Below are 56,727 nucleotides of genomic sequence, written 5' to 3'. Positions count from 1 at the left end.
GCTCGCCACGCTATGGTCAGGCAAGGTGCAGTACCGCCTGCCAATGCTTTATTTGGGTGGTTTTCTGTTTATCTTCGTGCTGGGGGGACTCACCGGCGTGATGCTGGCGTTGGTGCCCTTTAACTGGCAGGCACACGATACCCATTTCGTCGTGGCCCATATGCACTACGTGCTGATCGGGGGCATGATCTTCCCCGTGCTTGCTGCGACATGCTATTGGCTGCCGCACTTCACCGGACGTCTGCTATCCGAGCGCGCTGGCCCCTGCGCATTCTGGCTGATCTTCATCGGTTTTAACGTCACGTTTTTGCCCATGCATTTGACGGGCCTGCTGGGCATGCCAAGACGCATTTACGCATACGATGAACAGATCGGCTGGGACGTGCTCAACTTGGTGTCGTCGATCGGCGGTTTTATACAGACTATTGGCTTTGCCGTATTCCTTATCGACATCGTTTTGCATCTGAGGGCAGGCCGGCTTGCGCCACCCAATCCGTGGCGAGCCAGCACGCTGGAATGGGCGATGCCGACGCCGCCACCCGTCTACAACTTCGCGTCCATCCCCTCCGTGCAGGGGCGTGAGCCGTTGTGGGATGTCCCGGACCTGGGCGCACAAGCTGCTGGAGGCAAGCACTGGCTCGCCGAAGCCGCACCCGGGCGGCGGCAAACCTTGTCGGTGGATGTGGTGAGTGGGCGCGCGCAGAGCGTGGTAGAACTTCCCGGTCCGACGTGGCTACCGCTGTACGCGGCTTTAGCGACGGCTGTGTTTTTCATCTGCGTGTTGTTCAAGATCTATGCAGTGGCCGCTGTGGGCGTGGGGATCGCGCTGGCCGTTTTTCTACGTTGGGCGTGGCTCGGCGGGGCGCGGCAAGATCCACAGCTCGTGCAAGCGGCGCCAAGCGTGCAACTACCGACCCATGTGCTGGATCGCGGCGCGCCGGGGTGGTGGGGGATGTGCGGTTGTCTGGCTGCGGATGCGGCGCTCTATGCGTCGTTGCTGTTCGGATTCCTCTTTCTGCGCACCATGGCGCCCGAATGGCCTCCCGCGCAATGGCTGGTTCTCTCACCTTGGCAAGCGGGTCTACTGGCACTGGCGCCCATCGCGGCGGCGTTCGCCTGTCAGCGCGCTTGCGCGGTCAATCGCCACGGCCGCGACGTCCAGCGCGAGGGTTGGATGCTGGCCAGCGCGGCGCTAGCCGCGGTGAGCATGGCCCTATTCGGCGCTATCGTGATGGCTTTGCCCGCAGCAGATAGCCACGCGTATGCGGCCGCCGCCACTGTGTTGGCTTACTACATGATGATCCACACCGCCGTTGGCTTTGTGATGGCGCTGTTCGTGGCATTGCGAGGGCGCGCAGGCTATGTGAGTCAGCGTCGGGAGCTGGAGCTCAGAGTGGTGAGATTGTGGCAGATCTACACCGCCTTGGCGGCGGTGGTGGCCTCGGCCACGCTGTTTTTCATCCCTCATGGGCTGCCATCATGACGCGAACCCACAAGCGCGACATCGTAGCCACAACGAATCGGTCCGGACTCTGGCGAGCGGTGGCGGGGTGGGCGGTATGGGCGGTTGGCTTTACGGCGTTATATGTCGCACATTCCCTGGCCTGCCGCTACGTAGGCGGGGCTGGCATCGCGCCGTTGCCAGCCTCTGGAGTTGGCGTATCGCTGCTCTGGCTTTGGGCCGCTTTCGTCGCTGCCAACGGAGTATTGGTCGCATTGAGTTATCGTCGCTGGCGCAGCTCGCGTGCAGCGTCGTCAACAGAACCGGAAGCGGGACACTTCATCGCGAAGCTGGTCTTTGGCTTGGACATCAGCGCCATGTGCGCGATGCTTGCGACCGGGATACCCGTATTCATGCTGCCAGCGTGTCTGCCGTAGATCCTGAAATCCATCGCGCTAAACATCAATGCTCCGTATTTTTTGCGTAGGCATAGCACCGTGTGACGTGACGTCGATAATCGTCGCCCCAATGTTTCAGTTGGATCGATCTTAATGACGTACATCGGACCTCCGCTCCTCCGTCCTCATACACTCAGCCAACGCGCCCGCCGGCTACGCGCAATCTCGCGCACAATCTGGACATCGCGCAGTATGGCGGGCGGCGCGCCGATATCTCGCAACAGATGGTCATCGTAGCGACTCAGTTGTTCGAGCGTGTGCTCATACGCACGGCGCGCAACGATGCCCTGCCACCAGGCAGCGCAAGCGCGCCCGATAAAGCCAGCTGCGTTGCGGACGACAGCGAAATCACTCCAGGTGCTGCGATATTCATAATTAAGCGTGTGCGAGTGCATGGCGTTCTCCAATCAAGGTTGCGTATTGGTTAGCCTAAAAGCACAGCGCGTTGCAGGGAAGCGCATTGTTCTACCCAGTTTGGTCGATTATGCTAACCAGCATGAGTCGACTTCCTTTGAACACCCTTCCGGCCTTCCGGGCGGTCGCCCAGCTACAGAATCTGCGCGCGGCGGCCGAGCGCTTGCACCTCACGCATAGCGCGATCAGTCAACAGATTCGCGGGCTCGAAGAACAATTGGGTTTTGACCTCTTCGATCGGCGTGGCAGGCGTCTCGTGTTGAACGGCGCTGGCGAAACGCTGCTGCGTCACGTGCAGTGCGCGCTGGCTCAGCTCGACGAAGGTGTGCAGGCCGCCGCCTTGGTCGCGCGCGGAGCGAGCCAGCCGTTGCGCGTATCCGTATTGCCCTCGTTCGCACAGCGCTGGCTGTTGCCACGCATGGGACGCTGGCGCCAACGGCATCCCGAGCTGGTATTGGAAATCGAAACGTCCCCTCAAGTCGCAGACCTGTATCGCGACGGTTTTCAAGCCGCATTACGAGCGGGAAGGGGGCCTTGGCCCGGCGTCGTGTCCGAGCCACTCTTTGACGCACCCATGCCGATGATTGTGCTGGCGTCGCCGGAGACGGCTCGTCAGCTGCCTGATCCGCGGCCGGAGACGCTGGCGCGCCAGCCTTTGCTAGGCGATAAAGAAATGTGGCGGCAGTGGTTCGCCGCGGCAGGACTATCCATCAATGTGACCCCGGTTGCCAGCTTTAACGACGCGGGCCTGATGCTGCAGGCGGTGGAGCAGGGCTTGGGCTTGGGGTTGGGACGCGAACTGCTCGCGGCCGATTCGTTGTGTGATGGACGGCTCGTAAAGCTTTCGCCCATCAGCATCGATTTTGAACCTACCGACACTTACCACCTCGTCTATCCCCCTGCGCTGCGCGAATGGCCGCCGCTGCAAGCGCTGCGCACCTGGATACGCGATGAATTGGAGCGCTCACGCGAAAACCTGACCGGTCCAGCCGCGGCTCCGGGCACTGGCGAGACGAACGCATCAATTGCAACCGTGGGCCGCAACGTTTAGGCGGTGATCCCGGATTCTCTGGAAGCGGACATCGGCTCAGTCCTATTTATTGTGGAAGACGTGTCGAGCGAAAAGAGTATGGATACGCTGGGTTCCGTCAGGTCGAAGGTTGCAACTTCGACCTGATCAAATCCGTTGCAGCACTCGCTTGCTTCCATCCTCAACTTAGGAGCTGACCCATGGGCTATTCTTCACACGCGATTTCGCTCGGACATGCCTCGCCGGCGTCCTGGTTTAATCATGCGCAGCCCCCGGAGACCCCGCAGCAGCTGCTAGATGCCTACGTCAAAGATGACAAGGTGACTGATCTCAGGGCGCTGCTCGACCATAAAAGCAATGTCGACGCCATCGTCGAGGATATGAAGGATCGGAGCTACTCGCCCGTGCATAGTGCTGCGAAGCACGGGTCATTGGAGGTCCTTTCGGTTCTTCTTGCGAAACTACCGGTCGCGGTTTGGCATATGCGTTGCAACGCGGATGGGTGTACCCCATTCATGCTTGTCGCAGAGAATGGAAAACAAGAATTTGTCGCCCAATTCGTCATGCACCTGAGCGACGTGGTGACGGCCTGCAAAGATTCGCAGGGCGAGCCAGCCCGTGCGCAGGCGAAAAAGGACTTAATGGCGGCCTTTGGTTGCGCCGAGGAAACGCCTGATGCGGAGATGCTCAACAGCGTCACGAACGCTCTGATGAATGCGCAAGACGATTGGAAAAACACCGCTGGCCATCTGGCATTCAAAAGTGGCCACTTTGATTACTGTTGGGCCCTGTGTTTTTGGGGAGCGAATCCCGACATCGAGAATAAACAGCACGAGACCTTAAGGTCTCTTGCGCGCGAGCTGCCCCACGACTCCGAACTGTACGTTCTTCTTCACGGCAAGACGGAGCAACCCAACGAGGTCGAGACCTATGCATCTAAAGGGTCATGCACGATCTCATAGCAGCAAGAGGGACGCCAAGTCGTTGATGTGTGCCATGTGCGAGCGTTCCGAAACCGACTCCGTGCCATTTTGGCTTACAGAAATAGATCAGCGAACCGTACCGGGGCGGCAATGATGGTGAACGCCGGATGGCCACCACTCTCGCTGATACACACGGTAACCATTCAGGCCTATGCAACCTACCTACAGATAGGTAAACTTTCTTCCATGGTTGCTGCTAGTTCTCTCTGGGGCCACCGCCGCGCTGGATCTCCGTCGCGGTTTTTATTTAACCATATATCTACCTTCCAGTAGATATATGCTACCCGTCCACTTCGTTACGAGAGTCATCATGAAAACCCTGCTTCCCTTCGCCTTAATTGCCGCCGCCCTTTCCTCTAACGCCGCGTTCGCGCAAGAACCCTCCGGTGAGTTGGACTATCCCCCCGCCGTCAGCACCGAAAGTCATGTCACCCGTGCTCAGGTAATTCAAGAACTGCAAGAAGCCCGTGCCGCCGGTTTGGTGACCTTCGGCGAACTTGAAGAACCGCAGGCCCAGGTCGCAGCGAGCACCAAGACGCGTGCTCAAGTCCAGGCAGAAGCCGCGCGCGCACGTGCCGAGCGGTCTCAACAGTCCAGCCTCTACGGCTTTTCCTACACCGGCGCGTGATTTTTTATTTCCTCACGCCCCTACCTTCAAATAGATAGATTACTTTTCGGAGTTAAACCATGAAAACCGCTATTTCCGCCATTGCTTTGTCCTTCACCATGCTGGGAGCCGCCTACGCGACCGAACCGTCGGGTGAATTGGATTATCCGCCCGTTGTGCAGAGCCAAAGCACGGTGACGCGCGCTCAAGTGCAGGCCGAACTGCAAGCGGCCCGTGCAGCCGGGCAAGTCACCTTTGGCGAACTGGAAATGCCCGCAGCCGTGCACGGCGCAGCTTCGGTGCCTGACCGTGAGCAAGTGTCAGCCGAAGCGCATGACGCACAAGTTCAGGGGCAGTCCTCGTTCGGCGAGTTGGATTACCAGCATGCCGAATATGTGGGCGCACCCGTTCACAGTTGAGGCCACACAGCGAGGGCGTGGCGATGGATACCGAAAATACCCGCACGCACATCGTGCGGCTTGCCCAGCGCCTGATTCAGGAACGCGGTTATAACGGGTTCAGCTACCGGGACCTGGCCGCGTCGGTGGGTATCAAGACGGCGAGCATTCATTATTATTTTCCGCAAAAGGAAGATCTGCTGTTGGCCGTCATCAGCGACTATCAAACGCGTTGGCACGAGGCGATTCAGAATATCCCGTCCGGATTGAGGGCGGATGAAAAGCTGCGTGCTTATGTGGAGGTCCATCGCCGCGCATGTGCTGGCAATCAGCTTATCTGCATAGGCGGAATTTTGGCCGCTGAATTGGGGTCGTTGCCGGGCTGTGCCCGAAAGGCATTGCAGTCTTTCTATGCCTGTAATGAACAATGGCTCGTCGAGCTATTGGAGCAGGGCGCGCGCGAAGGTAGTCTGCGGGTGCCGGGTGATGTGCGAGTCAGCGCACGCGCGATTTACGCCGCGCTGCAAGGCGGTTTAGTCAGCGCACGCCTGTTTGACCATCAAGAACGCGCCACGGACCTATTGCCCTGTCTGCTGGCTTAGACGGCTGCCCGATGGCGCGGAATGGCAATCGGATCCTGCGCTGAGCTGACACTGTATGGCTCGAAAGACGTCACGCAAGCGTTGCGGATCCTGAAACAGCCGCGAAGTCACAATGGCGCCCTGGATCGCCGCGAACAGCCAGCGCCCATCGGCGGCAGCATCGCCCGACGAGCTCAGGGTGCCATCTTGCACGCCCGCGGTGATCACATCGGCCAGCCAATTCTCATGGATGCGGAAAAACGCCTGCACAGACTGGCGGGCGCGTTCTGACAAGGATGCGACGTCCGCGGCCAACATGCCGCACAAACAAATTTGATCAGGTGGCGCGCTCTCGAAGAGCTCTATATAACGATTCAACCGTGCTCTGGCCGTCATCGTCGAGTCTATGCCCGTCAAAACGCCGTGCACTTTCGCCGTGTACTGATCGATCACCGCGATCAACAAATCGTCTTTGGCGGGGAAGTAATAGTGAATACTGGCCGTTTTCACGCCGACGTGCTCGGCCAGATCCCGATAGCTAAAGCCGTTATAACCCCTGCGCCGAATAAGGCACTGAGCGTGGTCTAAAAGCTGATCGCGGGTGGTGGCGCTGTTCATATAGATATTGTTACCTACGGGTAGGTTAGGGTCAACAATCGTCACCGTTTTCGCGTCGCACTTGTAATTTCCACGCAGCCACTCCGTTATTCGATTGTTCATGTATGTGAACGATCTATCGAGTTTCAGATTAGCGATTTCCCTGAGTAGACGGGGGCATTACGCACATCTAAAATGGACACATACATATACGATGTTCACATATGAGAACAAACGAACGCGCCGGTGTTAAATCGGCAGAGCGGGTCCTCGATATTCTGGAACTCTTCAGTGCCACGGCTGGTGTGATGAAGCTGTCAGACATTGCCCGCAGACTTGGAATGCCTAAAAGCAGCACTTCGGCTTTGCTGGCGACCTTGGTCGACCGGGGTTACGTGGATAGTGGTGTAGACGGTTATCAGATGGCGGCTCGCTATCGGACGACCGGATGGGTGGGAGGGCGGTTCGCCCGGTTGATCCGCATTGCCCATCCCACGATGGCTGAGCTGTCCGAATCGGTCAAAGAATCCGTGTTCCTCGGTGTGTTGAACGAGCGTGAAATGGTGCAGTACCTGACGAAGGTAGTAAGCACCGAACCCCTGCGCTATGACGTTGATCTGGCCAAAGAGCGGCATGCCTATGCCACCACCATCGGGCAAGTGATTCTGGCCGACCGCACGCAGGAACAAATTGAACACTATCTGACGCGTCAACCGCTTACGCCCTTAACGCCCAAAACCGAAGTGGATGTGCCGCGCCTGATGGAGCAAATTTCGCGCGTGCGCGAACAAGGTTATGCGGAATTGAGCGATACCCATTTGCTTGGCGTATCGGGGATCAGCGTTCCAGTACGCGATGAGAATGGGCGCGTGGTCGCGGGACTATGTACGTTCGGACCGAGTCCGCGCATGGCAGAAAACTGGGAGGCCATACGCGCAGCGGTACTGCGCGCTGGAAAACGCATTACTGCGGATCTCGCCCTGACTGCCCAGTAAGAACAACCGTGCCGATCACTCCTGCACGTCGCCCTGAATAGCGCCGTCGGCGGATTCCCGTCGGGGCGCACAGGACTCTCGATCACCGTACCCCAGCATTCATGACTTCCGGACCACAAAGCAGCGAAATGGAAATGCATCACGATTCATCAGATTCCCGGCCAACGGTATCCGTGGCGGTCGACACGGGTGGTACCCATACCGACGTTGTTCTCATCGATGGCACGCAAACCATCACCATGAAAGTGCCGACCACGCCGTCGGATATCAGCACGGGCATTATTGATGGCGTAAAGAAGATCGCCGCGCGCGCTGGGATTCCTGTCTCGCGTATTGATCGTTTCTTTTATGGCAGCACGTTCGCGACCAACCTCATCGTGGAAGGAACCGAGGCGCATATCGGCCTGATTACCACCAAGGGATTCCGCGATGTATTGCAGATCGCGCGCGCTTCGCGCAAGCCTGATGTCTACGATATTCATTGGCGTCCGAATCCGCCGCTAGTGCCCCGTCATCTGCGTCTGGAGGTCTCCGAACGCACGCTGCATACCGGCGAAATCCTGTCTGAACTGAATGACGACGATGTACACGCCGCTTTTCGCTTTTTCAGGGAAGAGGGCATCAGCGCCGTGGCGGTGTGTTTGCTGCACGCCTACGCCAATCCGGTGCATGAGCAACGCATCAAGGCGATCGCGGCGGCTGACTATCCCGAAATGGAAGTTTCGATATCCAGCGATGTGGTGCGAGAGTTCCGCGAGTACGAGCGCACCAGCACGACCTGTGTATCGGCCTTTATTAAAAAGCCCATTGAAAAGCATCTGGAACGCCTGACCGAGGCGCTCAAAGCCGAGGGAGCCAACTGCATTCGCTACATCATGCGGGCCAATGGCGGCGTGTCGACGTTCGAGCGTTCGGTGTCGCATCCGGCGGCGTTGACCCATTCTGGCGTGATGGGGGGGATTGTCGGTGCGACCGCGTTGGGGCGCCGCTGCGGGATCAAGAATCTGATCACCTTTGATATGGGTGGCACGAGCACGGATATCTCGTTGATCACCGATGGCGAACTGCCCTTGACCAGCCGTAGCACGGTGGGCGGGAATCCCGTGCTGATTCCGGCCTTGGATATGGTCACGATCGGTGCCGGTGGTGGATCGCTGGGATGGATTGAAGGTGGCACGGCCATGCGCGTCGGGCCGCGTAGCGCCGGATCAGTTCCGGGGCCGGCTTGCTACGGTCAAGGTGGCGAAAGTCCTACGGTGACAGACGCGAACTTGGTGTGCGGCCGACTGAACAGCGAATACTTCCTCGCCGGCGCGCGCGAGCTGCACCCGCAGCTCTCCGAGCAGGCATTGGACAAGATGGCGCAGCAGTTGAACATCACGCGCACCCAAGCGGCGTTAGGGATGTTGGCGATCGCGGAGGCCCATATGGCGGATGCGGTACGCCTGGTGTCCATCGAGCGTGGCGTGGACCCGCGCGACTATACGCTGGTGGCCTTTGGGGGCGCAGGCGGATTGCATGCCGCGAGCCTGGCCGAGGCGTTGAATATTCGCAGCATTCTCGTCCCGCCCGCACCGGGCAATTTGTCGGCGTCGGGTCTGCTGTGTGCCGACGTTCGGCACGATTTTGTGCAGTCCATGGTGTCCGCGCTCAATGCGGAGCTGGCCAATTCTATCGGCGCGGTCCTGGAGGATCTGCGCGCGCAAGCCTACGCAGCGCTCGAGGGCGATGGGATCGCTGCCGCCGATGCCATTATCAAGTTCTCGCTGGATCTGCGCTATGTGGGCCAGAACTATGAACTGAACCTGGACCTCGAGGCCTGTGACCTCGATGACGGTTTTGTGCAGATGGCAGAACGATTCCATGTCGCGCACGAGCGCGTCTATGGCTATCGCCTCAATGCCCGCGCAATCCAGTTGGTCAACGTGCGCATCACTGCCTTTGGGCCGATCGCGGTGGATCCCTGGACCACGGAATCTTTAGAGGCAGCCACGCCTGCGCAGCCAGTGGGTGAACGGCAAGTGGTGATCAATACCGGTGACACGATCCCGTTCAGCGTGTATCGCTTTACCGATATGAAGCCCGGTCAAACCATCGCCGCGCCCGCGATCATTGAGTACCCCGGCTCGACGGTGTTCATGCCTCCCGGCTGGAGCGGTCAACTCGACACGAACCTCTGCATCCGTATGCAGCATGCCGGTAACTAAGCCGTCGCCATCCAAGGACACAGAATATGACTACCCCTTTTGTGCTCGATAACGACCGGGCCGACCCCGTCACGATGGAGATCGTGCGCAATGGTTTGCGCGCGATTGCCCAGCGCATCACCCGCCGCATGATCCGCGCCGCTAATTCCTTCATCATTAAAGAAATGGAGGATTGTTCCGCCTCGATTTTGGATGCGGACGGATCGCTGCTGGCCGAAGAAGCTGGCCCGCCGATTCAATTGAACACGGTAGGCATTTGCCTGAAGACCATTCTGGAAAGCGTGCTGCCCAAATCGGAATGGAAGCCGGGCGATGTGGTTCTGACCAATGACCCGTATGCGGGCGGCGGCTCGCTGGGATCGACCCACACCAACGACTATATCGCGTATGCGCCGATCTTCTACGGGGACACGCTGGTGGCGTTCTCGGGCTTGATGGTGCACCACATGGACGTGGGCGGCATGAATATGGCCACGCGCGGCTGGGGACGTGAGATCTACCAAGAAGGGATGCGCCTGCCGCCGCTGAAGATCGTCAAGCAAGGCGTGTTCGACGAGGACCTGCTGGGCGTGATTCTGAACAATACCCGCACGCCCGAAGTGTTGCTGAACGACCTGCATGCGCAGATTTCGAGCGTGCAGGTCGCGGCCGACGATTTGCGTGGCATGATCGACCGCTACGGGCTCGGGCAAATGCTGCTGTGCTTCCGCGATCTGATGGATTACTCGGAAAGGCAGACGCGTGAACAGCTGCGCATCATTCCCGATGGCGAGTACTCGCACGAAGAGCCCGTCCTCGATGATGGCAATCATGGTGGCCCCTATTGGCTGCGCTTGAAGATCATCAAGAAGGGCGATGACATCGTCTTTGATTTCACCGGCACCGACCCGCAAATCAAGGGCCCGATCAACAGTCCGATGGCAACAACATTGGCCGCGGTCTATTACGTTTGTCGCACCATTACTGGCAGCGCGATTCCCAGCAATGAGGGGTGCAAGCGCGCCATCGAAGTCATCGCGCCGTCGGGCACGCTGGTCAATGCCAAACACCCAGCCGCGGTGTACCAACGCATGGTGGTTTGCCATTCCATCGTTGACCTGGTGATGGGTGCATTGAGTCAGGCCGTGCCAGAACGTGTGATGGCGGACTCCTGCGGCTGTCTCTATAACTTCGCCAATGCCGAGCACCCGCAAACGGGTCGCCGCGTGACGTTTGGTGAAGTTGTGCCCGGGGGGCTGGGCGCGACCGCGTATGCCGATGGTATCGACGTGATCGCCTGCCATGTGACCAACTGCCATATCCCGCCGATCGAAAGCATGGAGATCGAATCGCCCGTGCGTTATCTGGCTCGCGAACTGCGTACCGATTCGGGCGGTCCGGGCAAGTATCGGGGCGGCGTGGGGCAGCGTCTGCAGTATCAGGTGCTGGGCAAGGATCCCAATCTGAACCATACCGCTCAGAAGTCCGTGTCCTTGCCGCAAGGCATTGCGGGCGGCCTGCCGGGCGACGGCGGACGCTGGGTGATTAATGAAGGCATGCCGTCGGAGCGCCGCCTGCCGTTCGCGATCAGCGACGTCGAGCCGCTGCAAGTTGGCGACACCGTCACGCACTACACGCCGGGTGGCGGTGGATTTGGCTCGCCGCTGGAGCGCGATCCGAAAGCCGTCGCGGCCGATTTACGTGCAGGGCTGATTACGTCCGAGCACGCTAGCCGTTACTACCGTATTTGAAGCGACACATACGCACCTGAAGGGGAAAGCAAATGCTGTTTAAATCCATGTCTCTCATCATGAAGCGCAAACTCGGTTGGATTGCGGCGGGTGCCGTGATGGCGATGTCCATTGTGCCAACTGGCACCGTGCACGCCGCTCAGTTTCCGGAGAAGCCGGTCCGGATCGTCGTGCCGTTCACGGCTGGCGGCTTTACCGATATTCTCGCGCGGCGTCTCGCCGAGCAGATGTCCGGCACACTGGGTCAGCCCGTGATTGTCGAAAACAAGGCGGGCGCCAGCGGCATTATTGGCGGCAATTACGTCGCCAAGGCCCCTGCCGATGGCTATACGATTCTGTTGGAAACCCCGGACACCGTGGTGACCGGCCCGATGTTGATGGAGGGTGTCCAGTACAAGCCCAGCGATTTGCGTCAATTGTCCTTGTTGGTGCAGCAGCCCCTGGTGCTGGTGGTGTCTGGTAAGTCGCAATACAAGTCGCTGGATGACGTGATGAAGGCGGCCAAGGCCAATCCGGGGGCCTTGACTTATGCGAGCTGGGGTAACGGCAGTTCGGCCCAGATCGCGTCCTCCATCCTCACTAAGAGCGCGGGCGTGAATATGACGCACGTACCGTACAAGGGCGTGGCCAATGCCCTGACCGACCTGCTGGGTGAGCGGGTAGATATGCTCTACGTTGGCATGTTGTCGACCGTGGACTATCTCAACGACGGCCGTCTGCGTCCGATCGCGATCAACCGTAGCGAGCGCGCCCCGATGCTGCCGCAGGTGCCGACGCTGGCCGAGGCGGGCTTTGCGATTTACCCGATCGGCCTGTGGTACGCCATGGGCGTGCCCGCGGATACCCCGACGGATGTGGTCAACAAACTGTCGGAAGCTGCCCGCAAAGCGGTCGAGGCGCCAGAAATCAAGAAATGGTTGACCGGCATGGGCATGGACGTACCCGCCCTTGATCCCGCCGCGACCGAGGCATTTATGAAGTCGGAAATCGAAAACTGGGGCCCGGCAATCCGCAGCTCCGGTGCGTCTGGCAACTAATCAAACCATGAATAACCACACTCTCTGCTTTAGGATGGTGAACCTGTGAACGGCGCCGAAAGTCTTGTCCATACTCTGCTGAAAAGCGGCATCGATACTTGCTTTGCCAATCCCGGCACCAGCGAGATGCACTTCGTCTCGGCGCTGGACCGTATCCCCGGCATGCGCTGCGTGCTGGCGCTGGCGGAGACCGTGGTGACGGGCGCGGCCGACGGTTATGCACGTATTGCTGACCGTCCGGCCGTGACCTTATTGCATTGCGGACCGGGTCTGGCCAATGGTCTGGCCAATTTGCACAATGCGCGTCGCGCGAATTCTTCGATCGTGAACATCGTCGGGGATCAGGCCACGCACCACCGGCCGTTGGATGCGCCGTTGACAGCGGATACGGAAGGATGGGCGCGCCCCGTATCGGCCTGGACGCGCACGGCGAACTCCGCGGCCACCATAGGCCGCGATGCGGCCGCGGCGGTGCAGGCGGCGCGCATGGCTCCCGGTCAGATCGCGACACTGATCGCACCGTCGGACACTTGCTGGAATCCGGGGGGTGTCGTGGCGGAGGCCTTGGAAGTCCCCACCGCCTCCACGGTAGACGAGGGCTCCCTGAGCGCCGTCGCGAACATATTGCGCCAAGGCGAACCCGCCGTGATTTTTATCGGCAACGATGCACTGCGGGAAGGGCCGTTGTCAGTGGCGGGTCGTATCGCACAGAAGACGGGTGCACGCCTGATGGCGCCGACGTCGAATCGACGGATCGAACGTGGCGCGGGCCGTACCCCGATAGAGCGTCTCCCCTATGCGGTGGAGCCAGCCTTGGCGGCGCTTAAAGGGGTGAAGCATCTGATTTTGGTGGGAGCCAAGGCGCCGGTGGCGTTCTTCGCCTATCCCAATAAACCGGCGGTGTTGTATCCCGACGATTGCCAAATTCATGTACTAAGCCGCCCCGAGCAGGACCAGGCGGATGCGCTCGCTCGCTTGGCCGACAGACTCGGCGCCCATGAGCCCGCGCCTGCGGCGCAACGGGTGATCATGGAGCCCGCGCGCGGGGCGGTCACCCCGGAGGCGGCTGCCCAGACCATCGCCGCATTACTGCCCGAGAACGCTATCGTGGTCGAAGAAGGCCTGACTTTCGGGCGCGCCTTCTACCCGACTTGTACCAATGCCGCGCCCCATGACTGGTTGCAGATCACGGGCGGTGCAATCGGCAACGGTATCCCCTTGGCCACGGGCGCGGCAATTGCCGGAGCCGGACGGCGCGTGGTGTCGTTGCAAGCCGATGGCTCTGCGATGTATTCGCTGCAGGCGCTCTGGACCCAAGCGCGCGAGCAACTGGACGTCACCACCGTGATCTTCGCTAATCAGAAGTACGCGATTTTGATCGGCGAACTCGCGGGCGTAGGTGCGCAGGCAGGCACCACCGCCATGAATATGCTGGATCTCACGCGTCCCGCACTCGATTGGGTCAGTCTGGCACGCGGCATGGGAGTCGAAGCGGCCAAAGCGCACACCATGGAAGAGCTGGCGGACCTGTTTACGGCCGCCAACAAACGCAAAGGCCCGTTCCTCATTGAATTGATGATCTGAACTCGGTGCACGCAGCCCGCAGGCGTGGCCCGCCTGCCGGGCGCGTTAAGGCAGGCCGCACGCATCATCACAAGGCAATTCATTGTGCAGAATGTACGTAACCAGCATGACGCGCAGCTCGTGCGCGTTGCCGAGACAAGCCGGGAGATAGTCCGGTTTTATCTCGACGGGGTGGAATGTTTTGGTCTCGCGGGGGACTCCGTCCTCACTGCGATTCTGACCCGACAGTCCCGCGTTCGGAATACCGAGTTCAGCCATGAACCCAGAGCCGGCTTCTGCATGATCGGTGCTTGCCAGGACTGCTGGGTCTGGTACGAGGACGGTTCGAGGTTGCGGGCCTGCACGACGCGATTGCGTGCAGACGTGCGTCTATGCACCGCTGCGCCGCTGGCGGAGGGCGTCTTATGACTGCGGCCATGCGTGTCGTCGTCGTTGGTGCGGGCCCCGCGGGTATCCGCGCCGCCGAAGTGCTTGTCAACGCGGGCCTGCGTCCGCTCGTGCTGGATGAAGGCGCTCGCTGGGGTGGCCAGATCTACCGTCAGCCGCCACAAGAGGCAGGTTTCAATCGTTCGAAGCGCGCTTTATATGGCTTTGAAGCGGCCAAGGCCGATGCCGTGCATCAAGCCATGGCGCGCATCCTGCCGCGCGTAGATTACTGTCCGGACACGTTGGCCTGGGGCGGGGGGGATGGCTATTTGGATACCTTGCAGCAGGGCCGGCAAGTTCGCGTGCCCTACACGCATCTCGTGATCGCCAGCGGCGCGACGGATCGCGTGTTTCCCATTCCAGGATGGACCCTGCCAGGGTGTTATACGCTGGGCGGCTCTCAGGTGGCCTTAAAGGCACAGGGCTGTGCGATCGGACGTCGGGTCGTGTTCGCGGGTACTGGTCCTTTGCTGTATCTCGTTGCGTATCAGTATGTGAAGGCCGGTGCGAATGTCGAGGCCGTGTTGGATACCAGTGCCTGGGCTCAGCAGGTTAAGGCGACTCCGCGACTCTTGAGGCAGCCGGGCACGTTTGCCAAGGGGGTTTATTACCTTGCTTGGCTGCGCGCGCAGGGCGTGCGCGTTGAGCACAATGTGCGTCTGGTGGGTATCGACGGCGTGCAGTCGGTGAGCGGCATACGCTGGATGCGCCACCGCTCGGGATCTCAAGCCGACGCACGCCCGCATAGCCTCGCCTGTGATGCGGTCGGGCTGGGCTACGGATTGCGTCCCGAGGCGCAGCTTGCTGATATATCGGGGTGTGAATTCGAATACAGCAACTTGAATCGGGCTTGGATACCCAGGCAGGATGGCGCAGGCAGAAGCTCACAGCCAGGAATCTATCTTGCGGGTGATGGCGCGGGCATTGCTGGTGCGGACGCGGCGGAGCTTTCCGGCAGGCGGGCGGGTCTGGCGATACTCGCCGATCTCGGCATCACGCCAGAGCTTGGGTCGCCGGACCTAGCCGAGATCAATCGCAAACTAGCGAGAATCAATACCTTCCGCGTGGGCATTGAGCAGGCGTTCTCCGTGCCCGAGAAGATCAGTGCTGCTTGGCCGGACGATATGACCGTGTGCCGGTGCGAGGAAGTCAAAGCCGGCACGCTGCGCCAATGTCTTCGTAATGGCGAGGCCTCGGAAATCAATCGCCTGAAAGCGCTAACGCGGGTTGGCATGGGGCGTTGTCAGGGGCGGATGTGCGGGGACGCCGCCATCTCGCTTATGAGCGATGAGCTGGGCATCCCGTTAAAACAAGCGGGTCGTCTGCGCGCGCAGCCGCCGATCAAGCCATTACCCATGTTTTGCAGTGCGCCGCCAGCGCACACTGCTGCGGAAGACGAGGCACGCGATGACTGATCGTATGGATGTCGATGTCCTCATCGTGGGTGGAGGTCTCGTCGGCGCGGCCTCTGCGCTCTATCTCGCTAAACGCGGCGTCAAGGCGCTCGTCATCGAGCGCCGTTATTGCGGCGCGCAGGCGAGCGGCGTGAACTATGGTGGCGTACGGTGTCAGGGCAGAACCAAAGAGCAGATGCCCCTGGCGTTACGCGCGCGCCGCATCTGGAACGGGCTGCCTGAGTTGATTGGCATCGATGGCGAGTTCACCGTGTCGGGGCATTTGCGCTTGGGACGAAATGAGGCGGATCTGGACGCGCTGGCGGCGTGGGCCAAGATGGCCGAGAGCTTTGGCTTGTCGGCGTCGATCATTGATGGCGCGCCATTTCGCGCCCGCTATCCGTGGCTGAGTCGCGCCGTCATCGGGGGTTCGCTGTGCCCTTCAGACGGGCATGCGAATCCTCGGCTGGTGTCTCCCGCGTTTGCTCGCGCAGCCGTGAGCGCGGGTGCAATGGTCCTCGAACAAACCGAGCTGACCGAAATTGCTTTCGATGGTAATCACTTCCATGCGCAAGCGGGCGAGCACCGTGTTCGCGCCAAATGGTGCATCAATGCCGCCGGAGCCTGGGCCAACCAACTGGCCGAGACCTTCGGCGAAAAAACGCCATTGGAGCCCATGTATCCGAACATGTGGGTGACCGAACCGCTGCCCCGGTTCATTCCCCACAATCTGGGCATCTATGGCGGCGGGTTCTATGCGCGCCAGGTCGATCGCGGTAACTGTGTGCTGGGTGGTGGCATGGCGCGCGGCGACGATCGCTTTGCTCAACCTTCAGATGACGTGACGCTCTCCGTCATGCGAGAGGCTCAAACCATAATCCCCGCGCTCAAGCAAGCCCTCGTGATTCGATCATGGAGCGGTCTGGACGGCAAAACACCGGATCGAAATCCCGTGATCGGGCCGAGTCGCACGACGCCGCGATTGCTGCACGCTTTCGGCTTTTCAGGTGGGGGGTTCATGCTCGCACCGGGCGTGGGCGAAATCCTCGCGGAACTGGTGTGTGATGGCGAAACCGAGACGCCTATCGATGCGTTTTCAATAGACCGGTTCGCCGCCTAAAGGACAAAGTATGCATGCAATAGAAGAACTCGCCCAATTCGTCGCCCATTTGCCTGCGGGCTCGCTTCAAGGACCGGCCCGTGATAGTTGCGCCTTACTCGTGTTCGACTTGATGAGCGCGACGGTCGCGGGTGTGGGATCCGATCTGGCCATCGCGGCCCGAGGCTGCGCGAAATCGCTATATGGCGAGGGCGTGGCAGATGTTTGGCTGAGCGGCGGCTCGCTCAGTGTCGCCGGCGCAGCCATGGCGAATTCGGCCGCGGCCAGCGCGCTAGACATTGATGATGGACATCGGGGCGCGGCGGGCCATCCCGGCGCGGGCGTGATCCCAGCCGTCATGGCGGTGGCGCAAGCGCTGGGGTCCTCAGACGAGGATATATTCGATGCCATCGCGGTGGGCTACGAGGTGGGCTTGCGAACCGCTACCGCGCGTCCGATCGCACGGATCGATACCTATGCGACGGGGCGTTGGGTCAATTATGGCGTCGCGGCGGCGGCGGCGCGCTTGCTGCGGCTCGATGCAAAGCAGACTGCGCATGCCCTGGCGATCGCCGGGGCGGAAGGCCCGATCGGTTTTCCTTCGGGCAGTTCTAAATATCAGGGCAGCACCGTCAAAGAGCAGATTCCCGCGGCCGTCGTAGTCGGCCTGACAGCTGCGTATCGGGCCCGCGAGGGAGCCACGGGGCCGATAGACCTGCTCGACAGTGAGGACAATTATCGTCGTGAGGTGCTGACGGGCGGATTAGGGGAACATTGGTGGTTGCAGGATAGTTACATCAAACCCTATGCCTGCTGCCGCTATATGCACGCTGCAATTGACGCGATTCTGGCGATGCGACGTCCGGGCGCGCCGATCAAGAGTTTACGTATCGAGACGTTCGCGCGGGGATTGAAGCTGGTCAACGAACGTGCTCCCACGACGCTGGAAGGCGCTCAGTACAGCTACTATTTCAGCTGCGCGCTGGCCGCTGTGCATGGGGCCGCGGCGTTGCAGCCGGTGGATCCGCGCGTGTTGACGGATGCCGAGGTCCTTGCACTAGCGGCGCGGGTCGAGTTGGCAGCCCACGATGATTTCGCGCAATCGTTCCCACAGCGCACGCCATGCCGGGTCGTGATGGACCAGGGTCACGGCCCTGAAACCATGACGGTCGAATTCCCGTTGGGCGATGTCGCGAATCCGATGAGCCAGGACCAGGTCGCTCAAAAGTTTATTAATCTTGCCCGAGGCAATCTCGCGACCGCACAGCGAGATCAAATGGTGGCTGCCTTGCAGGGCTTGACCACGCGGGGGTTCATGCCTTTGTTCGAATCGTGGCGGGCTGCCTGCTAACGATCCGTGGGCATAGGCCATAGCATCGCACTGACGGGTATGCGTGGGGGGCATTGATCGGAAAGGCGTGGCCGCAGGCAAAGCCCGGGCCCGGCCACATAGAGAGAAGTAGCTCTACAATAACGATATCTCCGATCATCCGCCGCGTCGCGATCCCCATCGTTATTCGACGCTTTCTATGCAAGCCCTTCTTGGATTTACTTGGTTGCTCGCGTTTCAGACGCTGGGCGAAGCGCTCTCGCGCCTGTTTCACTTACCGTTTCCCGGCCCTGTCATTGGCATGTTGTTGCTGGTGATCGGCCTGCGCTGGCGTGCCGTCAGAGCGTCCGTGCAGATCGCGGCGCAGTATCTCTTGTCGCATCTGTCTTTGCTGTTTGTGCCAGTGGGCGTCGGAGTTATGACGCATCTGGGACTGATTAGCCAATATGGCTTGCGAATTCTGGCCGTGATTGTGTTGTCGACCTTGATCGGTATGGTGGTCACCCTATTGGCGCTCAAGCGTGGACAGGGAGACCAAAATGCGTGACTTCGTCGATCTGTGGGTCTATCTCTCGTCTACGCCCCTGTTCGGGTTGACCGCCACGTTGACCGTGTATTTAGTCGCGCAGGCGTTTTACCTGCGATTAGGCCAGGCGCCATTGGCCAATCCCGTGTTATGGAGTGTCGTCATCCTGGCTGGAGGTTTACAGGTTTTTGGCGTCCCTTATCAGACCTATTTTTCCGGGGCGCAATTCATTCATTTCCTCTTAGGACCGGCCGTGGTAGCGCTCGCCTGGCCGTTGTGGGTGCGGCGCGCTGAATTGCGCGCGCGGTGGGCGCGTCTGTTGTGGGCGGCCTTGCTAGGGGGTGGCGCCGCCGCCGCTAGCGCCGTCTTGCTGGCCTGGCTATTTGGCCTGCCGCATGAAGTGGTGTTATCGCTGGCGCCGAAGTCCGTCACCGCGCCAGTAGCCATGGGCATATCCGAGGCGATCGGGGGTATTCCATCGTTGTCGGCGGTGTTCGCGGTGCTCACCGGTCTGGTGGGCGCGTTGAGCGGCAAATATCTGTTTGATCTGCTGCGTATTCCGCGTGACGAGGCCGGATGGGCTGCGCGGGGCTATGCGCTTGGGACGGTCTCGCACGGCATCGGGTCGGCGCGTGCCATTCAGGTCAACGCCGATGCGGGCGCGTATGCGGGTCTGGCGCTGGGCGTGCAGGTGATCTTGTCTTCACTACTTATACCGCTTGTTTTCAAGCTCATCCCCTGACGCCGTTTGCGCAAAGCCCATAGGTACTAGCACGCGCGGGCCTGAGGATATATCAACGGCATTGATAAATACCCAAATTTTTTTCGTTTGCGGTGGAGTATCCGCCTTCTTATCATCGTTCCTCTAAACACAAGTAGTAGCAATCCTGCATCAGGGGAAAACATGAGTATCTTGAAGAAGGCGGGTCGTTCTGGCGCCCGCGCAATGGTCCGTTCTGCCGCCATCTTGGCCGGCGCGCTTGCAATCAGCTTTGGCTCGGCCGCTCAGGCCAGCGATTATCCGAATGGCCCAGTCACGCTGGTGATCCCGTTCTCGGCCGGTGGTTCCACCGACGTGATCGGCCGCCTGATTGGCGACCGCCTTTCGACCGCCTTAAAGCAACCCGTCGTGGTCGAGAACCGTGGCGGCGCGGGCGGTAACATCGGCGCCGCGATGGTGGCCAAGTCCGCGCCGGATGGCCGCACGCTGCTGTTTGGCACCACCGGCATTTTGTCGATGAACCACGCGCTCTACGCCAAACCCGGCTACACCGTGGGCGAAGACCTCATCCCGGTGGTCTACACCGCATCGATCGGCAACGTGCTGATCGTCAACAATGACCTGCCGGTCAACAGCGCCGAGGAACTGCTCAAGCTCGTCAAAGAAAACCCGGGCAAGTACACCTTCGCCTCGTCGGGCGCGGGCAGCTCCACGCATATGTCGGGCGAGCTCTTCAAGAACATGGGCGGCGTGGACATCATGCACGTGCCTTATCGCGGCAGCGGCCAAGCTTTGGTGGATCTGATGGGCGGCCAGGTGCACATGATCTTCGATAACGCGCCGTCTTCCGTTCCGCTGGTCAAGACCGGCAAGGTGAAAGCCCTGGCTGTGACCAGCAAGGATCGTCTGGCCGCACTGCCCGACACGCCTACCATCGCTGAGACGGTCCTGCCCGGGTACGAGTCCTTGTCCTGGACTGGCGTGGCAGTGCCCGGCGGCACGCCTCAAGAAATCGTCGATCGCTTAAACAGCGAGATCAACAAGATCCTGCAGCAACCCGATGTTCAAGCCAAGTTGGCGGATCTCGGCGCCAAGGTGACCGGTGGCACGCAGCAAGATTTCAACAACCACATCGCGGCCGAACGCGAGAAGTGGTCGAAGATCATCGCTGGCGCGAATATTCCGAAGCAGTAATGTCCGAGGGGGTTAGGCAGCGCGAGGCGCCGCTTAGCCCTTGGCCAGCACCCGGACGCCATCCGGTACCGGCGTTTGGCGCAACGTACGCAGCATGTAGTCCACGAACAGCTCCGATCCGGGCGATAACGCTCGCAGCTTGCGCGTCACCAGATGGACCTGGCGAATTAGCGTGGGGCTGCTCAAGGGTCGAAATACCAGGTGTGGACCCGTGATGCGCGAGGCGGCCAGCGCCGGCAGCACGGAATAGCCCTCGGTCCATTTCAGGATCGCGCCGAGGGACGAGGTGTTCGAGACCTCGTTGCCGCTGTGGGCGAACAGATCGCTACGGTCGGCATGTTGACGCAGGTAGGCGCCGATGCCCGTATCGGCGGTAAAGCCGATATAGTCTTCGGCAGATAGTTCCGACCAGCGCATGGCGCGGCGGCCCTTGGCATAACGGTGCTCATGGCGGCAGACCAGGCCAAATCGGTCCTCGAATAATGGCGTGTAGATCAGCTCTTCGCGCTGTTTGTGAGGACTGGCAAAGGCAAAATCGACCTCGCCCTGTTCGACCATGCGTTCGACCTGTTCGGAGGCGGCGTCGTGTAGCGATACGGTGATCTCCGGATAGTCGGCGCGCAGTGTGGCGATGGCGTTGCCAAGAAAGTAATGCGTCACCGAGGCCGCGGCGGCGATCCGGACGTGACCGCGGCGCCCCTGCGCCAGCGACTCCAGATCGGCCACGGCGCTGTCAAACTGTCGCAGGATATGTTCGGCTTGTGGCAGGAAACGTTCCGCCTCGGGCGTCATGACGACGCGGCGAGTGCTCCGGTCAAACAGTTTGAAGCCGATGTTGTCTTCGAACTGCTGGATGGTGGCCGTCAACGCGGACTGCGTCAGGAACAGTTGTTTGGCAGCGATCGTGAAGGAACCCGTGGTGGCCACGGCAACGAAGGCACGAAAGTGCCGCAGCGACATAGTGCGGTTCATGTCGGTAAACGATTTATCGATAAACACGAACAGTAGACAAATAATAATCATTTGTCGAGATTAATGGGCGCCCCTAGAATCGTCAGGCGTGATGCCCATGCAGCATCCATTCATTTATCAAGGAGATACCCAATGACTCGCCCCGGCGTATTGACCATTCCCTCCATGAAAGACCGCTGTTCGCCCGAGGAGTGGCAAGCGCGCGTGGATCTGGCCGCATGCTATCGCCTAGTCGACCTGTATGGCATGTCCGACATGATGGCGAACCATATTTCGTCGCACGTGCCGGGCGAAGAGGGCGCCTTTCTGATCAACCCGTACGGCATGATGTACGAAGAGATCACCGCCTCCAGCCTCATCAAGGTGGATCTCGACGGCACGATCCTGTCCAAGCCCGATTTCGGCGAGCTCAACTACGGTATCAACAAAGCCGGCTACGTTATCCATAGCGCCGTGCATGCCGCACGCCCCGAAGTGGGCTGCGTGATTCATACGCATAGCTGGGCATCGATGGCCGTGTCGGCGCTCGAGTGCGGCTTGCTGCCGATCACGCAGACCTCGATGCGTTTCTTGCGCATCGGCTACCACGACTTCGAAGGCGTGGTGTTGAAGTCTGACGAGAAGGAATCCATCGTACGGGACCTCGGCGACAAAGAGGCCTTGCTCTTGCGTAATCACGGTGCACTGGTAGTGGGCCGAACCGTGGGCGAGGCATTTAACTGGATGCACCGGCTCGAGCTTGCGTGCCGTACGCAGCTGGCCGCCATGGCCGCCAATACGCCGCTGCGCGACGTGCCGCCCGAGGTGCTGCAGGAAACCTGGAACAATTATCAGCCGGGGACTCGTCGTCCGTATGGCGTCATGGAATGGCCGGCGTTGCTGCGCAAGCTCGACCGTCTCGATCCGTCCTTCCGCGACTAAGCCGGAGTCTCACTATGACCGCAGCAAAACCTGCCCGGCTGCTGATCTCGAAAGTCGCTCGGGAACGCCTGGGCGACGCGCTGGACGAGGCCATGCAAGGCTGTCCTTTCGAGGTCGTGACCCCCACGACGGACCCCGATACCGCGCCGGGCGACATTCATGTTGGCTACTGGTCGCGCGATGTGACCGGGTTGTCGACCAAGCACGATATCAAGCTGCCGCTCGAAGCGTTTTACACCAGCCTGCGCAGATCGCCCGATCTGCAATGGGTGCATGTGCATTCCGCGGGCGCGGACCGACCGTTTTTCGCCGAACTGGCAGAGCGCAAGGTGCGCGCGACCACCTCGCCGGGCGTGAACGCCGACGTGGTGGCACAGACCGCGTTGACCGGGTTGTTGATGCTGGCTCGCCATTTTCCTTTGTTGCTGGAGCAACAACGCGAGCGCCGCTGGTTGTCGCTGGTGGCCACTGGCTTGCCGACTGATCTGGTGGGGCAGACCGCGCTGATCGCCGGATGGGGCCCGATCGGGCAGCGCATTGCCGCTGTGCTGCGTGTGCTTGGCGTGAAGGTGATCGTGGCGCGCAGCTCCAATACCCCGGTGGACGACCAGACCGAGACCCTGGCCTATGAGGACATCGGCCAGTACGCCGGGCGCATCGATTGGTTGATCCTGGCTTGCCCTTTGACCGAACGCACCCGCCGTTGGATCGACGGCAAGGTGCTGGGCGCGCTCAAGCCGTCGGCGCGACTCATCAATGTCGCGCGCGGCGAAGTCGTGGATCAGGCCGCGCTCATCGAAGCATTGCAGCAACGCCGTTTGGCCGGCGCCTATCTCGATGTCTTCGAGCATGAGCCGCTGGACTCGGCCTCTCCGCTGTGGTCCATGGAAAACGTGATCGTCACCCCGCATGCAGCCGGTCATTCCGATGGAAACGAGCGGCGTGTGGACCAAATCTTTCTCAAACACTTGCGTGAGTGGGCGGCTCAGTGGCCTGCCAGCGCGTGATCCCTTACTAGATTAACTGGAAACGCCATGGAATTCCTTGCATCACGGGTCAACCGAATCAAGCCGTCACCCAGCTCGATGGCGGGCCAACGCGCGCGTGAGTTGCGCGCAGCGGGGCGCGATATCATCAGTCTGACTGCCGGCGAACCCGATTTCGATACGCCCGCAAATGTGTGCGAAGCCGTTGTCCGCGCAATGGCGCAGTCGCGCACCAAGTACACCGACGTAGGCGGTACCCCCGAACTGAAGGCCGCCATCAAGGCGAAGTTCAAGCGCGAAAACGAGCTGGACTACGAGACCAGCGAAATCATCGTGGGCACCGGTGGCAAGCAGATCATCTTCAACGCGCTGATGTGCACGGTCGAACCCGGGGTGGAAGTCATCGTTCCCGCGCCATACTGGGTGTCGTATCCCGATATCGTGCTGCTGGCCGGTGGCACGCCGGTGACGGTGCAGTGTCCCGCCGACAAAGGCTTCAAGCTGCAGCCGGAAGACCTCGAACGCGCCATCACGCCGAATACCCGCTGGGTGATCCTGAACGCACCGAATAATCCCAGCGGAGCGGTCTATAGCCGTGAAGAGCTGCTGGGCCTGGCCGCCGTGCTGGATCGTCATCCGCATGTCTGGATTCTGACCGATGACATGTACGAGCATTTGCTCTATGACAATCGCCGTTATTACACGATCGCCCAGGTGGCGCCGCAACTGAAGTCGCGCACGCTCACCATGAACGGTGTGTCCAAAGCGTATGCCATGACCGGCTGGCGCATCGGTTATGGCGCGGCGCCCGTCGCGTTGATCAAGGCGATGACCAAGCTGCAATCGCAGTCCACGTCTAACCCTTCGTCCATCAGCCAGGCCGCCGCGGTCGAGGCGCTCAATGGGCCTCAGGATTTCATTGCCGAACGTTGCGCGATCTTCCAGGAGCGCCGCGACAAGGTCGTCGCCGCGTTGAACAGGATCCCAGGCATTCACTGCCATCTGCCGGAAGGCGCGTTCTACGTGTTTCCGTCGTGCGAGAAACTGCTGGGTAAAACCACGCCGGCCGGCAAGGTCCTGGAGACCGATGAGGATTTCATTCTTTATCTGCTCGACGAAGTGAACCTGGCCGTCCTGCAGGGCGCGGCGTATGGCGTGTCGCCTTACTTCCGCATTTCGTTTGCGACCGGGATGGATGTGTTGGAGCAGGGCGTCGCGCGTATCGCGCAAGCGGTGGAGCGGTTGCGGTAAGTCCAGGCGGGCTTCAAGGCGGGCTTCAAGGGCGAATCCGTCCTTGTGCCGCTGAGCAGGACGAATAAGGGCGAGGGCGCGATGGCGTTCTCGCCCTTTCTTTCTTCCGAATTAAACATTCGAAAGAATGTGTCGCTAATACTAGGGTGCTCCGCCCGTGCGGGGGCCGCGACGGCGACGCTGGGGCGGCTTGGGGGCTAAATCGAACAGGAAACGGCCCCGAGCAGACTGCTGGGAAGGGGCCAGCAGATACTATGAAACATTCATCTAGTACCAGAGAAGCAGGCTGGTGGTCCCGAAAAAGCCTGTCTTTCAAAATGGGGGTGGTGACGAGCGCCGTCACCGTCACCGTCATGGCCATTCTCGGTGGGGTAATGACGGTAAACAGTCACCGCGCCGCGGCGGAGTCAGTTCAACGCGAAATGGCGGCCACAATGACGCTCATCGAAGAAAGCCTTCAACTGATGTACAGAAGCGCCATGAGCCGCGCCGACACGTTGTTGCCCGCGTATATCGACGCGCTAGGCGGCGTGCCGATATTAGACGGCAGTCGTGTCGAGACGGGCCAGGCAGGCTTGGTTCCCCGGCTCATCGACCCAGACGGCAACACCCTCAATGACGATATCACCGTCCAAAATCAGCTGAACCGCCTCACTGGCGCCGATACGTCTATCATCGTGCGCGATGGCTCCTCCTGGGTTAGGGCAGCGACCTTGCTCATGGACGATCAGGGGCGCTCGGCAATCGGTAGCAAGTTGAACCCACAGGACCTCGCGGTAAAGGCGCTTGAGGCAGGTGAGAGGCAGGCTGGCCTGGTGCAGCGCTCCGGACGGTGGTACGCCATGACAATCATGCCCTTGAAGGACGCAAAGGGAGAGACCTATGGCGGACTGACGGTCCGTGTGGACGTGGACGACGATGTTCGCGGACTACTTTCCTTTTTGAGCAGCGCCAAGGTAGGCGAATACGGCTCCATCGGCGTGCTGGAGCGCAACACGAAGACCAGAAAATGGACTTATGTGGGGGGTATCCGGGCGGGTACTGAAGCGACCCCGGAAGTCACCGAGCTCCTGGATAAACTCGAGCGCAGCCGGTCTGGATTTATGGAAGTCGATCTGGGCAATGACCGGGGTAATAGCTATTTGTCCTGGTCGAACATTCCGCACTGGAACTGGATGCTGTATAGCTCGGGCCCGGTGGATGAATTTCTGGCCGCCAGTCGCCGTAGCACCCTGATCCAAGGGCTGTTGATGTTGATTGGCACCCTTGCCATCGTCGGCGTGGTGGGCTTGCTGTTGCGTCAGACTCTGCGACCCGTGCGCGGTGTCGTCAATGCCCTGGAACGTCTCGGCGAGGGTGATCTGACGGTTGATATCCCGCCGGCGCCCGCTAACTCCGACAATGAAGTTCACAAGCTGCTCTCGAGCGCTGTGCAGACGCGCGACAACCTTGCCAAGGCGGTGACGACCGTCCATCACAGCGTGGACGAAATCAATGTGGGTGCCAGCGAGATCTTGTCTGGCAACACCGATTTGTCCAGCCGTACCGAAGAACAGGCAGCTTCACTGGCGGAAACCGCCGCGAGCATGCAGGAGCTCGCCAGCACGGTGCGCCAGAACGCGGAAAACGCCCGTCAAGCCAACGACATGGCACACAACGCCTCGTCCAAGGCCGAGCAAGGTGGCAAGTTTGTCGGTGACGTGGTGGGAACCATGCAGGATATTTCGGCAAGCTCGGGTCGGATTGGCGAGATCGTTAACGTGATCGACAGCATCGCCTTCCAGACCAACATTCTCGCGCTCAATGCGGCGGTCGAAGCGGCACGCTCCGGCGAGCAGGGCCGAGGCTTCGCGGTGGTTGCGGCCGAAGTTCGTGCACTCGCCCAGCGCAGTGCCGTGGCCGCCAAGGAAATCAAGGCGTTGATCGATGCTTCGTTGGTGAAGATATCGACGGGTGCGGAGCAAGTCGAAGTCACGCAAAAAACCATCCGCGAGGTGGTCCAAGCCGCGCATCAAGTGGCGATCATCATGGGCGAAATCTCCTCGGCGACCGAGCAGCAATCCGCGGGCATTGACCAGGTCAACATGGCGGTGTCTCAAATGGATCAGGTCACCCAGCAGAACGCGGCACTGGTCGAGGAATCCGCCGCCGCGGCGGCCTCGCTGGAAGAACAGGCCAAGGCGCTGGCCGAGGCGGTGTCGGTGTTTAAGCTGTAATAGGCGTTGTTGGTTCGGGCGCTGTCGGGTCTCCTGTACAACGTTTGAACGTTTCGCTTGCCAAGGCCTCGTGGGTTGTCCCGCACGAGGCCTTTATGCATTACAAAAACTAATGCCTATGTGGAATATTGTCGTGGTATCGACGGACGTGGCCGCTATTGGGATTGGAAGCGGCCGCTGCAGGATTCCGGGCGCTCCCGCCGTGTAAAGCACGCCGTTTTGCGTCGCCGCGCTTGACCACTAAGCGCATCGCAGCGCATCGAGAAGTCGTGTGCCAATGACGCCGCTGTCTGCGGTCTGTCAATACAAGCTGCGTTATACGACCGAGCGTCTTATTTCCGCGCATGTGTGACTGGGCGGCGTCCAGACGACGGATCGAGCGCGAATTACTCTGTCAGCTCAGCTCCTGCCAGGTTCGATTCCCACTGAGGCGTAACCGGGCCCCCTCAGCCGCGGCAGGCTACTGCTTCAGGCCCGTGATCAGGAGAGCATGATGCGTGAAATTCCCGTTCGTAAGCTTCCCACGCCGTGGGGCGGACAAGGCGAATCCCCAGAACATGTTGCCAATGACGGCCAACCCGCGCCGCCGACTTCCTGCATAGACAGGTTTTTCCGTTGCGCGGCGAACGCCATGGAAAATAGGCCATTGAGCCTGAATGTCCTCCATTACAGCAAAGAGCGGGTGGAAATGATGCTGGCGGACCACGTCGACCCTCAAATGCCCGCTTGGGCGTCGTCAGGCCAACGCTGATCAACTTTAATCTTTGATCCTGGAGCAAGCGATGCATCAACTATCTATCAACGCTTTCCTTAATGTCTGTGGTGGTCAGACCGACGGCGCAACTGATGGACCACTGGATACAGATCCGACATCGGAAGATGCGAAGCCATTCGCTAATCTTGTAGAAGCGCTAAAGCAGTGCATCAGCAACGATAAGACCGGCATGTGCAACTATAAGGTTGAACAATTCCTCCATAGCTTTTATGTGCTGGTCACCGGGGCTTTGCCCGAGCAAGCAACGGACGAGCTGTAATTGCTGCGCTACACCAAGTGAGTGCCCATGCAACATGTGCTTGGTGTAGTTTTAAGCTTATCTAACAGAATCGCACACCGCTACGACCCGTTGTGCCAACGTGGCTGAATGCCTCCTCGGATATCATTAGCTAAGCCGATTTCATCGTTGCGATAGCCCTATCCCGCTAGCACGCAACACCGACAACAGCTCTCCGAACGCCGCAGTGATATGCGACTCCGGCACGCCCGCGTAGCCAAGCAGCAGCCCCCGCTGCGGCTTGGCTCGCACGTAGTAGCGCGATAAGGCGCGCACCAATATGCCACGTTGTGCCAAGGTCTGCTGTAGCGCAACGTCATCCACATGATCCGGCAATCGCAACACCACATGCAGACCGGCGTTGCTATCTTGCGAGTGCAAGAATTCCGCGCCCAGGTGCTTTTCGATTAAGCCCACCAAGAAAGAACGTCGTCGCGCGTATAGCAGCCGCATGCGGCGAATATGGCTGGCATAGTGACCGTCGGCGATGAGCTGCGCCAGCGCAAGCTGCGTCAATGCATGGCCTTCGCGGTAGAGATCCGCCTGGGCGGTGTGAAACGCTTTCGCCAATCCGCGCGGCACCACCATGTACCCCATGCGTAACCCCGGATAAAGGGTCTTGCTGAAAGTGCCTACGTAGATCACGGGCGTGGCCGCATCCATTCCCTGCATCGCCGGAATGGGATGCCCGCCAAAGCGAAACTCGCTGTCGTAATCATCCTCCACGATCCACGCCCCGTTGGCCCGCGCGAACGCGATGAGCTCCTGGCGCCGTGCCATGGACATGACAGATCCCAGCGGATACTGATGCGATGGCGTGACGAAAATCAGGCGAGGGCGTCCAGGGCGATGCGGAATACATAGTCCTTGAGCGTCGACCGGTACGGCCACCACACGTATGCCGGGCTCCATGCCCAACACGCTGCGAAAGCCCCAATAGCCGGGGTCTTCCACCCATACGCTTTGCCCAGGATCGACCAGCATCTTTACGGTCAAGTCGATGGCCTGATGCACGCCTTCCGTGATCAGGATCTGTTCGGGATCGCAACGAATGGAGCGCGCGATGCGCAGGTGCGCGGCGAGCGCTTGCCGTAGCTCCGGCCGACCGCCGCCCGAGGCATAGGTCAGCAGTTCGGGCGAGGGCGTGCGCCAAAGTTTGGCGAGTATGCGCGCATACTGCCGGTGAGGAAACGCCGTGACATCTGGCACCCCCGGCATGAAGGCGCCCCATTGCTTAGGCGCGGCCTGGGCGCGTTCGATCAGGCGAGTGGCACGGCGCGACAGCGGCGTGGTCGTCGTGTCCGCCGCAGCGCGATTATCCGCGCCGTCGATATTCAAAAAGCGGTCTGGCGCGGTCGCCGAGACAAACGTGCCGCTGCCGACCCGGGAATGCACATATCCCTCGGCCAATAACTGGTCATACGCATGAATCACGGTATTGCGCGAGACGCCCAGCTCCTGCGCAAGATCGCGCGACGAGGGCAGGCGCGACATGGGCGTGAGGCTGCCGTCCAGAATCGCGGCACGCAGGCAAGCGTAGAGCTGCCGATTGCGGGGTTGCGCGGCATCGAGGTCAAAGCGTTGCAGAAGCAGGTCAGCACAAATCGAACGCATCGTCTCGCTCCGTCCGTCCAAAAGACCGTAGTGTAATTGGACCCATCGAATTACCAAAAGTGGCTCTTACCGATGGTGCCAATGGGCGCGAGAATGCATTACCCCTTTCCCTCTATTGATAGTCGTCAATTCGAAATGTCCAAGAACCTCGACCTCAAACAGCGCCGCCTTGATGCCATGCCCCGTGGGTTGGGCGTGATGTGCGATTTTCATGCTGACCGCGCCGAAAACGCCACCCTCTGGGACGTTGAAGGCAAGGAATATATCGATTTCGCGGCCGGCATCGCCGTGTTGAACACCGGCCACCGCCATCCGAAAGTCGTGGCTGCCGTTGCCGAGCAGCTCGAGCGTTACACGCACACCGCGTTCCAGATTGTTCCTTACGAAGGCCCGGTTGTGCTGGCCGAACGTCTGAACGCCCTGGTGCCGATCAAGGAAGCCACGAAGACCGTTTTCTTCACCACCGGTGCCGAGGCCGTCGAGAACGCGATCAAGATCTCGCGCGCCCATACCGGTCGTTCTGCCGTAATCGCCTTTGGCGGCGCCTTCCACGGCCGTACGCTGATGGGCTTGGCCTTGACCGGCAAGGTCGTTCCTTACAAGGTTGGTTTCGGTCCGTTCCCGTCCGAAATCTTCCACGTGCCGTTCCCCACGCCCGTCAATGGCGTGACCGCTGAAGATTCCCTGGAAGCGCTGACGCAGCTGTTCAAAAACGACGTGGATCCCAAGCGTGTCGCGGCGATCATTGTCGAGCCCGTGCAAGGCGAGGGCGGCTTTAATCCGGCTTCCAAGGAACTGATGCAAGGCTTGCGCAAAGTCTGCGACGAGCACGGCATTGTGTTTATCGCCGATGAAATTCAGACCGGCTTCGCCCGCACGGGCCGCATGTTCGCCATGGAACACTTTGGCGTCGAGCCCGACCTGATGACGATGGCCAAGGGCCTGGGTGGCGGCACGCCGTTGTCCGCGGTATGTGGCCGTGCCTCGATCATGGATGCACCGGCCCCGGGCGGCCTGGGCGGCACCTACGCTGCGAACCCGCTGGCGGTTGCCGCCGCGAATGCGGTGTTGGACGTGATTGAAAGCGAAGGCCTGGTCGAACGGTCGGCCCAACTGGGCGAGCGCATGCGCGCGCATCTGGAGTCGTTAAAGGCCAAAGTGCCCGCGATGGCCGACGTGCGTGGTCTCGGTTCCATGCTGGCCATCGAGTTCCGCGATCCGGCTACCGGTCAGCCGGACGCTGCCAAGGTCACGGAAGTGCAAAAGCGTGCGCTGGAGCAGAACCTGCTGCTGATCTCTTGCGGCATGTACGGCAACGTGATCCGTCTGCTGTATCCGCTGACCACGCCGGACGCACAGTTCGACAAAGCGATGAAGATCATCGCTGACGCGCTGCAAGCTTAATCTCAAAGCGCTAGAACCAAGAAGCCTCACCGTGACCCTGTAACGGGGTCACGGTGAGGCTTTTGCGCTATGGATCCACATCACACGACGTGGTTGAGCGATGCACGCCGGTTAGCCCGATTTGAGCATGCTGAGGATATGCGTGGCTAGAGCGGCGTTGAGAAGAAATCCGGTGGAAACTCCAAAATCACCGGCACACCGTCGACCCGGGCGACGCGAAAGCAGTAATCCGGGTCAATCGGCATGTACACCGTTTCATCGTCGCGCGAAGCGCTTCCGTGAATGGCCGCCCATCGCATGGCGTCGGCCTCGTCGTTAAATGGGCCATACAGGCGCAACGTCGCGTGCCGATCCGAAGCCGCCAGCAGTACCGTGCCATCCTGGCGCACGCGAAAGCCCTCTTCTCGCGGGGCGGTCACGGGCGTCAAATGATCGCAGCAATAGCCCCTTGCCTCGAGCGCGATTCTCGCGTCCAGTGCGCATGCCGCGCGAACCACAAAGGTCAGCGCATCGCGAGCTTTCTGCGGATGATGCCCTCTGATGAAGAAGGTCAGTTCGTCGGGCCATTCCTTGGAGGGCTCAGCAATGTTACTCAAGGTGCTTGCCTATGCGTTCTTAGTGTTGTGTGGTCGGGGATCGCACTCTGGGAACACTAGAGTTGCAGAGCACCCTAGCAGGCGCTCGTAACTTTCCCAATCGCAACGATAACGGGTTTGATTAAGCGCCATTTGATTTTTATCAATGTTACCTAGGATTGCTAGGCATAGTATGCCAACGGATGGTTGCAACGGGTTGCATTTGGTTTCGATGTGACCTGCGATCGCACCGCCGGCAGGTGATGGGCAAGGCAGGCAAATTCGCTTATATCCCACAGGCAGCTAAAAAAGTATTTTTATATTTCCAAAAAGTACTGATCTATCGCCAATAATGTGAGATAGTATCGAACATTGCATTTCTGCATTTCACCTGACAGGGATGGTGCGTTTTAAGACTGTAACTGTCGCTAACACTTGTACGTAAATGACACACAACTCCGGGTGCGACGACACGGCGCTAAGCGAAATCCGTGATGTCAATTTGAACTATCTAATCTTGGCCCAACGCCTGCTGCGGGACGACTTTGCCACGGGTTTGTTCCGCACCGGATTGAGTGAGGAGACGGGCCGGATCATCTTGCAACTGTCGCTTCAACAGGTGGTGGCGCTGGCGTCCACGACCGCATTGTTGTGTGGCTTTCGACTTAATTACGCGTCCTTGCTCTCCGCATTGTCCAAATCGGGCATGAACGGGGCCTTGCAACAAGCCCGCATGACGATGGCGTTGACACAAGCTCCCGCGATGCCGCTGCAGTCCGTCACGGTATAAGGCAGCAGACATGGCAAAGCAGACGACGAAGTCCCAAAAGGACGCCAAGCCTTCGGCTCAGAAGAGCGTGCTGCAAGAAGGCGACGACATTGCGCTAGCGAGCACAATGATTGCGCTGGGGGCACGCTTGCAGGTGCTGGAACATGAGACGAGCCTGAGTTATGACCGTCTCTCCCGCTTGTACCGGGAAATCCACGGTTGTTCGCCACCCAAGGGGATGCTGCCTTTTTCCGTGGACTGGTTTACCTCCTGGCGCAACAACGTCCATTCGTCGATCTTCTATAGCATCTACGATTATCTCGTCAGGCGTACACCGGCCAATGGAATTATGGCCTTGATCAAAGCTTACAGACTTTATCTCGAACACGAAGAAGCCGAACACGGTGACGAGCCCGTGCTGAGCTTTACGCGGGCGTGGATGCTGTTGCGCTTTTTCAAGAGCGACATGCTGCAGATGACGCCTTGCATTCATTGCGCGACGGCGTTCGTGACGCATACGCATATCCTGGCGCAAGAGTTTGTTTGCCCTGTGTGCAAACCGCCCGCCAGAATTGTTGGAATGCTGATTAAAAAAGAGGGCGTCGCGGATGTGAAGGTGCCCCGTATCAACGTTCCGGACAAGTCAATGAGCGTTGCGGCATAGCGCGACGCGCCCTTCGAAGAAGGGACAGCTTTACGCTGTCCCTTTCTTCATGAGCGCACTCCAGCATGTGCTCGTGTGTCGCGCAGCCAATATCAAAACGAAGAACAGGCACCGAAAGAGGCTGCTTTTCGCCGATTTAGAAGATCAAGCGCCTCGATAGTATCGTGCGACCCTAGTTGAACCGGGACAGACATGCGTAAGAACTTGCCAGTCACAAACGTTGAAACGCAGTTGAAGGAAGATCAGTATCTGATCTCGAAGACGGACCTAAAGGGGCGCATCACGTTCTGCAACCCTGAGTTCGTCAAGGTGAGTGGATTCGAGGCGCATGAACTGCTGGGTAAACCTCACAATATCGTGAGGCATCCCGATATGCCCGAGCCGGTTTTCAAGGAGATGTGGGAAACCCTGCAAGCCTTCAAGCCCTGGGTCGGCGTGGTGAAGAATCGCCGCAAGGATGGCGGATTCTATTGGGTGCTGGCCACGGTCTTGCCCATCATGGAACAGGACACTTGCGTGGGCTATGCCTCCGTGCGGGTGCGTGCCACAGCCGAGGCTATCCGCGGCGCGGAACAGTTCTACGAAGGGATCAACCGGAACGACTGGGGGGGTTATACCGTCAAGCACGGGCAACGCGTCCCGGCGGGCTGGCGCAAACTGCTGAACCGGGCTGGGATGGTTTTTAGCACGGGCCTACGCGCCGCGCTTTTGCGCTCCAGCGCGTTTACGCTGGCGATGGCAGCCATTCCGACGTACCTGGCGAGCTCGCAATTCTCGGAGACCGGACGAGCCTGGCTCTGGGCGGGCTATGCCGCGACGGCCGCGCTGGTGTTGGCATCGAATCTGCGACTGTGCCAGCGGCTCACCCGGCCACTGAGCGAGGCCGAACGCTTGGCCGGCCAGATTACGGGCGGCAATCTGATCATCACCGTGCCGCAACAAGCCGAAGCGGAATTGAAGCAGCTCTTTTTCTATCTCGATACGATGCGCAAGAGCTTGAGTGGCATCACGTCGGAAGTGACCGAGCGCATCCAGTCTAACGCCTTGACGACGGAGCACCTGAAAGAGAGCAGTCAGGACTTGGCCAGTCGGACAGAGCAGCAGGCCGCTTCGTTGCAAGAGACGGCCGCCAGTCTTGAAGAATTGACCATGACGGTCAAGCAGAACGCAGACAATGCGGTCAATGCCAACCGACTGTCCAGCGAAAGCATGGAGATTGCCAGTACAGGTGGGGCGGTTGTGGGTGAGGTGGTGCAGACGATGCGTAGCATACAAAGCAGCTCACGCAAGATCTCGGAAATCGTGTCGCTGATCGACGGTATCGCGTTTCAGACCAATATTCTTGCGTTGAACGCAGCGGTCGAGGCCGCGCGCGCGGGCGAGAAGGGCAAAGGCTTTGCCGTCGTCGCCGGCGAGGTGCGCAGTCTGGCGCAGAAAACCTCCGAGGCCGCCAAGGAAATCAAGACCTTGATCGATACGTCGGTGGCCGGCGTGGAATTGGGCGCACAACAAGCCGAGCGTGCCGGCAAGACCATGAACGAAATCGTCGAGGCGGTCAGCCGTGTCGGCACGCTAATGAATGAAATCTCCACCGCATCGGCCGAGCAGACCAAGGGCCTGGAGCAAATCAATGTGGCCGTGAATCAGCTCGACAGCGTGACGCATCAGAATGCGGGCCTCGTGCAGGACCTGATTCGTAGCGCGGACGATATCAGCCGTGAGTCGCAGACGATGCGGGATGCGGTGGCGGTGTTTAATACTAAATCAGCCGCGTGAGTCCTTAAATTCGGGGATGGACGCAAGAAAGAGGGCAGTGCTCTGATGCGCACCGTACAGAGACACGGTGCGCCAGGCATGAGGTGGCTAGTTAAACGTTGCGCATTCGCGCGGGGGATGTGGCTGTATTCATCGATTGCTAATTTTTGCGGTATTGCTTGAATAGACGAGTTAGGTGTTTCCCATTTTCCGAATTAGCAAGTGTGAAGCACTCTGCGCTTCTACCAAAGTTGGCTTGAATCTCTGGCCTGCCACCCGCCTTCAATAGCATCTCGATGACTTCGAACTGATAGGTCGCGCTCGCCGAGAACAGGGGTGTAATACCGCCGTCGTTGGGGGAATTCGGATCTGCTCCGTGCTGCAGGAGCCATTGAATGACAGTCGGGTCGGGTCGGTAGAAACACGCCGCGTGGAGTGCCGTGTCACCTTTATTATCTCGGGCGTTGATGTCCGCGCCGAAACGGCGCAGGATTGTTGCCGTCCTTTGGTCTTGATTCCGTGCCGCGAGCATGTAAGCGGTTCTGCCCAGAGAGTCCCGCTGATCGATATAGGGCACGGAGGATTCTGGCTCCGCGCTTACGCGCTCCTCGGTGATGCCCAGTTTCTGCAAGATCATCTCGACGACCTCCATTACGCCGGACCATACCGCCCAGAACAGGGCCGACCAACCCTGATGGTCGGTGGCGGTCACATCCGCACCGGCGTCTAATAGCGCTTCGACGTTATGTGGCAGGCCTTTGGACGCAGCAATATGTAGCGGTGTGGTTCCCGAAGCGTCAGCTTTTAGTGCTTCCGGGAAAACCTTCAGCAGCGCTGAGGTCATTTTCTTGGCTGAATCCGCACCAAGCTCGGTCTCGGCAAGGATGGGTAACAGTGGCGTGAGTTCCCCCAGCTCCTTTTGGACCTGTCGGTTGCATGAAGTGAGCGTTTTGACGAACGACTCTGCGTCCGCGTTCCGAATGGCCTCTACCAGTTCACCATGAGTCTCGTATGCCTGCGCCTTTGCCCCCTGTGGAGCTGCGGGCGGGATGGCGTAGTCTGTATTTAAAGAAAATTGCATTGCTAGTTCCTGTGCGAATATATACGGGGTCGATCCTGTCGAGCAGGATTGGCGGCCAGTCGCTTAGTAACGTAGCCGTAGCAGGCGTTCCGCAGGACTTGGATTTTGGCTATCGGAGGACGATTCCATTGTCATGGCTGAATCGCGCTCGATGCGCGAAGAACACGCCCTAAACCCCCGCCGGGTGGGCAGTTCACACCCACGGCTTCTGAAAGGAGGAATAACCGCCGTTTTAGGCGATAGTCCTGCGCTTTCTGACGCACCGGCCGGGCTCATCATATATGCCTCCACAACCTTATTCGTTCTAGGGGCTAGTCAGTGTTATTGGGTCTGGGATATTTGATTGCGATCGGATGCGTGTTCGGCGCATACGTTGGCATGGGGGGCCACCTGGGAGCACTGTACCAGCCGTTGGAATTGGTGTTGATCGGCGGCGCCGCGTTTGGGGCGTTTATCGCGGGTAATAACAAACGCTCGCTCACGCTGATGGCGCGCGATTTGCCGAAGGTATTTCGCCGTTTGCCGTACGACAAGGCCTTGTACATGGATGTGATGGCCTGTCTGTATACCTTATTGAACAAGGCCAAGCGCGAAGGGCTGATGAAGCTCGAGGGCGATATCGAGAATCCCGAGCAAAGCCCGATATTCCAAAAATACCCGCAGGTCCTTAGAGACCAGAAAGTCATGGACTTCGTGGTCGACTATTTGCGCCTGATGGTATCGGGCAATATGAGTGCCATCGAAATCGAAGCCCTGATGGACGAGGAACTGGAGACGTTCCGTCATGAAACGAATGTGCCAGTGAAAACCCTGCGCGCGGTGGGCGACGCGATGCCGGCGTTCGGTATCGTGGCGGCCGTGCTTGGAGTGATCAAGGCATTGGCGGCGGTCGATCAAGAGGCCTTCGTTCTCGCCGATTTGATTTCTAAAGCCATGGTGGGCACGTTTCTAGGCATTCTGTGCGCCTACGCTATCGTTTTTCCGTTGGCCGATACGATGGAGCGGCGCGCGAGCGAGGCGGTCAAGGCGTTGGAGTGCGTGAAGGTGACGCTGCTCGCCTATCTGAATGGCTACCCGCCGCAGGTCGCCGTCGAGTTTGGCCGCAAGGTACTGTATTCGATCGTCCGTCCGTCATTTGTCGAACTCGAGACCCAGGTTCGGGCGACGAAGTCTGGCTCTAACGGATAATTCCCATGGCCGGGCAACAACATCGAATCGTGATCCGTCGCACCAGACGGCACCACGAAGAACACCATGGGGGCAGCTGGAAAATCGCCTACGCCGACTTCATGACGGCCATGATGGCGTTTTTCCTTGTGATGTGGCTGCTATCGCTGGTGCCCAAATCCGAGCTGAGCGAGGTGGCGGAATATTTCCGCCAGCCGCTGATGTCCGCCATCAAGGGTGACCCGAACTCTGGGAGCAACCGCAACGTGATTCCGGGAGGGAGTCCCACGCCTATCCCGAATCGCGCAGCGGAACCCGAGCGTCCCACGCCCTTGCCGAGGGTCGTGCCGAATTCCGACGCGGAGCTGCGCGAGACCGCGCAGCTGGAGGATTTGCGTCAACGCCTGGAAACGCTGATCGCGACCAATCCAAGGCTAAAAGAATTCCGGCCGCAGCTGGTGTTGGATATGACGCCCGAAGGCCTGCGCATTCAGATCGTCGATGGACAAAACCGGCCGATGTTCGCCACCGGTAGCGCACAGATGAATCCCGATATGGACGTCATTTTGCGAGAACTGTCGCCGACGTTGAACATGATGCCTAACGGCTTGTCGATTGCCGGCCATACCGATGCGACGCAGTATGCCTCGGGCGAACGCGCGTATAGCAATTGGGAGTTGTCTGCCGACCGCGCCAACGCAGCGCGCAGGACGCTGGTTGCCGGCGGTATTGCAGAAAACAAGGTGCGGCGCGTCATGGGCCTGAGCGCCACGATGGGTGCCTCGGCCGATCCGTATGAGCCAGCCAATCGACGCATCAGTATCGTGGTGCTGAATAAACGCACGGAAGACGCGCTGAAAGCGACCTATGGCAGCCGGCACGTCACCCCCCCAACGCCGCCAATTCCCACAGAGACCGCGAAACCGGAGGCGGTCAGCGAGCCGGCCGCGCCGGCCGAGAGCGCACCCGCCCAGAAGGCGGCTGGCAGTGAAGATGTCAAGAAGGTGTCCCGATGAGCATGGATCTCGCTGATTTTTATGGAACGTTCTTTGATGAGGCGGAAGAGCTGCTTCAGGATATGGAGCGGGTGCTTCTCGATCTGGATCTCGCCGATCCGGACGTTGAGTCGCTCAATGCAATCTTCCGCGCCGCGCACTCGATAAAAGGCGGGGCGGCGACGTTTGGCACATTCGACCTGCTGGTGCAGACCACGCACAGGTTGGAGAACGTGCTCGACGAGGTCCGCAACCATTGGCTGCCGCTGACCCAGGAGGCGGTTGATGTCTTTCTGCGTGGGAAGGATATTCTCTTTGATCAGGTGGCCGCCTACCGAGGTGGCGGCACGCCGGAAGCCGATTCGGCCAATGCGCTGCTGGACGCGTTGGATCGCCTGTTAGCGGGAACGAGCCTGGAGGCGCCGCGCGCGGAGACGCCGGCGGCCCCGGTGGATATGGCCGTCGAACGCGCCGAAGATGCACCGCCGCCGTCATCTGGCAAACGCGTGCTCGTCCTGACCTTCTCTGGTGTGTCCGAGTCCGACCATCAGCTGCTTTTGGGCGAACTCGAAATGATGGGTGAACTGGCCGAGCGGCAGGGCGAGCCCGGCACGTTCGTTCATGCCCTGAGCACGGATCTGGACGCGGACACGATACGATCGATCTGCGGTTTCGTGATTAATGACGAGCAGGTTCAGATTCAGGAGCAGGCAGCGCAAGCTGAACCGGCGCCGCAGCCTGCCCCGTCGGCGCCGAGCCCAGAGCCGGCGCCCGTAGTACCCAGGGAAAGTCAGGAAACGCCTGTCAAAGTCGCCTCCGAGCCTCCCGCGCCCGCGCGGGCGAAGGCGGTGCCGCAAAAGGACAACAGTACGATACGCGTGGCCACGCAGCGGGTGGATCACCTGGTGAATTTGGTCGGTGAAGTCGTGATCGACCAGGCCATTCTGATCCAAGGCTGCCAGCAGCTCGATCCCATCAAGCACGCATCGTTGCTGCAAGGCATTGAACATATGTCGAGCGCCCTGCGCACGCTGCAAGAGTCCATCATGGCGTTGCGTATGGTGCCGATGGAATACGCGTTTGGCCGTTATCCGCGCGTGGTGCGCGAGACGTCGGCCAAGCTTGGCAAGCGCATCGAGTTGCACACAGCGGGTGGCGCGACCGAGCTGGATAAGGGGCTGATCGAAAAGCTCATCGATCCGCTGACGCACTTGATCCGCAACAGTCTGGACCACGGCGTCGAGACGCCCGAGGTGCGCGAAGCCAAAGGCAAGAATCCCGTGGGCCGGATTGATGTGCGCGCCTATCACGAAGGCGGACGCATCGTGGTCGAGGTGGCCGACGACGGCGCCGGCATGAACCGCGAAAAAATCCTGGCCAAGGCCGTCGAACGCGGCATGCCCGTTTCGAACTCGATGACCAACAACGAGGTCTTTCAGCTAGTCTTCGCGCCGGGCTTCTCGACGGCCGAGATCGTAACGGATGTATCTGGCCGTGGCGTCGGGATGGACGTCGTGCGACGCAATATCCAGGAAATCGGCGGGCAAATCGAGATTTCGTCGACGCCCGATGTGGGGACGACATTCCGCATTTCGCTACCCCTGACGTTGGCCATCATGGATGGCATGTCGATTCAGGTGGGCGAGGAACGCTTCGTGATGCCCTTGAATCACATCGTCGAATGCTTGCAGCCGCAACCCGAGCAAGTCCATTGCCTGGGTAAAGACGCCCATGTGCTGCACTTGCGCGGCGAGCATTTGCCGATTCTGAAACTGGCCACATTGTTTGACATCAAGGACGCGACTCCGGAGCTGGAGCAAAGCATCCTCATCGTGGTGCAGGTCGGCCAGCAGCGCTACGCCCTGGCCGTTGATCAATTGTTGGGACAACACCAGGTCGTGGTCAAGAGCCTGGAAACGCATTATGAGCGGGTGGCGGGCGCCTCGGGCGCAACCATCCTCGGGGATGGCAGCGTCGCGCTGATTCTCGACCCGGCAACGCTCATCGACTCATTTCAAGCGGGATGCTGATAAGAATCCGATATGGAAAAACTCATCAATAACGAATGGCTGATCTTTCGGTGCGGCAAACAAGAGTATGGCATCGATATCCTGAACGTGCAGGAACTGCGCGGCTACGAGCCGGAGATGGTCACGCGGGTCGCCAAATCGGCCGAGCATGTGCAGGGCCTGATTAACCTGCGCGGCCAGATTATCCCGGTTATCGATCTGCGTATCGTGTTGCAGATCAGCGAGATCGAGGTCAACGACAAGACCGTCATCGTGATTTTGAACCTGGAAGAGCGCATGGTCGGCGTGATTGTCGACAGCGTGTCCGATGTGCTGGTCATCGAGCAGGATGCAATCCAGCCCGCGCCGAAAACGCAGGATATGGGCCAGACGCGATCGCTGCTCGGGTTGGCGACTTCGGAAAATCGTTTGATCCAGTTGTTGGATATTTCAAGCGTGATTGGTGACTCAGCCGATGACATCGAAGGGCAGCTGGCGGGATAGATAATATGTCCCCAGCTACTCCCACCGTTGTCGCTTTTGGCGATGCCACTGCCGCGCAGTGCGACAAGGCGGCCCGGCTCTTGCAGTCGCGCACCGGTATCATCCTGGGCGACCATAAAGTCGGTGCCACGCAGCGCATACTGAGCACGCTGAGTTCGCGCTATGCGGACGGTGACGCTGGCAAGTTCTTGTACCTGCTCGAAGAGAACGGGGAGCATGCCGCGTGGACCGAGTTCATCAATGCGTTCACGGTCAATCACACGGCGTTTTTTCGCGAGCCGCATCATTTCGTGCGCCTGGAAGAATTTTTTCGCTCGCGGCCTACGGGTTGCTCGGTCTGGTGCGCGGCATCCTCCACGGGAGAAGAGCCCTACAGTATCGCGATGGTGGCCGAGGAGGTGTACGGCGCCACGCGCGCGCAGTGCTCCATACTCGCCACGGATATCGACACGCGGGTGTTGGAATTCGCGCAAAATGGGATCTACCCGTCGACGCGCATCGGCGACGTGGGCGATGTCCGACTCAAGCGACATTTCTTGCGCGGCGTTGAAAGCCAACAAGGCAAGGTGCGCATTCGCCCGAATGTGCAGTCGCGTGTCACGTTCGCCCCATTTAACTTGAATGAGCGGGTGTGGTCGGTGTCTGGGCCATTCGATGCGGTGTTCTGCCGCAACACGATGATCTACTTCGACCGCCCCACCCAGCAACGCTTATTGGAGAAATTCGCGCGTGTCATGCGGCCAGGTAGCCTGTTATTCGTGGGCCACTCTGAAAACATTAGCCAACTGACCAACGATTTTCATCTCCTTGGGCAGACCGTCTATCAGCGTAAGTAGCACTATGGCAGTTTCCCCTACGCTCAGCAGAAAGATACGCGTCATGGCGGTCGATGATTCGGCTCTCATGCGCGCGATCATGACGCACATTGTCAATCAGAACAGCGACATGGAGATGATCGGCACGGCGCCCGATCCGCTGATCGCGCGTCAGATGATCAAAGATCTGAATCCCGATGTCCTGACGCTCGATATCGAAATGCCAAAGATGGACGGGCTCGACTTTCTGTCGCGCCTGATGCGATTGCGGCCGATGCCGGTCGTGATGGTGTCTTCGCTCACGCATGCGCATTCCGAGATTTCCTTGCGTGCCCTGGAGCTGGGCGCGGCCGAAGTGGTGGGCAAGCCCTGCACCAGCGATCGCGCGAGCATGCAGATTTATGCCGAACAGCTCACCGACAAGATCCGCGCGGCGGCGGCTGCCAGACTAGGCTTGTTGCCGCATGGCCGCCCGGCGGAACCCGTGCGGACGACGGCGGTGCTGTCTGGCGGTTTAGGGGCGCGTTCGAACTGGTTGATCGCCATCGGCGCGTCCACGGGCGGTACCGAGGCCATCAGCACCGTATTGCGGCGCTTCCCCGAGCAATGCCCGCCAGTCGTCATGACCCAGCACATGCCGGCCGGCTTTACGGCTTCTTTCGTACAACGGCTGGACAAACTCTGCGCCATAACGGTGCATGAAGCGCAGGACGGTCAGCGCATCGAGCCCGGCAATGCGTATCTCGCGCCCGGCGGTATCGCGCACCTGGCCGTCAAGCGTGTCAACGGCGAGCTGCGTGCTCAGCTGATCGAGAGCGACCCGGTTAACCGTCATCGACCCTCGGTGGACGTGTTGTTTCAAAGCGTGGCGCAAGTGATGGGCAACCGGGCCAGTGCGGCCTTGCTGACCGGCATGGGCAAGGACGGCGCCAAAGGCTTGTTGGCGATGCGGGAGGCGGGAGCCGACACGATTGTCCAGGACGAAGCCTCGTGTGTCGTCTTTGGCATGCCCAAGGAAGCGTTGGCTATCGGTGCAAGCGACGAGGCCGTCCCGCTCGAGCAGATAGCGGCCAGACTCTATGGCGGAAAGAAAGCCGCCGCAATTCCATAAGCAAACCTCAAACTGTTAGGTCAGCACTACATGAACAAAGCATTGAAAGTCTTGATCGTCGATGATTTCCCGACCATGCGGCGCATCGTGAAGAACCTGCTGAAAGATCTCGGCATCGAGAACGTGGACGAGGCCGAAGACGGCGCGGTGGCGCTCGCGAAGCTGCAGGGGGGCAACTTCGACTTGGTGATTTCCGACTGGAATATGCCGAATAAAGACGGTCTGACCTTGTTGCAGGATATCCGCGCCGATGCAGCGTTGGCCAAATTGCCGGTGTTGATGGTCACGGCCGAGGCAAAGAAAGAAAACATCGTGGCCGCGGCGCAAGCGGGCGCGAACGGCTATGTCGTCAAGCCTTTCACCGCGGCGGTGCTCGAGGAAAAACTCAGCAAGATATTCTCCAAAATGGCGGCCTGATATGACGCAGCAACAGGAAGATCTCATTGTCCGCGTCGGAAATGTGACGCGCTTGCTGCTTCACAGCATGCGTGAGCTCGGGCTGGACAAGGCCGTGGCAGAAGCCGCTCAGGCCATTCCGGATACGCGTGACCGCCTGCGTTATGTGGCCTACATGACAGAGCAGGCCGCGGTCAGCGTCTTGAATGCCACCGAGAAAGCACAGCCAATTCAGCAGTCACTGAATGCCCGGGCCAGCGCGCTATTGGAACGCATGCAAGATCCGGCACAGGCACCATTGACTGGTTGGGACACGGAGCTGGCCGAGTTCATGCAGCAGGTCGTGCAGCAGACCGATCAGACCAACCAATTGTTGTTCGACATCATGATGGCGCAGGGGTTCCAGGACCTGACGGGCCAGGTCATTACCAAGATGATCGACATGATCGGCACAATCGAAAAAGAGCTGTTGCAGGTCCTCGTCGACTACTTGCCGCCCGGTCAACCGCGCCCCGAGCCGCAGAGCTTGATCAATGGTCCCCAGGTCAACCCGGCCAAGCCGGATGTGGTCACCGGCCAGGATCAGGTGGACGATTTGTTGGCGAGTCTGGGTCTTTAAGGCTGTCGCTCCTTTCGCCTTGGCATTGCGAGGGCCGGATCTCGGGGCGAGTAACGGGCGCGCGATACGCGATCGCGCGCGCGAAACCCTATGCGATGGAAAGCGGGATAGCGGGGACTTTTTGGGCTAGCTCGGTCAATTAGGAAAGCGCCACGATTTCTACAATGGCTGCTTGCCCCTAGACTCTATGCCCGAATCGCCCGCATGTCCGCCGACAGCGACGTAGAAAAGACAGAACCCGCCTCAGAGCAGCGCCTGACGAAAGCCCGCGAGGAAGGTCAGGTTGCACGGTCGCGCGAACTCAATACCTGCTTTTTGTTGTTGGCGGGCGCAGGCACGTTGTGGGTGACGGGCCTGTTTGTCTACGATCGGCTGGTGCACATCATGCGCTCCGGCATGCTGATCGAGTGGGGGCCCAAAACTGATCTGGGCGATTCGCGCGAGATGGCGTACGCGATCCTAAACGGGTTTAGCTCGGCGATGGTGGCGTTGTCGCCGCTATTCCTGGTCTTGGTCGTCGTCGCGATACTGTCGTCGGTGGCGTTAGGCGGTCTGGTGTTTTCCGCCAAGGCCTTGGAGCCGAAGTTCAGCCGTCTGAATCCGATTGCCGGCATAGGCCGCCTGTTTTCCGCCCAGACTTGGGTGGAGTTGCTAAAGACGCTGAGTAAGGCCGCCGTGGTCGGTGGCGTCGGCGCCTTGGCGATCAAATCTTTCCTGCCGGACATGCTTGGGCTGAGCAATCTTTATCTGCCTGAAGGCTTGGCCCATGGAATGCAGATCATTGCCACCATTTGCATGGGCATCATGGGGTCTTTGCTCTTGATCGCGCTCATCGATGTGCCGTGGCAATTGTTTTCCCATGCCAAAAAGCTGCGCATGTCCAAGGACGAGCTCAAGCGCGAGCATAAGGAAAGCGAAGGCGACCCGCATGTCAAGGGCCGTATCCGTCAGCAGCAACGTGAGGCCGCGCGGCGGCGCATGATGTCGGACGTACCGCGCGCTGACGTGGTTGTGACGAACCCGACGCACTACGCCGTGGCCTTGCAGTATGACCAGGCCGCAGCGGGCGCGCCCGTGGTGCTGGCCAAGGGCAGGAGAGAAATCGCCGCCAAGATCAAGGCATTGGCCGCGGAGCATCACGTGCCTATGCTGGAAGCGCCGCCGTTGGCGCGCGCCCTATACGCGAACACGGAGATCGGCGAGCAAATTCCCGAGGCCCTTTATACGGCCGTCGCGCAAGTGCTGGCCTGGGTCTTTCAGTTACGCAGCCACCATGAAGGACGCGCGCGCATGCCGGAGCGTCCGAGTTCTCTACCTGTACCCGCCGAGCTCGATCCGCTGGGTGAGTCTGCCTCTATTGAATCGTAATTCCAATGACGCAATTGCTTAACGCACTCAAGCTGAACGGCGCAGGGGCCGGCTACGCTAAGTTGATGGCGGGGCCGGTGTTGATCCTCATGGTGCTGTCCATGATGATCCTGCCCTTGCCGCCGCTGCTATTGGACATGTTCTTCACGTTCAATATTTCGTTGTCGATCATGATCCTGTTGGTGGCGATGTTCACCAAAAAGCCACTGGATTTCGCGGCGTTTCCCTCGGTGCTGCTGTTCGCCACGCTGTTACGGCTGGCGCTGAACGTCGCATCGACGCGGGTTATTTTGCTGCATGGCCATCAGGGTCCGGATGCGGCCGGTCACGTCATCGAGGCATTCAGTCATTTTCTGGTGGGTGGCAATTTCGCGGTAGGCGTGGTGGTGTTCGCCATACTCGTACTGATTAACTTCGTCGTCATTACCAAAGGTGCTGGGCGTATCGCCGAAGTGGGCGCGCGATTCACCTTGGACGCCATGCCCGGTAAGCAAATGGCGATCGATGCGGATTTGAACGCAGGATTGATTGACGAAGCCGAAGCCCGCCGGCGCCGTGCAGAGGTCGGGCAAGAAGCGGAGTTCTATGGCTCCATGGATGGCGCGAGCAAGTTCGTGCGCGGCGATGCGATTGCCGGTTTGATCATTATGGCCGTGGGTATGGTGGGCGGTTTGATCGTCGGGATCGTGCAGCATGGCTTGCCCGCGTCGGAAGCGGCGACGGTATACACGCTGTTGACGATCGGTGACGGTCTGGTGGGTCAGATTCCTGCGCTGATTATCTCGACGGCCGCCGGTGTCGTGGTCTCTCGCGTGGCGAACGATCAAGACGTGGGCCAGCAGATGATGGGTCAGCTGTTCTCCAACCCCACGGTTCTGTACATCACGGCCGGCATTATCGGCCTGATGGGCATTATTCCGAACATGCCGCACTTCGCGTTTCTAACGTTGGCTGCGGGCATGGGCTACCTGGGTTGGAAGATTCAGTCAAAGCAAAAGTCCAAGGCGTCCACGGATGTCGCCACGCCCTCACATCAGCAGGCCGCCGCGCAGGAAGCCGCGGCCGAGGCGTCCTGGGAAGATGTTTCTCTGGTCGAACCCTTGTCGCTCGAAGTCGGTTACCGGTTGATTTCGCTGGTCGACAGTTCTGGCGCCGACCCGGAGTTGCTAAACCGGATCCGGGGCTTGCGCAAGAAGTTCGCGCAGGAAATGGGCTTTCTGCCGCCAGTCGTCCATGTTCGGGACAATCTTGAGCTCAACCCCAGCGATTATCGGGTGATGCTGTTTGGCGTTGAAGTCGGTCGGGGCAGCGCCATGCCGGGTAAGTGGCTGGCCATTGATCCGGGCGGCGTGACGATGAAGCTCCCAGGCGAGGCCACGGAGGACCCAACATTTGGCTTACCAGCCACATGGATCGGCGTCGATTTGCGCGAGCAGGCCCAGATCGCGGGCTACACCGTGGTGGATGCGAGTACGGTGGTGGCTACGCATATCAATCACTTGATCCATCTGCATGCGGCCTCGCTATTGGGCCGTCAAGAAGTGCAGAAACTGCTGGAGCGCGTGGAGCAGGAGGTGCCCAAACTCACCGAGGACCTGGTGCCGAAGGCGATTTCGCTCGTGTCGTTGCAAGGCATATTGCGCGGCCTGCTCGAAGAGGATGTGCCGATCCGCGATATGCGCACGATTATCGAGGTCATTACGGAGTGGGCGCCGCGTCTGTCCGCCATGGCCGCTCAACAGCCCGGCGCATCGCTGGATGTGGGCGAGCTGATCGCGCGCGTGCGTCATGCCTTATCGCGTTCCATTGCTCAGCACTGGTTCGAAGACGCTAAAGAGTGCCGCGTGATTGGGTTGGATGCGAATCTGGAACGGGTGCTGACGCAAGTGCTCACCACCAATGGCGCGATGGAGCCGAATCTGGCGGAGAACCTGCTCAAGGAAACGGGCGTGGCGATTCAGCGCCAGGAAATGGCCGGTAATCCGACGGTGATGGTGGTGCAGCCCATGCTGCGCCCGGCGCTGGCCCGGTATTTCCGAAATCCGTTCCCGCAGCTGGCGGTGTTGGCGAATTCGGAAATACCGGATGATCGCGTCATTCGCGTCAGTACCGTTGTGGGCGGATGAGTGGCGGCGCCGATAGGCGCCGGTCCACCCATTATCTAACTACGCGTCACAGGTGAGTTTTGAGATGGATAGCAGGATCGACGAGCACCGCCTTTTCGGGATGGCTGTCTTTTAACAGCAGTTTGCGAGCCGCGATATGGTCCAGCGGTGCATTGATCGACTCCACGCACACCAGCCGGTCTTGGTCGAAATGCAGGATCGAGAAATTGCCGGGCTTGGGGCCCGGGCGGATCAGCCGTTCTCCCTGTGCGGGCATGAGTCCGGCGATCTGCAGCCGCAAGCTGCCCTGATCCGACCAGAACCAGGGCAGGGCCGCGTACGGTTGCGGGTCCTGGTCCAGCAGTACTGCCGCCAAGGTGCGAGCTTGGTCGTTGGCGTTTTGCACCGACTCCAGGCGCATGGGGCGATTCCATGCGGCATACGGGAAATGCGCACAGTCGCCGATGGCAAAAATCGCCGGATCTTCTGTGCGCATGTGCGAGTCCACGCGGATCCCGTTTTCGCAGGTCAGGCCGATCGCCTGGGCCAGCGAGACTTCGGGGACAGCGCCAATCCCAACGACCAAGAGTTCCACCGGGTGCTGTTGTTTGACCGTATTCAGGGCGGTGACGCGCTGATCGGCCACGTCGAACGTGACCGGTCCGCAGTCCAGGTTCAGCGCGACGCCGGCTTGCACCAGGTTCTCTGCCACGGTTTCGGAGATCTCTGGCGAAACCGCGCGCGCGAGCAAGCGCTGTGCATTTTCAAACACTTCGACGCGTTTGCCCAGCTTGGCCCCAGTGGCCGCAATTTCCAGCCCGATGAATCCGCCACCCAGCACGGTCAGCGACGATGCCTTGGTGAAGGCGTCGCGCAAGCGCTCCGCGTCCGCATGGGTACGCAGATAGTGGACATTGTCCAGCGTGTCGGGCAGATCCGGCAGCTTGCGCGCGCGCGTGCCGGTTGCCAGCACCAGCGCATCGTAGGGCAGACGTTCCCCGGTGCTGAGCGTCACTTCGCGTTGAGTTCGGTCGATGGCGGTGACGCGTGTATTCAACAGGATCTGCGCGTGACCATATGCGGAGGCTGGGCGCAGTAGCGGCGGGCCCACTTTGTCCTCGGATAAATACGCCTTGGAAAGCGGAGGGCGGTGATAGGGCAGGCACGCCTCTTCACTAATCAGTGTCAGCGCACCGGTATAGCCGCCTTCAAGCAGGCTGCCGCAAAGTTGAGAGGCGGCATGTCCGCCGCCGACGATAAGAATATTTTTATGCATGATCACTAATGGGTCGTATTGTCGATCAATACGACTGTTTCGATATTCAAAATGCTCACTTAAGTTTCTGAGTTTGTCAAAGAGGTTTAACCCTCCTGGGGTTTTCCACTAATTAGTTGAAATTAAGGGATTTTCCTAACTGTGATGGTGACGACTTAATACGATACTGGCCATCATATAAATGTTGTCGTATTGCCAATAAATACGACTTTATTTTTTAAGGGGGTAGTGATGTCGAATTTTTCCCGTCGTCAGATTCTAGGAATGCTGGGTGCCAGTCTCGCTCTGCCCACGCTGGTCATGGCGCAAGATGCCGCGCCGATTCGCATTGGCGTCATGCTGCCCCTTTCGGGTAATGGTTCCATCGAGGGCAATCAGGTCTTCAAGGGCGTACAGCTCGCCGTGGCCGAAGCGAACGCCGCAGGCGGCGTGCTGGGACGCAAAATCGAACTCGCTGTCGAAGACGACGAAAGCAACACCGCCAAGGGCGCGACCGCGGTACGCAAATTGGTCGAGCGAGAGAAAGTGCCCTTTATCGTTGGCACCTATGCCTCGGCTGTCGTGGTTGCCGCGATGAAGGTCGCCAAGGAACTCAAGGTGCCCATGTTGTCGGGCGGCTCGACCAGCCACGTGGCGACCGATAACAACACGCCGGGCGATCCCTGGTTCTTCCGCGCCTTTGCCGACAGCAAGGGTCAGGGCTACGACACAGCCATGGCGATCGTCGAGAAGTTCAACGGTAAAAAAGTCGCGATCCTGCACGATACGACCAGCTATGGGCAGGACCTGGCCAAACAAACGATCACCGTGGTGGAAGGCGCTGGCGGCAAGATCGTGGCCAATGAGTCTTTCAACATCGGCGATCAGGACTTCTCTAGCATCCTGACCCGCATCCGTACCCTCAAGCCTGATGTGGTCTATATCGCCGGCTGGGCCGCTGACGGCGCGACCATTGTGCGTCAGGCAGCATCGGTGGGCTTGCGCACGCAATTCGTGGGCTCGGGCTCCATGCTCAGTGATGACTTCATCAAGTTGGCAGGCCCGGCTTCCGAAGGCTTCGCGGTGGCGACCGCCTACGAAATCTCCACACCCAACCAAGTGGGCCGTGAGTTTGGCGAGCGGTTCGTCAAGGCCTATGGCTACGAGCCGGGCATGCTCAATACGCTGGGTTATTTCCACACCGCGGTAGGTCTGGAAGCCCTGCGCCGTGTTGGGAAACCGGACGGCGAGGCCATTCAGAAGATGCTGATGAGCGGTATGAAGGACTTCAAGATCGGTCTGGGTCCTGAAGGCACGACGGCCGCATTCGATGAAAAAGGAAGTGTGGACTATCCCTACTTCATTGCCGTCATCAAGAACGGCAAGCGCGTTCTCAATTGATCTGACAAGGCGAAAGGGATCGTGGATCTGTTACTGCAATACCTGGCTAACGGGATCGTCAATGGCAGCAACTACGTGTTGGTGGCCGTTGGCTTGACCCTGATCTTCGGCATCTTGCATGTGGTGAACTTCGCGCATGGCGAGTTCTATATGCTGGGCGCGTATACCGGTTTGATTCTGGTGACTAACTTTGGCTGGCCTATCTGGGCTGCCCTGGGTGGCGTGCTAATGGTTGCCATCATCTTGGGTATTGGCGCGGAAGGCCTGCTTCACAAGATGCTCAAGGATCGCGACGCCACGAGTTCGATTATCGCGTCCTTTGGCTTGGCCGTGGTGTTGCAGAACTCTGCGCTTTTGGCCTTTGGGCCTACACCGATGATGCTGCAAACCGAGTTCTCGACCATCGGCGTGGAGATGGGCCCGGTGTACTTGCCGCTACAGCAGGTGCTGATCCCGATTGCCATGGTGTTGCTGATTGCCCTGCTGTATGCGGTGCTGCGTTATACCTGGACCGGCCGCAGCCTGCGCGCCATGGCGCAACACGCCACGGTGGCCAGTCTGTGTGGCGTCCAGGTGCGCCGGGTCGCAATCATCGCCTTTATCGTGGCGGCGTTGCTGGCCGGCGTGGCGGGTTTCCTCATGTCGTCGGTCTACATGGTCTATCCCATCATCGGCAACATGATTGTTCTCAAGGCCTTCACCGTTGTCATCTTGGGCGGTATGGGTAATGTGGCCGGTGCCGCAGCGGCCGGTCTGCTATTGGGCGTCATCGAATCGCTGACCTCGGCCTATCTGGGCAACGGGCTTCGCGACATCGTCGGCTTTGTGATTGTCATCGCTGTCTTGCTGGTGCGTCCGCAGGGTCTGTTCGGCAAAACGTTTCAACGCTCATGAAAAAGAACCTCTCTCTCGCGATTGTGGTCGCGTTGCTGGCGCTAGCGCCCGCCTTGACCTCCGGCAGCTACATCGTGGCGGTGCTGCTATTGATGCTGATCTACGTCATCCTGACGACGGGTCTGAACCTGGTGACGGGCTTTTGCGGGCAGTTCTCGTTCGCTCAAGGCGCGTTCTTCGGGATTGGCGCCTACACCGCCGGCATCATGGCCCGGGACCTGCACACGGGATTTTGGGTGCATCTGCCCGCGGGCATCATCCTCACCGGCCTGTGCGGCTTGTTGCTGGGCATCCCGGCCTTGCGGCTTAAAGGGCACTTCCTGGCCATCGTGACCATTGCGTTTCAGACCATCGTGTATCTCGGTCTGGTGCAATGGACCTCGTTTACGGGCGGGCAAAACGGTCTGGCCGTGCCTCCGGTAGGAGATGTCGGCCTTTTCGGGCACACCTTCTTTACCGTCAGCGATCTCAGATCCAATTACTGGATGATCCTGGTCTTCACCGTGATTCTCGTTTTTATCGCCGCGCGCCTGGTGAATTCGCGGCTGGGACGCGAATGGGTCGCGGTGCGCGATGATGAAGTGCTGGCCAGCGCCATCGGCTTGAACACGACGCGCGCCAAGCTCACGGCGTTTGTGGCGTCGGCGTCTTTCGCCGGTGCGGCAGGCGTGATGATGGCCCATTACATGGGCAACATCACCCCTGATGACTACACGATCTGGATCTCTTGCACGGCAGTTGCCATGATGATCGTGGGCGGTCGCGGCTCTTTCTACGGCCCCATATTGGGGGCGGTGCTGCTGACGCTGCTACCAGAGATGTTGGGTGACTATGCCCGCTATCGTATGTTGTTCTTCGGGATCATCTTGGTGTTGGCCATTGCGCTTTTGCCCGAGGGTATTGCCGGCCGCGCGCGCAAGCTGCGTGAAATGAAGGAGGCCCAGGCATGAGCAGCAATGTCATTCTCCAGGCGAAAAACATCCATCGCCGTTTCGGTGGGGTAGTCGCGGTCAAGGACGCCAGCCTGACGGTTAACTCGGGAGAGATCGTCGGCCTGATCGGGCCGAATGGCTCGGGCAAATCCACCATGGTCAACCTGATCACGGGGGAATTGCAGGTCAATGGCGGTTCGTTCACCTTTTGTGGTCAGGACGTCACCGCGCTGCCGCCCTATCAGCGTGCCCGCCTTGGCATGTCGCGCAGCTTTCAGATGATCCGTCTGTTTGGCTCCCTGAGCGTCGAGGACAATCTGTTGTTGGCGCGTCATATTTCGATGAATTCCAGCACGCTGGATAGCATCGCGGGCAACCCGAAGGCCAAACAGGAAGAAGACCAGGTGCGCGCCAAGGCGCGTGAATTATTGGCTTGGTTCGAGCTGGAGAAATTCGCCCAGCGTCCGGCCACGGCGCTGTCCATTGGACAGCAACGCATGGTGGAGTTGGCGCGTGGGCTCATTAGCGAACCCAAGCTGTTTTTGTTGGACGAGCCAGCCGCTGGGTTGTCTCCTCCTAATGTGGATCGTCTCATTACCATCATCCGTCGCATGCGCGATGAGTTCGGCATGAGCATCTTGCTGGTCGAGCACGACATGCGCGTGGTGCGAGAGCTGTGCGACCGTGTTGCGGTCTTGGACAGTGGCGAAATGATCGCTCAAGGTGAACCGGAGGTTGTGGTCAACGATCCGGTCGTGGTTGAGGCTTATATCGGTTCGGGGTGGAAGCGACGTGCTAAGGCTTAACAATATCATCGCGGGCTACGGCCGCACGCGCATCCTTCATGGCGTGACGTTGGAAGTGCCCAAGGGCGGTTTGGTCGCGCTGCTGGGCGGCAACGGCACCGGCAAATCCACCACGCTAAAGAGCATCGTGGGGATTGTGTCTCCGCAAGAGGGCGAAATCGTTTTTGATGGTCGGCCCATCAACGATGTGCCTGTCGAACGCCGCTCGGCCATGGGCTTGTCGCTCGTGCCGCAGGGTAAAGAAGTATTCGGCGAAATGAGCGTGGAAGAAAACCTGCTCATGGGCGCCTACCACCGCCGCAAGGACCGGGTAGGTATCGCCGAGGATATCGAATCAGTCTATCAACGTTTCAAGCGTCTGCGCGAGCGGCGCAAAGTGCCTGCCGCCATGCTGTCGGGCGGTGAACGTCAGATGCTTGCGATTGGCCGCTCGTTGATGTCGCGCCCCACGATGCTGCTGTTGGACGAACCGTCCGCTGCGCTGGCTCCCAAAGTGGTCGAGGAAATCGCCGAAGCGATCCTGAATCTGCGCGAACTCGGCCTGACCCTGCTGCTAGTCGAGCAGAACGTGGGGATGGCGCTGGACATTGCCGACCACATCTACGTGATCCGTGGCGGCCGCATTGCTTATCAACGGGAAGTCGGCGAGGGCATCGCCATGGACGAGTTGCGGGAGTTCTACCTTGGAGGAAAAGAGCATGTCTGAGCAGAGATTCGCAGGGCGGGTGGCTTTTGTTACGGGTGCGGCATCGGGTCTGGGCAAGGCAACGGCATTAAAGCTGGCGCGCGAAGGCGCGCGCTTGATGCTGTTCGACCGGGACGCCAAGGGTTTGCAGGACGTGCAGGCACAGTGTCCCGGTTCCGTGTCGTATGTCGGCGATGCGTCCTCGTCGGCTGACGTCAACGCGGCCGCCGCGGCGTCACGCGAGGCGCTCGGCCCGGCCGAGTTCCTGGTGACCTCGGCCGGTATCAATGGCATTCCGAAGATGGCGGTTGACTACACGGAAGAAGAGTGGGACAAGCTTTTCGACGTGAACGTCAAGGGTTCCTGGCTGGCCGTTAAAGCCCTGGTGCCGCAGATGCGGGAATTGGGCAAGGGCTCCATCGTCTTGATGTCCTCGACCGCGGGTCTGGGCGGATCGAAGTTCCTGGCGGCTTATTCGGCCTCCAAGGGCGCGGTGACCATGCTCGCACGCAGCCTCGCATTGAATCACGCGCACGAAGGCATACGCGTGAACTGCGTCTGCCCGGGCACCATCGATACGCCCATGGCACAGGAGATGTTCGTGGTGGCCTCTCAAATGGGAGGAGCCGCACCGCCGACCGTCGATCAATTCCGCACCCGCATTCCCATGGGCCGCTTTGGTCTGGCCGATGAGATCGGCGACGCCGTGTTGTATTTCCTGAGCGACGCCGCCAGCTACACCACGGGCGTGACCATGCCGGTCGACGGGGGTCTTAAAGCGTGAACGACATCGCCACAGCGGCCGCCGCGCCTGAGCTCGACATCGACCCCTATGAAGACAGTGTGCTTGCATCGCCCTTCGAGATGTTTGCGCAGCTTCGTCAGGCGCCCGCCGTCTACCTGAAGCAGTATGACGTCTACGCCATCGGCCGGTACCGTAACGTCAAGGAGGCCATGAAAAACTGGCAAGACTTTTCGTCCTCCGGTGGCATTGGCTTGACGGATGTGCGTAAGCCCGACACATGGCGCGCGCGCAGCCCCATTGGTGACGCGGATCCGCCAGAGCATACCCAGGTACGCACGGTGATGCAGCGCATTCTCTCGCCGCAGGTCGTTCGCAGCTGGCATGAGACGTTCGAGGAAGAGGCGGAAAAGCTTCTCGACGCGCTGATGGAAAAGCAGACCATCGATGGCGTGCATGACCTGGCCGAGGCGTATGTGTCGACGGCGTTTCCCAAGGCCATGGGAATTAAGCAAACCCCGAACCTGCGTGAAAACTGGAATTTGATGGGGCAGCTGAACTTCGATAGTCAGGGACCGCGTAACGCGCGGTATTTGGCCACGGAGAAACGTGCGGAAGCGATCAAAGAGTGGGCGCAGGCCAGCATGCAGCGTGATGCGATGTTGCCCGGTGGGTTTGGCATCAAGATCTTCGAGGCCGCGGATGAAGGCAAGATGGCACCCGAGCTGGCGCCGCTGCTGATCCGGTCATTCTTGCGCGGCGGCCTGGACACGACAATCAGCATGATCTCCGCGGTGTTGTGGTATCTGGCGAAGGATCCCTCGCAGTACGAACAGTTGCGCGCGGACCCGGCGCTGGCGCGTCCCGCGCTAGACGAAGCCATGCGCATGGAAACGCCCTCACAGACGGCCTATCGTCTCACCATGCGTGATGTCGTGGTCGATGGCGTGCTGATTCCAGCAGATAAAAAGGTCATGCTGCAGTTGGGCGCGGCCAATCGCGACCCGGAATTCTGGGAGCGTCCAGACGAGTTCGACATCCAGCGCAACCCGGTCGGGCATCTGGCGTTGGGTCACGGCGTGCACATGTGCATTGGTCAGATGATCGCGCGCCAGGAAGGCGAATGCGTGCTGAAGGCGCTGATCAAGCGCGCGAGCAAGCTCACGCTGCGAGCGCCGGCAGAGCCGCGCCTGAACAATGCCCTGCGTACCCTCAAGACCTTGCCTTTGACGCTGTCGGCATGACTATTACGGAGCGCGTTATGTCCACCATGCATAGATTCGAGGGCAAATCCGTCATCGTCACCGGAGCCGCGCGCGGTATCGGTGCGGCGACGGCCAAGCGTTTTGCCGATGAGGGGGCGAAGGTCCTGTTGGTTGACCTGCTGCCGGAAGTGCTGGAGACCGCCAAGAGCGTCGGCGGGCAGGGGCTGGTGCTCGACGTGGCATTGCCCGGGGCGGGCGACACAATCGTCGAGGCCGCGCTCGCGCATGCCGGCCGGATCGATGTCCTCGTCAATAATGCCGGGGTAGGGGGTTCAAAGCACCTGCTGAAGTCGGATGACGAAAGCCTGTCGCGCATCATCGATATCAATTTGATTTCTCTGCTGCGCATCACGCGCGCTGTGCTGCCGCACCTGCCTCAGCCGGGCGGCAGTATTGTGAACCTGTCATCGATTTTCGGCATGGTGGGTTATCCGGGTACCACGGCCTATGCGGTGGCCAAGGCGGGCGTGACGCAGTTCACGCAGCAGTTGACGAGCGAGGTCGCTCATCTGGGCATACGGGTCAACGCCATCGCGCCGGGCGTGGTGGTGACCCCGATGACGGCGGGCCACTTGCAAAATCCCAGCTATGTGAAGCTGATGGTGGACTCGACCCCGATGGGCCGGGTGTGTCAGCCCGAAGAGCAGGCTGCCGTGATTGCCTTCCTGGCCTCTGAGGATGCCTCTTTTGTGTGTGGCGTGACGTTACCCGTTGATGGTGGCTATCTGGCCGCCCGCTACACCCCTAATTACTGATTCATGACCAAGACGTCATGTGAGTGGGAGTAAACACCATGAAACACGATATGAGTGTCAAATGGCCGAACGGCGCGCGCTGCGCCGTGATGCTGACGTTCGATTTCGATGCGGAAACCCTTTGGACCTCGCGCGATCCAGCCAACGTCAATCGTCCTGGCATTCTGAGCCAAGGCTCTTACGGAGCCAAAGTAGGCGTGCCCAAGATCTGCGAACTGCTATACGAAGAGGACGTCAAGGCTTCTTTCTATGTGCCCGGGTGGACGGCTGAAAACCATACCGATAAGGTGGAGCTGATTCTCAAGGGCGGTCATGAAGTCGGGCATCACAGCTATTCCCACCGCTGGTCGGATGCCAATGCCGACGCCGAGATCGAAGAGATGGAAAAAGGCCTCGAGGCGCTCAAACGCACCGTGGGCGTAGTGCCGAAGGGCTATCGTTCCCCGGCCGGCGAGGTCAGCCCCCTGCTTTTCGAACTCCTCAAGAAGCACAACTTTCTCTATGACACGTCATTGATGGACAGTGTCAATCCGTATCGTCACATCATGCCCGACGGCAGCAAAGGGGTGATCGAACTGCCCTGGCACTGGAGCCTGGACGATGCGCCTTACATGCTTTTCTCCGTCAAGAGCCCTCGCACGATTTGCTCCAACAGCCATGTGGGCGAGATCTTCAAGGCCGAGTTCCGGGAGATCTATCAGTGGGGCGGTCTATACGACCTGGTCATGCACCCGCAAATCACGGGTCGTCCCAGTCGTCTCGCCTTGCTGCGCGAAATGATCCAGTACATCAAAACGTTCCCCGGTGTCTGGTTTGCCACGGGACAGGAAATCGCCGAGGCCTGGTCGGCGGCGCACGAGAATCAGTAAGGAATCACCATGAGCGGTACCA

The 56,727-nt window shown here is 59.8% G+C and carries 57 protein-coding genes (2 of these 57 cut by a window edge); 49 read left to right on the top strand and 8 right to left on the bottom strand.

The window, feature by feature from the left end; genetic code table 11:
• Together ctaD and GOQ28_RS04970 are read left to right on the top strand one after the other, a co-directional pair.
• Window positions 1–1,483, top strand: partial view of a cytochrome c oxidase subunit I gene (ctaD, locus tag GOQ28_RS04975; protein ID WP_160355670.1) — the 3' portion only. Its footprint begins 1,022 nt before the window's first position; 1,483 of the gene's 2,505 nt are visible here — the last part of the coding sequence; its start codon lies off the left edge, out of view; the stop codon is at window positions 1,481–1,483.
• A complete protein-coding gene (locus tag GOQ28_RS04970; protein ID WP_160355669.1) occupies window positions 1,480–1,878 on the top strand; it encodes a hypothetical protein in 399 nt (132 codons plus the stop codon). The genes ctaD and GOQ28_RS04970 overlap by 4 nt, the downstream gene beginning before the upstream one ends.
• Window positions 1,879–2,024: 146 nt before the next feature.
• Here the strand turns inward: GOQ28_RS04970 and GOQ28_RS04965 are convergent, their stop codons facing one another.
• A complete protein-coding gene (locus GOQ28_RS04965; RefSeq protein WP_160355668.1) occupies window positions 2,025–2,294 on the bottom strand; it encodes a hypothetical protein in 270 nt (89 codons plus the stop codon).
• 89 nt (window positions 2,295–2,383) lie between these two features.
• On the opposite strand from GOQ28_RS04965, the gene GOQ28_RS04960 reads away from it, so the two are divergent.
• The 5 genes from GOQ28_RS04960 to GOQ28_RS04940 all read left to right on the top strand — a co-directional run bounded on the left by GOQ28_RS04960 (window position 2,384) and on the right by GOQ28_RS04940 (window position 5,933).
• On the top strand, window positions 2,384–3,364 hold the full coding sequence (locus GOQ28_RS04960; protein ID WP_160355667.1) for a LysR substrate-binding domain-containing protein: 981 nt from the start codon (window positions 2,384–2,386) through the stop codon (window positions 3,362–3,364).
• A 179-nt stretch (window positions 3,365–3,543) separates the two neighbouring features.
• A complete protein-coding gene (locus GOQ28_RS04955) occupies window positions 3,544–4,305 on the top strand; it encodes an ankyrin repeat domain-containing protein (RefSeq protein ID WP_160355666.1) in 762 nt (253 codons plus the stop codon).
• Window positions 4,306–4,636: 331 nt separating this feature from the next.
• Window positions 4,637–4,954 (top strand): DUF4148 domain-containing protein, encoded by a 318-nt coding sequence (locus GOQ28_RS04950; protein WP_160355665.1) that lies wholly within the window; start codon window positions 4,637–4,639, stop codon window positions 4,952–4,954.
• 59 nt (window positions 4,955–5,013) lie between these two features.
• Window positions 5,014–5,352: a DUF4148 domain-containing protein gene (locus tag GOQ28_RS04945; RefSeq protein ID WP_160355664.1), complete on the top strand. Its 339-nt coding sequence runs from the start codon at window positions 5,014–5,016 to the stop codon at window positions 5,350–5,352.
• Window positions 5,353–5,375: 23 nt separating this feature from the next.
• A complete protein-coding gene (locus tag GOQ28_RS04940; protein WP_160355663.1) occupies window positions 5,376–5,933 on the top strand; it encodes a TetR/AcrR family transcriptional regulator in 558 nt (185 codons plus the stop codon).
• On the opposite strand, the gene GOQ28_RS04935 is transcribed toward GOQ28_RS04940, so the two are convergent.
• Window positions 5,910–6,530 carry a TetR/AcrR family transcriptional regulator gene (locus tag GOQ28_RS04935; protein ID WP_160355662.1) on the bottom strand — a complete coding sequence of 207 codons (621 nt, stop codon included), beginning with the start codon at window positions 6,528–6,530 and terminating at the stop codon, window positions 5,910–5,912. The genes GOQ28_RS04940 and GOQ28_RS04935 overlap by 24 nt on opposite strands.
• A gap of 203 nt (window positions 6,531–6,733) precedes the next feature.
• Between GOQ28_RS04935 and GOQ28_RS04930 the strand changes: the two genes are divergently transcribed.
• The 5 genes from GOQ28_RS04930 (at window position 6,734) to GOQ28_RS04910 (ending at window position 14,062) form a co-directional block, all read left to right on the top strand.
• A complete protein-coding gene (locus tag GOQ28_RS04930) occupies window positions 6,734–7,504 on the top strand; it encodes an IclR family transcriptional regulator (protein WP_160348521.1) in 771 nt (256 codons plus the stop codon).
• Window positions 7,505–7,605: 101 nt separating this feature from the next.
• Entirely contained in the window at window positions 7,606–9,711 is a 2,106-nt protein-coding gene (locus tag GOQ28_RS04925) for a hydantoinase/oxoprolinase family protein (RefSeq protein ID WP_236844233.1), read from the top strand.
• Between the two features lie 26 nt (window positions 9,712–9,737).
• Window positions 9,738–11,441, top strand: a complete 1,704-nt coding sequence (locus GOQ28_RS04920; RefSeq protein ID WP_160355661.1) for a hydantoinase B/oxoprolinase family protein — start codon at window positions 9,738–9,740, stop codon at window positions 11,439–11,441.
• Window positions 11,442–11,473: 32 nt separating this feature from the next.
• A complete protein-coding gene (locus tag GOQ28_RS04915) occupies window positions 11,474–12,478 on the top strand; it encodes a Bug family tripartite tricarboxylate transporter substrate binding protein (RefSeq protein ID WP_160355660.1) in 1,005 nt (334 codons plus the stop codon).
• A 45-nt stretch (window positions 12,479–12,523) separates the two neighbouring features.
• Window positions 12,524–14,062: an acetolactate synthase large subunit gene (locus GOQ28_RS04910; RefSeq protein WP_160355659.1), complete on the top strand. Its 1,539-nt coding sequence runs from the start codon at window positions 12,524–12,526 to the stop codon at window positions 14,060–14,062.
• A 45-nt stretch (window positions 14,063–14,107) separates the two neighbouring features.
• Here GOQ28_RS04910 and GOQ28_RS18750 read toward each other — a convergent pair whose 3' ends face one another.
• Complete coding sequence (locus GOQ28_RS18750) at window positions 14,108–14,320, bottom strand: hypothetical protein (protein WP_336603740.1); 213 nt, start codon at window positions 14,318–14,320, stop codon at window positions 14,108–14,110.
• On the opposite strand from GOQ28_RS18750, the gene GOQ28_RS04905 reads away from it, so the two are divergent.
• From GOQ28_RS04905 to GOQ28_RS04875, 7 genes are all read left to right on the top strand, one after another.
• A complete protein-coding gene (locus tag GOQ28_RS04905) occupies window positions 14,234–14,470 on the top strand; it encodes a 2Fe-2S iron-sulfur cluster-binding protein (protein ID WP_336603739.1) in 237 nt (78 codons plus the stop codon). The genes GOQ28_RS18750 and GOQ28_RS04905 overlap by 87 nt on opposite strands.
• Window positions 14,467–15,903, top strand: coding sequence for an FAD/NAD(P)-dependent oxidoreductase (locus GOQ28_RS04900; protein ID WP_160348517.1), 1,437 nt, complete (start codon window positions 14,467–14,469; stop codon window positions 15,901–15,903). Before GOQ28_RS04905 ends, GOQ28_RS04900 begins: the two co-directional genes overlap by 4 nt.
• Window positions 15,896–17,002, top strand: a complete 1,107-nt coding sequence (locus GOQ28_RS04895; protein ID WP_160355658.1) for an NAD(P)/FAD-dependent oxidoreductase — start codon at window positions 15,896–15,898, stop codon at window positions 17,000–17,002. The genes GOQ28_RS04900 and GOQ28_RS04895 overlap by 8 nt, the downstream gene beginning before the upstream one ends.
• A 10-nt stretch (window positions 17,003–17,012) precedes the next feature.
• A complete protein-coding gene (locus GOQ28_RS04890) occupies window positions 17,013–18,332 on the top strand; it encodes an MmgE/PrpD family protein (protein WP_160355657.1) in 1,320 nt (439 codons plus the stop codon).
• A gap of 178 nt (window positions 18,333–18,510) precedes the next feature.
• A complete protein-coding gene (locus GOQ28_RS04885; RefSeq protein WP_160355656.1) occupies window positions 18,511–18,858 on the top strand; it encodes a CidA/LrgA family protein in 348 nt (115 codons plus the stop codon).
• The gene (locus GOQ28_RS04880; protein WP_160355655.1) at window positions 18,851–19,579 is read left to right on the top strand and encodes an LrgB family protein; all 729 of its coding nucleotides are present in this window, start codon (window positions 18,851–18,853) and stop codon (window positions 19,577–19,579) included. The genes GOQ28_RS04885 and GOQ28_RS04880 overlap by 8 nt, the downstream gene beginning before the upstream one ends.
• Window positions 19,580–19,741: 162 nt before the next feature.
• Window positions 19,742–20,752, top strand: a complete 1,011-nt coding sequence (locus GOQ28_RS04875) for a Bug family tripartite tricarboxylate transporter substrate binding protein (RefSeq protein ID WP_236844232.1) — start codon at window positions 19,742–19,744, stop codon at window positions 20,750–20,752.
• Window positions 20,753–20,785: 33 nt separating this feature from the next.
• Here the strand turns inward: GOQ28_RS04875 and GOQ28_RS04870 are convergent, their stop codons facing one another.
• Window positions 20,786–21,775 (bottom strand): LysR family transcriptional regulator, encoded by a 990-nt coding sequence (locus tag GOQ28_RS04870; RefSeq protein ID WP_236844231.1) that lies wholly within the window; start codon window positions 21,773–21,775, stop codon window positions 20,786–20,788.
• A gap of 81 nt (window positions 21,776–21,856) precedes the next feature.
• Between GOQ28_RS04870 and GOQ28_RS04865 the strand changes: the two genes are divergently transcribed.
• The 6 genes from GOQ28_RS04865 to GOQ28_RS04840 all read left to right on the top strand — a co-directional run bounded on the left by GOQ28_RS04865 (window position 21,857) and on the right by GOQ28_RS04840 (window position 28,132).
• A complete protein-coding gene (locus GOQ28_RS04865) occupies window positions 21,857–22,645 on the top strand; it encodes a class II aldolase/adducin family protein (protein ID WP_160348512.1) in 789 nt (262 codons plus the stop codon).
• Window positions 22,646–22,659: 14 nt separating this feature from the next.
• A complete protein-coding gene (locus tag GOQ28_RS04860; RefSeq protein ID WP_160355654.1) occupies window positions 22,660–23,652 on the top strand; it encodes a D-2-hydroxyacid dehydrogenase in 993 nt (330 codons plus the stop codon).
• A gap of 27 nt (window positions 23,653–23,679) precedes the next feature.
• Window positions 23,680–24,882: an aminotransferase class I/II-fold pyridoxal phosphate-dependent enzyme gene (locus tag GOQ28_RS04855; RefSeq protein WP_160348510.1), complete on the top strand. Its 1,203-nt coding sequence runs from the start codon at window positions 23,680–23,682 to the stop codon at window positions 24,880–24,882.
• A gap of 254 nt (window positions 24,883–25,136) precedes the next feature.
• Window positions 25,137–27,098: a methyl-accepting chemotaxis protein gene (locus GOQ28_RS04850; protein ID WP_160355653.1), complete on the top strand. Its 1,962-nt coding sequence runs from the start codon at window positions 25,137–25,139 to the stop codon at window positions 27,096–27,098.
• A 490-nt stretch (window positions 27,099–27,588) separates the two neighbouring features.
• Entirely contained in the window at window positions 27,589–27,849 is a 261-nt protein-coding gene (locus tag GOQ28_RS04845; protein ID WP_160355652.1) for a hypothetical protein, read from the top strand.
• A gap of 31 nt (window positions 27,850–27,880) precedes the next feature.
• Entirely contained in the window at window positions 27,881–28,132 is a 252-nt protein-coding gene (locus GOQ28_RS04840; RefSeq protein WP_160355651.1) for a hypothetical protein, read from the top strand.
• Window positions 28,133–28,273: 141 nt separating this feature from the next.
• Here GOQ28_RS04840 and pdxR read toward each other — a convergent pair whose 3' ends face one another.
• Window positions 28,274–29,764: a MocR-like pyridoxine biosynthesis transcription factor PdxR gene (pdxR, locus tag GOQ28_RS04835; protein WP_160355650.1), complete on the bottom strand. Its 1,491-nt coding sequence runs from the start codon at window positions 29,762–29,764 to the stop codon at window positions 28,274–28,276.
• Between the two features lie 93 nt (window positions 29,765–29,857).
• Between pdxR and gabT the strand changes: the two genes are divergently transcribed.
• Entirely contained in the window at window positions 29,858–31,168 is a 1,311-nt protein-coding gene (gabT, locus tag GOQ28_RS04830; protein ID WP_370519845.1) for a 4-aminobutyrate--2-oxoglutarate transaminase, read from the top strand.
• 146 nt (window positions 31,169–31,314) lie between these two features.
• On the opposite strand, the gene GOQ28_RS04825 is transcribed toward gabT, so the two are convergent.
• The gene (locus GOQ28_RS04825) at window positions 31,315–31,764 is read right to left on the bottom strand and encodes a hypothetical protein (RefSeq protein ID WP_160355649.1); all 450 of its coding nucleotides are present in this window, start codon (window positions 31,762–31,764) and stop codon (window positions 31,315–31,317) included.
• Between the two features lie 424 nt (window positions 31,765–32,188).
• Here GOQ28_RS04825 and flhD point away from each other — a divergent pair, with 424 nt between their 5' ends.
• From flhD to GOQ28_RS04810, 3 genes are all read left to right on the top strand, one after another.
• Window positions 32,189–32,533, top strand: coding sequence for a flagellar transcriptional regulator FlhD (flhD, locus tag GOQ28_RS04820; RefSeq protein ID WP_160355648.1), 345 nt, complete (start codon window positions 32,189–32,191; stop codon window positions 32,531–32,533).
• Between the two features lie 10 nt (window positions 32,534–32,543).
• Window positions 32,544–33,176 carry a flagellar transcriptional regulator FlhC gene (gene flhC / locus GOQ28_RS04815; RefSeq protein WP_160355647.1) on the top strand — a complete coding sequence of 211 codons (633 nt, stop codon included), beginning with the start codon at window positions 32,544–32,546 and terminating at the stop codon, window positions 33,174–33,176.
• Window positions 33,177–33,368: 192 nt separating this feature from the next.
• A complete protein-coding gene (locus GOQ28_RS04810; protein ID WP_160355646.1) occupies window positions 33,369–34,952 on the top strand; it encodes a methyl-accepting chemotaxis protein in 1,584 nt (527 codons plus the stop codon).
• Window positions 34,953–35,091: 139 nt separating this feature from the next.
• Here the strand turns inward: GOQ28_RS04810 and GOQ28_RS04805 are convergent, their stop codons facing one another.
• Window positions 35,092–36,012 (bottom strand): ankyrin repeat domain-containing protein, encoded by a 921-nt coding sequence (locus GOQ28_RS04805; RefSeq protein WP_160355645.1) that lies wholly within the window; start codon window positions 36,010–36,012, stop codon window positions 35,092–35,094.
• Between the two features lie 318 nt (window positions 36,013–36,330).
• Here GOQ28_RS04805 and motA point away from each other — a divergent pair, with 318 nt between their 5' ends.
• From motA to flhA, 10 genes are all read left to right on the top strand, one after another.
• Entirely contained in the window at window positions 36,331–37,200 is an 870-nt protein-coding gene (gene motA, locus GOQ28_RS04800) for a flagellar motor stator protein MotA (protein ID WP_160348498.1), read from the top strand.
• A 5-nt stretch (window positions 37,201–37,205) separates the two neighbouring features.
• Window positions 37,206–38,195 carry a flagellar motor protein MotB gene (gene motB, locus GOQ28_RS04795; RefSeq protein ID WP_236844229.1) on the top strand — a complete coding sequence of 330 codons (990 nt, stop codon included), beginning with the start codon at window positions 37,206–37,208 and terminating at the stop codon, window positions 38,193–38,195.
• Window positions 38,192–40,204: a chemotaxis protein CheW gene (locus tag GOQ28_RS04790; protein WP_236844228.1), complete on the top strand. Its 2,013-nt coding sequence runs from the start codon at window positions 38,192–38,194 to the stop codon at window positions 40,202–40,204. The genes motB and GOQ28_RS04790 overlap by 4 nt, the downstream gene beginning before the upstream one ends.
• Before the next feature lie 12 nt (window positions 40,205–40,216).
• Window positions 40,217–40,687, top strand: a complete 471-nt coding sequence (locus GOQ28_RS04785; RefSeq protein ID WP_160355644.1) for a chemotaxis protein CheW — start codon at window positions 40,217–40,219, stop codon at window positions 40,685–40,687.
• Window positions 40,688–40,692: 5 nt separating this feature from the next.
• Window positions 40,693–41,523, top strand: coding sequence for a CheR family methyltransferase (locus GOQ28_RS04780; RefSeq protein WP_160355643.1), 831 nt, complete (start codon window positions 40,693–40,695; stop codon window positions 41,521–41,523).
• Window positions 41,524–41,527: 4 nt separating this feature from the next.
• A complete protein-coding gene (locus tag GOQ28_RS04775; RefSeq protein WP_160355642.1) occupies window positions 41,528–42,613 on the top strand; it encodes a protein-glutamate methylesterase/protein-glutamine glutaminase in 1,086 nt (361 codons plus the stop codon).
• Between the two features lie 30 nt (window positions 42,614–42,643).
• Window positions 42,644–43,030, top strand: a complete 387-nt coding sequence (gene cheY / locus GOQ28_RS04770) for a chemotaxis response regulator CheY (RefSeq protein WP_160348494.1) — start codon at window positions 42,644–42,646, stop codon at window positions 43,028–43,030.
• A gap of 1 nt (window position 43,031) precedes the next feature.
• Complete coding sequence (locus tag GOQ28_RS04765; protein WP_160355641.1) at window positions 43,032–43,628, top strand: protein phosphatase CheZ; 597 nt, start codon at window positions 43,032–43,034, stop codon at window positions 43,626–43,628.
• 204 nt (window positions 43,629–43,832) lie between these two features.
• A complete protein-coding gene (gene flhB / locus GOQ28_RS04760; protein ID WP_160355640.1) occupies window positions 43,833–44,996 on the top strand; it encodes a flagellar biosynthesis protein FlhB in 1,164 nt (387 codons plus the stop codon).
• A gap of 5 nt (window positions 44,997–45,001) precedes the next feature.
• On the top strand, window positions 45,002–47,122 hold the full coding sequence (gene flhA, locus GOQ28_RS04755; RefSeq protein ID WP_160355639.1) for a flagellar biosynthesis protein FlhA: 2,121 nt from the start codon (window positions 45,002–45,004) through the stop codon (window positions 47,120–47,122).
• Window positions 47,123–47,168: 46 nt separating this feature from the next.
• Here the strand turns inward: flhA and GOQ28_RS04750 are convergent, their stop codons facing one another.
• Window positions 47,169–48,377, bottom strand: coding sequence for an NAD(P)/FAD-dependent oxidoreductase (locus tag GOQ28_RS04750; RefSeq protein ID WP_160355638.1), 1,209 nt, complete (start codon window positions 48,375–48,377; stop codon window positions 47,169–47,171).
• Window positions 48,378–48,608: 231 nt separating this feature from the next.
• Between GOQ28_RS04750 and GOQ28_RS04745 the strand changes: the two genes are divergently transcribed.
• The 10 genes in view from GOQ28_RS04745 to GOQ28_RS04700 are tightly spaced (at most 50 nt apart) and all read left to right on the top strand, a layout consistent with a single transcriptional unit that may run on beyond the window.
• A complete protein-coding gene (locus tag GOQ28_RS04745) occupies window positions 48,609–49,757 on the top strand; it encodes an ABC transporter substrate-binding protein (protein ID WP_160348489.1) in 1,149 nt (382 codons plus the stop codon).
• 21 nt (window positions 49,758–49,778) lie between these two features.
• A complete protein-coding gene (locus GOQ28_RS04740) occupies window positions 49,779–50,651 on the top strand; it encodes an ABC transporter permease subunit (protein WP_160348488.1) in 873 nt (290 codons plus the stop codon).
• On the top strand, window positions 50,648–51,601 hold the full coding sequence (locus GOQ28_RS04735; RefSeq protein ID WP_160348487.1) for a branched-chain amino acid ABC transporter permease: 954 nt from the start codon (window positions 50,648–50,650) through the stop codon (window positions 51,599–51,601). The genes GOQ28_RS04740 and GOQ28_RS04735 overlap by 4 nt, the downstream gene beginning before the upstream one ends.
• Complete coding sequence (locus tag GOQ28_RS04730; protein ID WP_160348486.1) at window positions 51,598–52,389, top strand: ABC transporter ATP-binding protein; 792 nt, start codon at window positions 51,598–51,600, stop codon at window positions 52,387–52,389. Before GOQ28_RS04735 ends, GOQ28_RS04730 begins: the two co-directional genes overlap by 4 nt.
• Window positions 52,376–53,095 (top strand): ATP-binding cassette domain-containing protein, encoded by a 720-nt coding sequence (locus tag GOQ28_RS04725; RefSeq protein ID WP_160348485.1) that lies wholly within the window; start codon window positions 52,376–52,378, stop codon window positions 53,093–53,095. The genes GOQ28_RS04730 and GOQ28_RS04725 overlap by 14 nt, the downstream gene beginning before the upstream one ends.
• A complete protein-coding gene (locus GOQ28_RS04720; RefSeq protein WP_160348484.1) occupies window positions 53,088–53,858 on the top strand; it encodes an SDR family NAD(P)-dependent oxidoreductase in 771 nt (256 codons plus the stop codon). Before GOQ28_RS04725 ends, GOQ28_RS04720 begins: the two co-directional genes overlap by 8 nt.
• Window positions 53,855–55,060: a cytochrome P450 gene (locus GOQ28_RS18745; protein WP_160348483.1), complete on the top strand. Its 1,206-nt coding sequence runs from the start codon at window positions 53,855–53,857 to the stop codon at window positions 55,058–55,060. The genes GOQ28_RS04720 and GOQ28_RS18745 overlap by 4 nt, the downstream gene beginning before the upstream one ends.
• Window positions 55,061–55,077: 17 nt before the next feature.
• Window positions 55,078–55,836 carry an SDR family NAD(P)-dependent oxidoreductase gene (locus tag GOQ28_RS04710; protein WP_236844227.1) on the top strand — a complete coding sequence of 253 codons (759 nt, stop codon included), beginning with the start codon at window positions 55,078–55,080 and terminating at the stop codon, window positions 55,834–55,836.
• Between the two features lie 50 nt (window positions 55,837–55,886).
• A complete protein-coding gene (locus tag GOQ28_RS04705; protein WP_236844226.1) occupies window positions 55,887–56,705 on the top strand; it encodes a polysaccharide deacetylase family protein in 819 nt (272 codons plus the stop codon).
• 9 nt (window positions 56,706–56,714) lie between these two features.
• A protein-coding gene (locus tag GOQ28_RS04700) for a cytochrome P450 (RefSeq protein WP_160355636.1) crosses the window boundary here: on the top strand, window positions 56,715–56,727 show its 5' end (the start). 1,208 nt of this gene lie beyond the right edge of the window; only the first 13 of its 1,221 coding nucleotides appear in the window; its start codon is at window positions 56,715–56,717; its stop codon lies beyond the right edge, outside the window.

This window comes from Bordetella sp. 02P26C-1 (assembly GCF_009763255.1).
Classification (GTDB): Bacteria; Pseudomonadota; Gammaproteobacteria; order Burkholderiales; family Burkholderiaceae_B; genus Bordetella_A.
Note: the sequence above shows the minus strand (reverse complement) of the source record. Positions and strands in the feature narration are given on the sequence as shown.

Coding starts and splice junctions, on each gene's coding strand:
- GOQ28_RS04970 (WP_160355669.1), top strand. CDS start 1,480: ATGACGCGAACCCACAAGCGCGACATCGTAGCCACAACGAATCGGTCC.
- GOQ28_RS18750 (WP_336603740.1), bottom strand. CDS start 14,320: ATGGCTGAACTCGGTATTCCGAACGCGGGACTGTCGGGTCAGAATCGC.
- GOQ28_RS04960 (WP_160355667.1), top strand. CDS start 2,384: ATGCTAACCAGCATGAGTCGACTTCCTTTGAACACCCTTCCGGCCTTC.
- GOQ28_RS04750 (WP_160355638.1), bottom strand. CDS start 48,377: ATGCATAAAAATATTCTTATCGTCGGCGGCGGACATGCCGCCTCTCAA.
- GOQ28_RS04785 (WP_160355644.1), top strand. CDS start 40,217: ATGGAAAAACTCATCAATAACGAATGGCTGATCTTTCGGTGCGGCAAA.
- flhA (WP_160355639.1), top strand. CDS start 45,002: ATGACGCAATTGCTTAACGCACTCAAGCTGAACGGCGCAGGGGCCGGC.
- GOQ28_RS04775 (WP_160355642.1), top strand. CDS start 41,528: ATGGCAGTTTCCCCTACGCTCAGCAGAAAGATACGCGTCATGGCGGTC.
- GOQ28_RS04935 (WP_160355662.1), bottom strand. CDS start 6,530: ATGAACAGCGCCACCACCCGCGATCAGCTTTTAGACCACGCTCAGTGC.
- flhC (WP_160355647.1), top strand. CDS start 32,544: ATGGCAAAGCAGACGACGAAGTCCCAAAAGGACGCCAAGCCTTCGGCT.
- GOQ28_RS04965 (WP_160355668.1), bottom strand. CDS start 2,294: ATGCACTCGCACACGCTTAATTATGAATATCGCAGCACCTGGAGTGAT.
- GOQ28_RS04870 (WP_236844231.1), bottom strand. CDS start 21,775: ATGATTATTATTTGTCTACTGTTCGTGTTTATCGATAAATCGTTTACC.
- motB (WP_236844229.1), top strand. CDS start 37,206: ATGGCCGGGCAACAACATCGAATCGTGATCCGTCGCACCAGACGGCAC.
- GOQ28_RS04920 (WP_160355661.1), top strand. CDS start 9,738: ATGACTACCCCTTTTGTGCTCGATAACGACCGGGCCGACCCCGTCACG.
- GOQ28_RS04730 (WP_160348486.1), top strand. CDS start 51,598: ATGAGCAGCAATGTCATTCTCCAGGCGAAAAACATCCATCGCCGTTTC.
- GOQ28_RS04875 (WP_236844232.1), top strand. CDS start 19,742: ATGAGTATCTTGAAGAAGGCGGGTCGTTCTGGCGCCCGCGCAATGGTC.
- GOQ28_RS04765 (WP_160355641.1), top strand. CDS start 43,032: ATGACGCAGCAACAGGAAGATCTCATTGTCCGCGTCGGAAATGTGACG.
- GOQ28_RS04930 (WP_160348521.1), top strand. CDS start 6,734: ATGAGAACAAACGAACGCGCCGGTGTTAAATCGGCAGAGCGGGTCCTC.
- GOQ28_RS04860 (WP_160355654.1), top strand. CDS start 22,660: ATGACCGCAGCAAAACCTGCCCGGCTGCTGATCTCGAAAGTCGCTCGG.
- GOQ28_RS04850 (WP_160355653.1), top strand. CDS start 25,137: ATGAAACATTCATCTAGTACCAGAGAAGCAGGCTGGTGGTCCCGAAAA.
- GOQ28_RS04745 (WP_160348489.1), top strand. CDS start 48,609: ATGTCGAATTTTTCCCGTCGTCAGATTCTAGGAATGCTGGGTGCCAGT.
- GOQ28_RS04955 (WP_160355666.1), top strand. CDS start 3,544: ATGGGCTATTCTTCACACGCGATTTCGCTCGGACATGCCTCGCCGGCG.
- GOQ28_RS04810 (WP_160355646.1), top strand. CDS start 33,369: ATGCGTAAGAACTTGCCAGTCACAAACGTTGAAACGCAGTTGAAGGAA.
- flhD (WP_160355648.1), top strand. CDS start 32,189: ATGACACACAACTCCGGGTGCGACGACACGGCGCTAAGCGAAATCCGT.
- GOQ28_RS04890 (WP_160355657.1), top strand. CDS start 17,013: ATGCATGCAATAGAAGAACTCGCCCAATTCGTCGCCCATTTGCCTGCG.
- GOQ28_RS04805 (WP_160355645.1), bottom strand. CDS start 36,012: ATGCAATTTTCTTTAAATACAGACTACGCCATCCCGCCCGCAGCTCCA.
- flhB (WP_160355640.1), top strand. CDS start 43,833: ATGTCCGCCGACAGCGACGTAGAAAAGACAGAACCCGCCTCAGAGCAG.
- GOQ28_RS04710 (WP_236844227.1), top strand. CDS start 55,078: ATGTCCACCATGCATAGATTCGAGGGCAAATCCGTCATCGTCACCGGA.
- GOQ28_RS04885 (WP_160355656.1), top strand. CDS start 18,511: ATGCAAGCCCTTCTTGGATTTACTTGGTTGCTCGCGTTTCAGACGCTG.
- GOQ28_RS04720 (WP_160348484.1), top strand. CDS start 53,088: ATGTCTGAGCAGAGATTCGCAGGGCGGGTGGCTTTTGTTACGGGTGCG.
- GOQ28_RS04845 (WP_160355652.1), top strand. CDS start 27,589: ATGATGCGTGAAATTCCCGTTCGTAAGCTTCCCACGCCGTGGGGCGGA.
- GOQ28_RS04900 (WP_160348517.1), top strand. CDS start 14,467: ATGACTGCGGCCATGCGTGTCGTCGTCGTTGGTGCGGGCCCCGCGGGT.
- GOQ28_RS04705 (WP_236844226.1), top strand. CDS start 55,887: ATGAGTGTCAAATGGCCGAACGGCGCGCGCTGCGCCGTGATGCTGACG.
- GOQ28_RS04940 (WP_160355663.1), top strand. CDS start 5,376: ATGGATACCGAAAATACCCGCACGCACATCGTGCGGCTTGCCCAGCGC.
- GOQ28_RS04780 (WP_160355643.1), top strand. CDS start 40,693: ATGTCCCCAGCTACTCCCACCGTTGTCGCTTTTGGCGATGCCACTGCC.
- GOQ28_RS04865 (WP_160348512.1), top strand. CDS start 21,857: ATGACTCGCCCCGGCGTATTGACCATTCCCTCCATGAAAGACCGCTGT.
- GOQ28_RS04915 (WP_160355660.1), top strand. CDS start 11,474: ATGCTGTTTAAATCCATGTCTCTCATCATGAAGCGCAAACTCGGTTGG.
- gabT (WP_370519845.1), top strand. CDS start 29,858: ATGCATTACCCCTTTCCCTCTATTGATAGTCGTCAATTCGAAATGTCC.
- GOQ28_RS04895 (WP_160355658.1), top strand. CDS start 15,896: ATGACTGATCGTATGGATGTCGATGTCCTCATCGTGGGTGGAGGTCTC.
- GOQ28_RS04950 (WP_160355665.1), top strand. CDS start 4,637: ATGAAAACCCTGCTTCCCTTCGCCTTAATTGCCGCCGCCCTTTCCTCT.
- GOQ28_RS04945 (WP_160355664.1), top strand. CDS start 5,014: ATGAAAACCGCTATTTCCGCCATTGCTTTGTCCTTCACCATGCTGGGA.
- cheY (WP_160348494.1), top strand. CDS start 42,644: ATGAACAAAGCATTGAAAGTCTTGATCGTCGATGATTTCCCGACCATG.
- GOQ28_RS04880 (WP_160355655.1), top strand. CDS start 18,851: ATGCGTGACTTCGTCGATCTGTGGGTCTATCTCTCGTCTACGCCCCTG.
- GOQ28_RS04735 (WP_160348487.1), top strand. CDS start 50,648: ATGAAAAAGAACCTCTCTCTCGCGATTGTGGTCGCGTTGCTGGCGCTA.
- GOQ28_RS04840 (WP_160355651.1), top strand. CDS start 27,881: ATGCATCAACTATCTATCAACGCTTTCCTTAATGTCTGTGGTGGTCAG.
- GOQ28_RS04925 (WP_236844233.1), top strand. CDS start 7,606: ATGACTTCCGGACCACAAAGCAGCGAAATGGAAATGCATCACGATTCA.
- GOQ28_RS04790 (WP_236844228.1), top strand. CDS start 38,192: ATGAGCATGGATCTCGCTGATTTTTATGGAACGTTCTTTGATGAGGCG.
- GOQ28_RS04855 (WP_160348510.1), top strand. CDS start 23,680: ATGGAATTCCTTGCATCACGGGTCAACCGAATCAAGCCGTCACCCAGC.
- pdxR (WP_160355650.1), bottom strand. CDS start 29,764: ATGCGTTCGATTTGTGCTGACCTGCTTCTGCAACGCTTTGACCTCGAT.